This is a genomic window from Shewanella sp. BF02_Schw, assembly GCF_014596695.2.
Classification (GTDB): domain Bacteria; phylum Pseudomonadota; class Gammaproteobacteria; order Enterobacterales; family Shewanellaceae; genus Shewanella.
This window is the reverse complement of sequence record NZ_JABKAW020000004.1, coordinates 57,672-115,342: the sequence shown is the minus strand read 5'-3', so window position 1 is coordinate 115,342 and position 57,671 is coordinate 57,672. Positions and strand designations below refer to the sequence as shown.

Below are 57,671 nucleotides of genomic sequence, written 5' to 3'. Positions count from 1 at the left end.
TTATTGGTCCGTTTTATCCTGGCTAAATAATGCTTCAATGAAGTCATTGGAGTTAAAAGTACGCAAATCATCAATTTGCTCACCGACACCAATATGACGAATAGGAATAGAAAACTTATCGGCAATCGCAAAAATCACCCCACCTTTGGCGGTACCATCTAATTTACTGATGGTAATCCCCGTCACGCCAACCGCCTCTTTAAACAACTGTGCTTGGCTAATAGCATTCTGGCCAGTGCTGGCATCTAACGTTAGCATGACTTCATGAGGCGAATCTGGGTCGAGTTTTTTCATCACTCGCACGACCTTCTTTAACTCTTCCATTAAGTGACTTTTGTTTTGCAAACGTCCTGCTGTATCAGCAATTAATACGTCTACTTTGCGTGCTTTAGCGGCTTGCAAGGCATCAAATATGACTGAAGCACTGTCTGCGCCAGTATGTTGGGCCACGACCGGAATATTATTGCGTTGTCCCCACACTTGTAACTGCTCAACGGCTGCTGCGCGGAAGGTATCACCGGCTGCTAACATGACAGATTTACCCTGGCTTTGGTACTGTTTAGCCAGTTTACCTATCGTGGTGGTTTTACCCACACCATTGACACCAATCATAAGAATGACAAACGGGCCATTGGCGTTATCGGGAACTAAAGGAATGGCTACCGGATCGAGCATTTTTTGCATTTCTTCACGCATTAAATCATAAAGTGCTTCTGCATCTTTAAGTTGCTTACGTGATGCATGCTCGGTCAGGCTTTTAATTAATTTATTGGTGGTTTCGACACCCACATCAGCGATTAACAATTGTTCTTCGAGTTCTTCAAATAACTCATCATTAATTTTTTTACCGCGGAATAAGCCAATGAAACCAGAACCAATATTCTCGCTGGTGCGCATTAAGCCACGTTTTAAGCGGGCAAACATACCCTCTTTTTGAGGTTTAGCTTGCGGTTCATCTTGTTGTGCTAACTCAATAGACTCTATCGGTGCTTGTTGCTCGGCAGCCTGTTGTTCTGCTAAATGCTGCTCTGCTAATTGCTGTGCGGCTGGTTCTGTAGCTAAAGCTTCGGTTGCTAAGGCTTCAGCTGCTAACGTTTCTGCAGCAATACGTTCAGCACCGACACGGGCTTGTTCTGCTCGTTCATTGTCGATACGCTCTTGCTCAAGACGCTGCGTTTCTAGATGAAGCTGTTCAAGACGAATCTGTTCAGCACGTTCGGCTTCTAAACGTTCAGTTTCTAAACGCTGAATCTCTTGTGCTTGCTTTTGTTGCTCAGCCTGCTCAGCGGCTAGCTTTTCTGCAGCAATACGCTCAGCATCGATACGGGCTTGTTCTACTCGTTCACTGTCGACACGCTCTTGCTCAAGACGCTTATTTTCTAGATCAAGCTGTTCAGCACGCTCAGCCTCTGCACGTTGAGTCTCTTGCGCTTGCTTTTGTTGCTCTGCCTGCTCAACGGCTAGCTTTTCTGAAGTTAAAACATCAGCAGCTAACTTATCCGCGGCAATACGCCCAGTGTCGATATGCGCTTGTTCTGCGCGTTCGCTTTCGAGACGTTCTTGCTCAAAACGCTCAACGTCTAGACGCGCTGTTGCTTCAGTTTGCTTTTGCAGCTCAGCTTGTTGGGTTTGGTCAGCAGACTCTGTTGCAACTTCATTTTCCGCATCAATATCGAGTTGTTGCTGTTCTTCAACTTCAGGGACGGGCTTATCTTTACGAAACCAGGAAAAAAAACCTTTCTTTGCCATGTTTGCTACCAGTATTTATATGCTTAAAAATTCAGTTGAAGCCGTTTGTTGCATCTCTAACCAGTAAAATGATGAATACTCACATTTAATCACAAGTTTGATATAAAATAACGGCGGTTCAGATTGTGGCATAGTCTACCACTTTCTATTTTCTTTGTTCAGGCAAAATCACGAGGGTGAGATGGCTAAAAAAAATACCAGCAGCGGTCAGGTGCGGATTATTTCAGGTCAATGGCGATCTCGTAAGCTACCGATCCATGATCTTGAAGGTTTACGCCCAACAACTGATCGCGTTCGCGAGACCTTATTTAATTGGCTTGCCAACGATATCCGTGGTGCCAGAGTACTCGATTGCTTTGCCGGCAGCGGTGCTTTATGCCTTGAAGCTTTATCTCGTTATGCCAGTTTTGCTACCATAATTGAACTGCAAAAAAATGCTGCTAATCAGTTGAAACAAAACCTTGCCACCCTGCAATGTCAAAATGCACAGGTTATTAATGCCGACAGTTTACAAGTGCTTGCTAAAGGCACACCCAGTGGTTTTGATATTGTGTTTATCGATCCACCATTTCGTAAAGATTTAGTAAACAAAACCATTGAGTTATTGATGCAACATCAATGGTTAAACCCCAATGCACAAATTTATCTCGAAACCGAATCAGAATTAACCTCAGTCAATGTGCCAGCAACCTGGGTTGCCTTAAAAGAAAAAAAGGCAGGTCAAGTATGTTATCGACTGTACCAATATCAGCCGAACAATACCGAATTATCGGCCGATTAAGTTAATGCCTATATCAATACACGATATTATATTAATTGGTAAAACGGCCACTTTGTCGATGTGGTGTTTGGTGGCTTACGGCTTGTTTATTTTCAGCCCTGATGTATCGCTGTTTATTAATACGTTTGCCTTTATCACCGCGGCAATGCACATGTTATTTGTGCTACTCACACGCTTAAAAAATTTCCGAAACAGTATACCTGCGGCACATTATCGGGCGATTTTGCTGTGGGGAGTATTTGCACTATTTGAGCAACATCATTCACAGTACGCTAGCCCGCTTGTTAACCGCAGCAACAAATAATAAAAATGACGATTATCTGAGACATTGGCATAAAAAAACCTCGTTATTTAACGAGGTTTTTTAGTTAACAACATCGGCACATTACTTTTTAGGGTAAGGATGCGCGACACCTTTATGACAATCGACACAGGTCTTTCTGTCTTCTGGTGCTTTTTTAAAGTTCATACTGTGCATTCTTACGGCCATTTTCTTCATCGTATCAGGCTGATCTTCATAAATACGAGTGTGGCAATGCTGACAGTTAGCCGAATCATTACTGCGGAAGTATTCTAATGCTAAATCAGCTTGTTCTTTACGGTTTTCATCTAACCATTCTTGCGTCATAAAGCCATCAATGGTCATCAAGCCAATAATGTCCTTAGAAACAATGATTTTTTTAACTAAATAATCAAATGGGCCATGTGGTAAGTGACAATCTTGACATTGTACTGTGACACCTGCTCTACCACCACCATGGGCTGACGCCATAACCTCTTCTCTTAACGAGTGGTCACGGTGACATGTCATACAAAAAGCATCGCTACTTGTTGCATGTAAAGTTTGTTGTGTTGCGAAATAACCTACGACACCCACAATTACACCAACCACAATAAGGGCAATAATCGAGTACTTCGCGCTTGGTTTAAATAGTGCACGCCAGTTCATTGTTCAATCTCCGTAATAGCAAAAAAGGAATTTCTAATATTTATAAGTCTAGTTTAGGATTATTCGAAATTATAAAATTGATTTTAGTCGCCATTTTGAGAATTGTTTATCTAAAATATGTCTAAAATGCGAGCTAGATCTCGACTTTTGCATATGCCGTACCGAAATAATGATCAATTACTGGATCAGGTCAACGAAGTGGCCAATAAAGGTAACGTCGAGTAAAAGAGTGAACTTGTCAGTGTCCAAATTTGTTTTTGATTTTAAATTTGATTTTAAATTTGATTTTGAATTTGATTTTGAATTTAAGTATTTGCCTTCACCCTTCACTAGTGGCTAACAACACTGAAGAGCAAAAATTAACAACAGCGGTGGTAGATAAAGGCAGGAGATAACATTTATCTCCTGCCAAATATTAGTGAAACAATTACTCACTGCCCGCTAATTGATTCGGCGTTAGCGCTGACGACTAATGTTGAGTGTGATGCGACTCCATTGCAGGCATCGCATTGTTAGCCACTAATTGCATGCTAGTGATGCTATTGATGCTATTAGTGCTAGTAATGCTATTGGCGTCCGTTGACAGCTCTGCTTTAACTTCACGATTAACATAAATTGCTGCAAACTATGAGTTACTTAACAGATAATGGTATCTCGATGGTCATTTATAGCTTGATTTACTAGCCTAAAACACTTTCTAACTAAACCAATAATAAAAATAATAAGGTTAATTTGAATGCATAAAACCGCAAGAACACTCCATAAATGGTTGATGCTGTTTCTCGGGCTACAGTTTGTGATTTGGTCAGTAACAGGAACATATATGGTGTTTATGCATATTGACTATATTCATGGGGATTCGCTCATCAGTAACCCCCAAACAAAAATCAATACCGATAAAATGCAGTATTCATTGACAAAACTGTTACAAACTTATCCTGAAGCAGAGCAAATAAGTGTCGGTAAACTGATGCAACAAGACGTATACCGCTTCTCTATCACGACCATAAATACGACTATAAATGCGACCATAAAATCGACTCAGCAGGTACTGCTAAATGCGCAAACAGGTGAACGTTTATCGCCACTTAATCAAACGGCAGCCATAGCATTAGCGCAATATTATTACCTTGGTAATGAGCCCATTAGCGAAGTGAGTTTACTGACTGATAACCCACCTTTTGAACTCAGTGCTCGTCACTTACCGGCGTGGCGAATTAATTTCGACCACTTTTCCGCACCATCACTTTATATCTCAGCTGACAGTGGATTATTAGTAGGCAAGCGCCATGCATTTTGGCGTTTATTCGACTGGGTGTTTCGTTTTCATGTGATGGATTATGGCGATGCTGAAGAAATCGATAACCAATTATTATTCTGGATAGCGTTGTTCTCAACTTTAGCTACCGTTAGCGGGTTAATATTAGTGTATTTCAGGGTATTACGTCGTACTAAAAACAAACGTAAGCCTATGTTGAGCAAGCGTAAACACAGTGGGGTTGCCTAATGTTTTGGGTCAGAAAACTGCATAAATGGGCATCAGTCATTGTAGGGGTTCAGTTACTCCTTTGGTTAATCAGCGGGCTGTATTTTAATCTTATGGATCACAATAAAGCCCAAGGACTTACCCACCTTAACGACACTCACACTGAAGTGGTAATAGAGACTCATCGTTTGCGTGAACCTAGTACTATTCTGGCCGCCTTTAAACCTAGCGTATCGCTTAACATCATTAATTTATTAGATAAACCTTACTACCTATTAACCCATGAAAAAGGCTTATACAATCATCTTAACAATGACTACACCTTGGTTGATGCTTATGACGGTAACCAAGTAATAATTAATACCACTATGGCGCAACAGTTGGCCAAAGCATCTTACTCTGGAGAGGCTGTAATAAGTTCAACTCTCTTACTCACTCCGCCATTGGACGACTTTCCAAAACAGCGCAATGACACTTGGCAGATAAATTTCGCCGATAATATTGGCACCAGTGTTTATATTGAAGCACAGTCGGGTCGACTCGTCGGCCACAGTGATGAACATACACGTTTAGCCGATATATTTTTTATGCTGCACTTTATGGATTACACCAGTGAAGGCAGCTTTAATAACATCCCTATCAAGATTTTTGCGTTTATAACGTTATGGTTAACCTTTAGTGGATTAATTTGGGTGATTGATATGCTTAAGCGCAACAGGTATCGGCCCAAACTAAAGCGCAAATAATGGCGATTTAAACGTAAGTTGACCCTAAATTAATGAAATGGAATGTGTATCACACGATACTGATCATAAAAGCGTTATCATCATTTTCAGATTAATAAATTTAATCTGTTATTACTTGAAAGATTTTTACTTAAGTAAAGGTCTGTTAAGCTAACCCCTAATAAACGACTTGGTTAAGGCTAAATGAGAGCAAAGCAGTCAAACTATTGGATCATCGTAATCACTTTGTTCGCACTTGTCGGACAGGGGTTGCTGACTAATGACAGTTTGATGGTGCCAATGGCCCATGCAGAAATGGCTCAAGCAATGTCCGCTCAAACCGACAAAACAACCAACACCACATCAGCCATGTCGCATAAGGCAATGAAGAATTGCCACGATAATATGCAAAATATCGTCAATGATATGGATGAACCTATTGCCGCAAAGTTACCGCAAACCAGCTGTTGTAATGGTTCCGGATTTTGCAGCTTGGATTGTAACCACTGTTTGACTATTTCGTTTACTGCCAACCTAATTGATATTCCATTGGCAACGACCAGTATTCCCGTTTACTCTGCACCGCTTGCGATGGTTGTTAACCATGTGTCAATCGCATTCCCTCCTGCGTTCCGCCCTCCTATCGCTTAATTCAATTGATCATTCTTGTGCGTTAAGCACATTCAATACTATTGTTTTTTAGCGTTTATCATCATGCCGGTTATCAGTATTGTCATGATGAATATCGAGGTTATTATGAAAAAATTGCCATTTTTTAATGTGCTATTAAGCGCATTCGTTGGGGTCATCATCCCCGCAGCTCTGACATCAACGGTTGCTTATGGCGCAGAGCACGATCATGCCCAGCATCAGTCGCAAGCCAGTAAAACCTATACCTGCCCGATGCACCCTGAAGTGATCAGCGATAAAGAGGGAACCTGTCCCGTCTGTAATATGTTTCTCGTCGTCAAAGATGAGCAACAAGAGTCCAGTGCTGGCGACACTCAACATCCAATGGCTAACATGCATGGCGCTATTCAAAAAGAACCAAGCCTAGCAGACAAGTTTAATTGATCATTCTTGTGTGTTGAGCACATTCAACATTATTGTTTTTAGCGTTTATCATCATGGCAATCGTCAGTATTGTCATGATGAATATCGAGGTTGTTATGAAAAAATTCCCACTTTCTAGTGTGCTATTAGGCGCGTTTGTTGGGGTAATGATCCCCGCGGCTTTCACATCACCTGTCGCTTATGGCGCAGAGCACGATCATGCCCAGCATCAGTCACAAGCCAGTAAAACCTATACTTGCCCGATGCACCCTGAAGTGATCAGTGATAAAGAGGGAACCTGCCCCATCTGTAATATGTTTCTCGTCGTCAAAGAGGAGGAAGAAGAGTCCACCGTTGACGGCACTCAAGATCCAATGGCAAACATGCAAAGTGCGACTCCTGTAAAACAAAGCCAAGCAGATAAGGTGTTTAGCCAACCTAAACCTACATTAGTGCCGACAGCAAATCAGAGCGATAGCACCAATGTAAAATATGTCTGTCCAATGCATCCACATGTAGTGTCCGATGCTCCTGGTACCTGCCCTATTTGCGGGATGAATCTAGAGAAGGTCACCGTTACCGATGCAAGCCAAGAAATTGTTGTCGGTGTTTCTGGCGGGATGCAACAAGCTTTGGGTATGCGAAGCCATGTAGTTGAAAAGACCAGTTTGTCGCGCCAAGTGAATACCATAGGCACAGTGCAATATAATGAAAATGCGATTGGCCATGTGCATACACGCGCAACCGGATGGATCGAAACGCTCACGGTACATAACGTGGGACAACAGATAAAAAAGGGCCAACTTTTATATGAGCTTTACTCGCCCGAACTCGTCAATGCCCAAGACGACTATTCCCAAGCTCAAGACTACCTTTTGCAAGATAAAAAACGAGGTAGCAGTTTATTACTTAAAGCACGTAAACGCTTAGAGTTGCTTGGCGTCGATACCTCGATAATTGATCGTTTAGAAAAAACCGGTGAAACCATTTTTAAAGTGCCTTTTTATGCCCCACAAGATGGCTTTATCAGTAAGCTAACCGTGCGTGATGGCATGTATATTCAGCCTGGAGATACCTTGTTTGAAATCGTTAATTTAGACAGTGTATGGGTCATTGCTGATGTATTTGAAAATGAACAAAGCTGGCTACAACAAGGCCGTAAAGTCAGTGTTAGCGCTGCAGCACAAGGGCTGTTTGATATTGACTCGACAATTGACTATATCTACCCAGAATTAGACCCTGTCACCCGAGCGATGCGGGTGCGGATCAAGCTTAACAATCATAACGACAAACTCAGACCAGGCAGTTTAGTTGATGTGACCTTATTTGGTCTGCCTAAGAATAATGTGCTCACGGTACCAACTGAAGCACTGATCCTTACTGGACGTGAAAACCGTGTGGTGGTGCAACGCAGTGATACCAGCTTTGCTTCCGTGCCAGTCAAAATTGGTATGATGGCAGACGGTAGAGCCGAAATCTTAGAAGGACTGAATGAACATGACAAAGTGGTTATTTCAGGGCAGTTCTTATTGGACTCAGAAGCCAGTATTCAAGGCAGTTTACAGCGTTTAAGTAATGCTCCAACGACCAAAGAATCAACCACTACCGATGCTCACCAGCACTAAGGAGCACGACAATGTTAGCAAAAATTATCAGTGCTTCAATAAAGCAACGCGTTATGGTGTTGATACTCACGGCCGTTATCGCGTTAGTGGGTTATCAAGCCATGCGCATGACCCCACTGGACGCGCTACCTGATTTATCAGACGTACAAGTTATTGTAAAAACCTCTTACCCAGGCCAGGCACCGCAATTAGTTGAAGACCAAATTACCTATCCATTGTCATCGGCCATGCTGGCCGTGCCGGGAGCCAAAACAGTACGTGGCTTTTCAATGTTTGGTGACTCGTTTGTGTATGTCATTTTTGAAGATGGCACCGATATCTATTGGGCGCGTTCACGGGTGCTTGAATATTTATCGCAAACCCAAGACCAACTGCCAGCCGGTGTCACACCCAGTATTGGCCCAGATGCATCGGGAGTGGGTTGGATTTTCCAATATGCCTTAGTCGATCGCAATGGACAGTATGATTTAGCCCAACTGCGTTCATTACAAGATTGGTTTTTAAAACTAGAATTACAAAGTGTTGCCGGGGTATCAGAAGTTGCCACTGTTGGCGGGATGGAACAAACATATCAAGTGGTCGTCGACCCACATAAGCTAGCACTGTATAAAATCGACTTAATGACCATTAAAAACGCCTTAGATAATTCCAATAGCTCGACAGGCGGCTCGGTGATTGAAATGGCCGAAGCAGAATACATGATCACTTCAAGTGGTTATCGCCAAACCATTGCCGACTTTGCTGAAATCCCACTGGGCATTTTATCGGAAACTGGTACGCCGGTATTAATGAAAGACGTTGCCCAACTACGAACCGGCCCAGCGGCGCGTCGTGGTATTGCCGAACTCGATGGTAAAGGCGAAGTTGTCGGCGGTATTGTGGTGATGCGCTATGGTGAAAATGCTCTTGAAACCATTAATAATGTTAAGCAAAAACTCAAGGAAATCAGTAATGGATTACCTGATGGGGTCGAATTAGTCACCACTTATGATCGCTCAGAGTTAATCTTACGCTCAGTCGATAACCTTAAGCATAAAGTGCTAGAAGAAATGCTGGTTGTCGGACTTATTTGTCTACTATTTTTACTGCATGCACGCTCAACGTTAGTCGCGATAATCACCTTACCTATTTCGATTTTAGTCAGCTTTATCGCCATGAATATCATTGGTGTCAATGCCAATATTATGAGCTTAGGCGGTATTGCCATTGCCATAGGAGCGGTGGTTGATGCGTCAATTGTGATGGTCGAAAATACCCATAAACATTTGGAACATTATCGCCAAAAACACGGTAAAGCTCCTGAGGGAGAAGATCATTGGCAACTCGTCAGAGAAGCCTCTATTGAGGTCGGCCCTGCATTATTTTTCAGCTTGTTGATTATCACTTTAAGCTTTACGCCGGTATTTGCCCTTGAAGCACAAGAAGGGCGTTTATTCCACCCGCTAGCCTTTACCAAAACCTTCGCTATGGCGGCATCTGCCATTTTAGCAATCACCTTAATTCCGGTGTTAATGGGTTATTTTGTCCGCGGAAAAATCCCTGATGAGCGTAAAAACCCCATTAGCCGAGTATTAATTGCCATATACCAACCATTGTTAAAATGGGTACTGCATTTTCCTAAAATCACCATCGGATTAGCCATCATTGTGCTATTCAGTGCTTACTACCCATTAAGCCAAATGGGCTCAGAGTTTATGCCCACCTTAGAAGAAGGTGACCTACTTTATATGCCCACCACGCTACCCAGTGTAAGTGCAGGCAAAGCAGCAGAAATATTGCAACAAACTGACCGACTGATAAAAACAGTACCCGAAGTGAAACGAGTATTTGGCAAAGTGGGCCGGGCCATGACAGCAACAGACCCTGCGCCGCTAACAATGCTAGAAACCACCATCATGCTCAAACCGCCTGGCGAATGGCGTGAAGGCGTAACCTTAGAGAGCATTATTGCTGAACTGCAAAAAACCGTGCGTATACCAGGGATGACCAATGCTTGGGTGCAACCGATTAAAACCCGTATCGATATGCTATCTACCGGCGTGAGAACCCCTGTCGGCATAAAAATATCGGGCGCAAATGTTGAAGAACTACAACGTATTGGTGCAGAAATAGAAGCGGTAGTAAACCAATTACCGGGAACTGAGTCGGCATTTTCACAGCGCAGTAGCGGCGGCCGCTATATTGATATCACACCAGACCTTAAAAATGCTGCACGTTATGGCATGACCTTAAAAGATATCCAAGATGTGGTAAAAATTGCCATTGGCGGCATGACCGTTGGTGAATCAATACAAGGTCAAGAACGCTATCCAATCAATATCCGTTACCCGCGAGAGTTACGTGACAACATCGAGAAACTCAGAAATTTACCGGTACTGACTAAAACGGGTAAGTACTTACCGTTAAGTTATTTAGCCGAACTGAAAATCACCGATGGCGCCCCAATGCTAGCCAGTGAAAATGGTCGCCTTATCTCGTGGGTGTTTGTCGATCTAAAAGACATTTCTATCGGTGAATATATCGTTGCAGCAGAAAAGGCACTTAAACAACAAATCACTCTTCCTCCACGCTACAACTATAGTTTTGCTGGACAATACGAGTATATGCAACGCGTAGACGCCAAAATGAAAATGGTGATCCCATTAATGATCGCGGTGATTTTTATGTTGCTGATGATGACTTTCAATTCAGTAATACAAGCATCGGTGATCATGTTAAGTTTACCTTTCTCATTGGTGGGTAGTGCATGGTTACTTTATGGGCTGGACTTTAATTTTTCAGTTGCCGTATCTGTCGGCATGATTGCCTTAGCTGGGGTTGCCGCAGAGTTTGGCGTGGTGATGCAGGTGTACCTTAATAATAGTATTAAGGCCTATAAAGAAGCCGACAACTACCACAGTAAAGCGGATTTAACGGCTGCATTAGTGGAAGGTGCAGTGATGCGAATTCGCCCTAAAGCCATGACCGTCGCAACCATCTTTTTTGGTTTACTGCCGATCATGTGGGGCAGCGGTACGGGTAATGAAGTGATGCAAAAAATTGCTGCACCTATGGTCGGCGGTATGGTCACGGCGCCGCTACTGTCGCTATTTGTTATCCCAGCAATTTACTTACTCATATACGGCCGCAAGTTGCCCAAGCAATAATTCACTTAAATTTATTTACTTTTTATCTCTATAAATAAAAAATCCCAAACGATTAATCGCTTGGGATTTTTATATGCTAATCACAATGTTATTTACGCTTAAGTGATTCATTAAGTTGGTCGGCTTCATCTTGTTTCTTTTTACGGCAAGCCGCAATATCGTCAGGATGCCCATATTTGCATGGATCGCTGGCTAAAATTGCCCTAGGGACATTCAGTATCATGTAATCTGTGTCATTTTTATTGTCATCTGCATTGCCAATATTATTACCAATATTGATGATATCGGTACCACGGCATCCCGTAAGTATCACTAAGCTAGATAACAAGCTTAATTGGATTATCCGTTTTTTCATTGTTGTAATATTCCTTGTTTTTGACGCGCAAGCAGCATCATGCGGATAATCCCCCATAGCATAATAATCGCACCGATAATCAACATAATAATAATGATCAAAGGGTTGGCTAACATAGGCAAGAAATCTTGGTCAAACCCTACAAGGATACCGTAGAGCCCAAGACCAAATAATATCGTGCCAGGAAAATCGATCAGTGCCACTAACAACATACTGCGATGAATACTGGCTAATGTGATTTGGGTGTTTTCCTGTGTCATTCACTCATCCTTGTTTAAATACACTAACTCTTACCAACAACTAATAGTAACACTCTACTAACAGTAACATTTTTCCAACAACTCAATATGACATCACTTAATAATCAAGGTTCAATCGCCCTTCTATCTTAAATCGGCACTCTACATTAAATGATACTCTAGCTTTAATCGGCAACACACGAATATAAATAATCAACATTCATTATGTAAAAATATAATTTTCAAATTTATTTATTCCGCAGCAAATAACGCAATAATTGAAAAAACCCCACCTTGTGGATCATTGAGTACTGAAAAACGGCCTACGTTAGGAATATTGGTTGCTGGCACACAAACAGTAGCTCCCAAGGTTTGTGCTTTAGTCACTGATACATCACAGTCATCAACGGCAAAGTAACTCATCCAGTGGGCAAGAGTATCACCCCATTCTGCAGTCATTTCCATCATTCCGCCAATGGCTTGTTCATCCGCATACCATTCGGTGTATTCAAAATCAGCCACATCATTAAGCTGAGTTTGGTAACCTAATACTTGGCTATAAAACTGTTTCGCCGCAGCGGTATCACGACAAGCAAGCTCAACCCAACATAGGGTATTTGATTCTTGCGATCGCTTAATGCCAATATGGTCTTGGCCTTGCCATAATGCAAATCGACAGCCTTCTGGATCTGTGCATAGCGCCATACGGCCAGCATCTCCAACAGAATGTGGCCCAGCAATAATCTCACCTCCAGCTTGAGTCACAACCTTAGAGGTAGCATCAACATCATCGACCGCAAAATAAATTGTCCAATGAGTCGGTAAGGCTTCCATTTCTGCTGGCATTGGGTACATTGCCGCAATGTCATCACCGTCGATTTGCAGCATAGTATAATGCCCTTCTGGCATAGGCATATCATCGGCTCCCCAGCCAAATAGCGCCTGATAAAATGCTTTACCTGCCGCCCAATCATGAGTTGCTAATTCAATCCAGCAAGGCTGTCCTTGTTGATACTGTTGTACCTTCATTACCCTAATCCTTTATAAAAATAGTTGCCTTGATATAGCCAACATGAAACTTGTCTCATAAGTTAAGTCGATATCAGCAGAAAAGCAAAAAGCCTTCAAACGAAGGCTTTTAGGCTAAAAGTTGTTTCACCGGAATTTTTGCGTCTATTTAAACACCGGCAATATATCGGCCATGGCCAGCAAATGACATGTGGCAGTGATAACTCCAAACAACACCACAATAGCAATTAACGGGGTTCCACCAGGGACTTTAAATCCCTTTGAGTCAGGATATTGTTGTCTTACTTTATAGGCTAATAACGCTGGTACAATAACAGCCCAAATAGTGGCAGCTAGCGCAGCAAAACCAATCGCTAAAATAAATCCATTCGGAAATAACAAACCAAGGATTGTTGGTGGCACAAACGTGACCGCTGCCGTTTTAATTCGTCCTGATCGCGAGTCGTCAAACCCAAATAAATCAGCAAGGTAATCGAACAAGCCTAGTGTCACACCTAAAAATGATGAGGCTACGGCAAGGTTAGCAAATAGAGTTAGCATGTTATCAAGCCATTGGCTGGCAATAACCCCAGACAACGCACCCACTAACACACCTATATTGCCACCTTGAGCAATAATATCGGCAAACTGGCTTCGTTGAATATTACCCATCGTTGCCACTAACCAACATATATAAATTACCAATGCGATAGTGGTTCCAGTAATAATGGCTTTAACGATGGTTTTGGCATCTTTACCGTAATATTTGACTAAACTTGGCACATTGCCGTGATAACCAAAACTGGCTAAGCCAAATGGAATCGCGGCAAGTAAATAAGGCAGGTAACGCGATTCACCATCAGGCGACACTAGCTTTATGGTATCGATATCGATTAATAAGTTACCAATAGCCAAAAAGAAAGTAATCACCATACCGCCAAGCATGATTGTGGTGATACGGTCGACCGCTTTAGTACTAATAAATACCACCAGAGCCAAAACTACCGCAAACACTAATCCGGCTACGCTCTGCGGTAGGCTTACGCCCAATGCAGACAGACTGTGATTCACAATCGAACCACCACCGCTGATGTAAGCATAGGTTAAAATATATAACACAAACGCAATCGAAACGCCGTTAATCACCCGCCAGAACTGCCCCAGAGTCACCCGAGTTAAGGTGTCAAAACTGTCACCTGGTTCAAAATGCAAATTGGCTTCTAATAACAATAAACCCGACATTAGCATGCAAAACCAAACGCCGAGCAACATCGCGATAGAATAGCCAAACCACATTCCAGCACCAACAACGGGTAACGAAAACATGCCCGCACCCACAGTGGTTCCGGCAATAATCATCGCCCCACCCAATACAGATTTACCGCTGGTACGATGCTTGGCAGCATTCATATGATTAGCCATTATTGTCCGTGCTCCGCTTCCACACTATCAACAATGGTTTGTCTTACTAAAGAGCTGAGTAATTTATTAGCGTTATCACGAATTCTGATCACTTCAGCACGATGTTCGTCGCTGCATAAATAACCCAATTCTTTCAGTTTCACACTCAGGGTATTATATAATTTTTTGTCATAAAATTCTGGTGCGGTAATGCCATGCAGCGCGCCTAATCGTTGGGCTAACAAATGACTATCGCGTTCCAGTTCTGAGCGCTCAAGATCAGGTTTTATTGCCAGTAAATTGAAGATAATCGCATAACGTTGCAACGTTTCACTGATAGTTTCAGCAAGCAGTAACACTTGGGTAATATGACGAGGCGTTATCTCAAACTGATCGCTACCGGTCAGTAAACCTTGTTCAACCATGAAATCTAAAATGCTATCCACATGTTGAGGCACATCATCAATGCTCATAAATAGCTCAGCTTTAAGTAATGGATAAAAGTCCATTACAATGCCATGAATTCGCTGGCGATCGCACACGTCATAATGCACTAAACAACTGGCAATTAATGACGGCAACGCCATCAAATGAATAATATTATTACGGTAATAACTCATGGTGATGGCAATTTTTTCATCAACTGAAATAATTTCACCAATAAGGTCTTTGGTACTCACAAACTTATTTAACGACAGACAGTGATCAATAATTGACTTGCCATTACCTTCGGCCACAGAGGTATAATCGGTATAAGGCACTGTTTTAAGTAAGGCTAAATACAAATCAAGCTGACGTTCTAACTGGCTTCTTTCTAACGCATTTTGCTCTGACGCTAATAACACTAAACTAGTCAATGTTACTGAACTGGCTGCGGCCGCTCCATTAATATTAGTCATTACGCGGTTAGCTAACAAATTAACTGAGGGCGTAAACCAAGATGGTTTTTGGTCAGGATCTTTAGCTAGCTCATCACGCCACTCTGGCGCCTGCTGATTTAAGAACTGTTGTAAATTAATCGGCTCACCAAAATTCACATAACCTTGGCCAAAATTGCCTAACTTACGAATAGCACCAAATACCTGCCATACAGATTCTTTTTTCTTTTTCTTACCGCTTAATTCTTTGTGGTACGTCGCCACTTCCATCACATGGTCATAACCTAAATACACGGGTACTAAGGTTACTGGGCGCTCTATCCCACGTAGCACACTGTTAATTGTCATAGCCAACATACCGGTTTTAGGCGCTAGCAAACGTCCTGTACGCGAACGACCTCCTTCAGTGAAATACTCGACCGCATAACCCTTAGCAAATAACTGATCTAAATATTCACGAAATACTGCGGTATAAAGTTTATTACCATTAAAACTACGACGGATAAAGAATGCCCCACCACGGCGGAACATCGGCCCTGCTGGCCAAAAATTAAGGTTAATACCGGCAGCAATGTGCGGCGGAACCATGCCCTGATAATACAAAATATACGACAGTAGCAAGTAATCCATATGGCTACGATGGCAAGGAACGTAAACAATTTCATGGCCATCATGATGTAACTGTCTTACTTGCTCGGCACCTTTGATATTGATGCCACTGTATAATTTGTTCCATAACCAAGTCAGGAAACGTTCGGCAATACGCACCAAACTATCAGAATAGTCTGCGGCAATTTCATCAAGGTATTCAATGGCGGTTTCACGTGCTTTCTCGACTGTTACTTTCTTATTTGCAGACTCTTCTTCAATGGCTTTTTTGATAGATTCTGATTTTAATAAAGAGGCAAACAACGCTTGTCGATTCGGTAATTGTGGCCCCGTCATCACTTTGCGTTGACGGCGGAAATGCACACGGGCGACTCGGGTTAATTTGTGAGCAATTCTTTTATCAGTACCATGTTCATCGGCCATATGACGAAGCGATAATGCATTAGAAAACTGGACGAAATTATGGCGTCCTAAAAATAAAATCATTAACCATTTACGTAACCACGTAGGGTTTTCACGTTCAAATACAGCAGCTTTCATGCTGTCTTCTTCTTTACCTGGGGTACGTCCCCAATAAAGGCAAACAGGAACCAACTGTATATCTAATTCAGGGCTCTCACTATGAAGTGACAATAAACTGGTAAAATAATTAAGGAATTTGTCACCACTTTCACGTTTACCAAATAGTGGCTTGCGGCCCTCTAAACAGACCACACGAGGCACGGTTAAGCCATCAAGCTGTAATGGCTCATAAGGACTGGGCAGACCAAAGCCCTCGGTGATTTCGCTCAACGCGGCAATATCGCTAATAGATTCCGTTTTCATTAAATAAACCAAAGGTTTAGTTGGATCTATATTGAGGTCATCAAAAGGATCGTGAGGGACCACAATGGTCTGTACCATCCACTTTTGAATCCATCTTAATGCTCGTAAAAATATTGAATCTGGTTTTGACATGGTTATTTTCGCAACATAAGCCACTGTAATATTGTCGTATAGGATACCAGAAACCACCCTGCTTACACTATCAGACCGATCTATCTTTACGTTTAAGCTCTCACTATCAGAAATAACATAAGACAGAACATTAGTAATAGTTAATTAAAACATATTGTTGAGTGATACTTAATCAACAAAATACAAAAAATAGTTGGTTAATACTTGCGCGAACACAAACACTGTATATAATGACAGTCACTGTATAAAAAGACAGGAATCATCATGAGACCGTTAACGCCGCGCCAAGCAGAAATTTTAGACTTAATTAAAAACAATATCGCCGAAACAGGTATGCCACCCACTCGTGCTGAAATTGCGAATCGTCTTGGCTTTAAAAGTGCTAATGCCGCCGAAGAGCATTTAAAAGCATTAGCCAAAAAAGGCTTTATCGAGATCATGCCTGGTACCTCAAGAGGCATTCGTTTACCTCATGAAGAACAGGTTGAAACCGGTCTGCCACTCATTGGACAGGTTGCTGCTGGTGAACCAATTTTGGCCCAAGAGCATGTAGAGCAATACTATCAAGTCGATCCAAACATGTTTAAGCCCGCCGCAGATTTTTTATTGCGAGTGCGTGGTGACAGCATGAAAAACATTGGCATTTTAGAAGGTGACTTACTCGCTGTACATAAAATGCAGCAAGCACGTAATGGCCAGGTTGTTGTGGCACGTGTTGATGATGACGTCACCGTAAAACGATTTGAACAAAAAGGTAATGTGATTTATCTGCATGCCGAAAATGAAGATTACAATCCGATAAAAGTAGATTTAAGTTGCCAAAGCCTAACCATCGAAGGGCTTGCCGTTGGCGTTATCCGTAATGGAGATTGGTTATGAACAAACTAATGGGCATCGCGCCACGCCACCCGGGCTTATGGGTAGATTTAACTGAAACAGAACTGCATGGCACCCAAACCATTCAAACATTACAAACTGTCACCCAAGGTGAAGCTGAACTGAGCCAATTGTGCAGCCAGTTAGCAATATTGAGCCAGCAAGGCAGATGGATTGTATTAATTAGCCCGCCCCATATTGGCTATAAACATATGCTGGCAAGTGCTGGTGTAAGAATGGATCGCATTTTACTGGTGCACACCAAAGATGAAGTCGAAACATTATGGGCCATGGAGAAAGCGCTCACTAGCGGTACATCGAGCGCAGTAGTAACTTGGACAAGCTCACTTGATGCTCGCGATAGTCGCCGTTTAGAAATTGTCGCCAAAAGTGCACGTGCATTAGGGGTGGTAATTGAAGATGTGAATGCTCACTTACCTCACAAACATCAACTTGTTAGCCCTACTTTAACAAATGGAACAAGTAATTTTTGCTCATTTCACTAAGCACGAACCCTTCATTACCAAGCCCTGTATTGAATTCAGGGTTTTTTTTCATCTTTTTTCAGCCTATTAGCCAACAAAGTGATCTTGATCAATGTTTAATCTACAAGTAATGTGGTTAACAAGGATGAAACATTTTTTATCTTTAATTGGACGTGAATGGCAGTAATCAAGATTACTTTCAGACAAATGAGCCAAATCAAAATTGATAAGTTCAGTAGTAGGTACAAGCGTGGTGCACAGCTAACAATAAAACCGTAAACCGTATGTTTACAGCCACCAAAGTACTTTGAGGTCATCAAACTTTTTTCGGGAACCGAAGAGTTTGCATAGAGCAGAGAATTACTGTGTGACTCTTCTTTGTAGTTGCTATTTGCAATTAGCAGAGGAGTAGTCTTGTGAAGCAATGGTTGTATTGTTTACTGGTGGTGTTTGTAGCACTTCCGCTTGGGGCATCAGAAATGCCCCTCAACATGACTCAAGGCGTGACAGATATCAGTGGCAAGGTTTATGACCTCCACATGACGATTCTTTACATCTGTTGTGCAATTGGGTTAGTGGTGTTTGGGATCATGATTTACTCAATGATTTATCACCGCAAATCAAAAGGCGCTGTCGCGGCCAATTTTCACGAAAGTACCAAAGTGGAAATTGCTTGGACCGTCATCCCTTTCATCATCTTAATCGGCATGGCTATTCCAGCCACCAAAACCTTGATTGCTATGGAAGATCCCAGTGATGCTGATCTCACCATAAAAATTACCGGGTCGCAGTGGAAGTGGCATTACAGCTATTTTGATAAAGACATCGAATTTTACAGCACATTATCCACTCCCAGAGCACAAATTGATGGCAGTGAGGCCAAAGGCGAACATTACCTCCTTGAAGTCGATAAGCCATTAGTACTGCCTATTAACCAAAAAGTGCGCTTCTTGATGACATCAGATGATGTTATCCATTCATGGTGGGTGCCCGCGTTTGCCGTTAAAAAAGATGCCAATCCAGGCTTTATCAACGAAGCCTGGACTCGTATTGATAAGCCTGGAACGTATCGCGGCCAATGTGCCGAGTTATGCGGTAAAGACCATGGTTTCATGCCGATTGTGGTGCAAGCATTATCGGAGGCCGATTTTGATAATTGGTTAGTGGAGCAAAAAAAACTAGCAAGCAATGCAGCTGCAGCCGCTGCGGCATCAATGTCTAAAACCTTGTCTCTTGAGGAGCTAACCTCACAAGGTGAACAAATCTATATTGCTAGGTGCGCCGCTTGTCACCAACCCAATGGTGCGGGTCTTCCTGGTGTATTCCCATCATTAATTGGCAGCCCTATCATAAAAGGCCCTGTTAAAGATCACCTGAATATCGTCTTAAACGGTAAACCAGGTACTGCAATGCAAGCCTTTGCAAAGCAACTTAGCGCCCAAGAAATTGCCGCAGTAATTACCTTTGAGCGTAATGCGTGGGGCAATAATAGCGGTGACGTAGTTCAAGCTGCTGATATAGGCAACTTTTTAGGCAGTAACGAGGCAAGCACCGAACCAAGTAAAGCAGTAACCGATGCAGCAAGTACTATTGCAGCCACGACAACTGACATTACCGATGCGGTTACCGACAAAGCCAATCAAGCTGTCGAAGCAGAAGCAGAAGCTGTTGTACCAGAGGATCTGCCCACGTTAACCTTGGAGCAATTAATTGCTGAAGGTGAGCAGGTTTATGCTACGACATGTGCTGCATGTCACCAAGCCACTGGCGCTGGTTTACCAGGCGCTTTCCCTTCACTTATTGGCAGCCCTGTTGTTACTGGACCGGTTAGCGGACATATCGATATCGTTATGCACGGAAAACCAGGTACCGCAATGCAGGCATTTAGTAGTCAACTTAGCCCGCAAAAGATGGCGGCTGTGATTACTTATGAGCGCAATGCGTGGGGCAATAATTCTGGCGAAGCGGTGCAACCTGCCGATGTCGCTAGCCATGGACAGTAGGGGAAAACAATGAGCACAACAACGCACGATACACTGGCTACCGCTCATGATGATCATCATCACGGCGCTCCGAAGGGGCTAATGCGCTGGCTACTCACCACTAACCATAAAGATATCGGCTCGCTGTATTTATGGTTTAGTTTCATTATGTTTCTTACTGGCGGTGCGATGGCAATGGTGATTCGAGCTGAATTATTTCAGCCTGGATTACAGCTAGTAGAACCTAACTTTTTTAATCAGATGACCACAGTTCATGGCCTCATCATGGTGTTTGGGGCGGTGATGCCCGCTTTTACCGGGTTAGCAAACTGGTTAATTCCAATGATGATTGGTGCCCCAGATATGGCACTACCGCGAATGAACAACTGGAGTTTTTGGATTTTACCCTTCGCCTTTACCATTTTATTAGGTTCACTCTTTATGGAAGGCGGCGGCCCTAACTTTGGCTGGACATTCTATGCTCCGCTCTCAACCACCTATAGTCCTGACAGTACCGCCCTATTTGTTTTTTCCATTCACATAATGGGAATAAGTTCGATAATGGGTGCAATTAACGTCATTGTAACCATTGTAAACTTGCGAGCTCCTGGCATGACCTGGATGAAGTTACCTTTGTTTGTGTGGACTTGGCTCATTACCGCATTTTTACTGATTGCGGTAATGCCGGTGCTCGCAGGTGCGGTCACCATGGTATTAACCGATAAGTTTTTTGGTACTAGCTTTTTTGATGCTGCAGGTGGTGGCGATCCGGTGATGTTCCAGCATATTTTCTGGTTCTTTGGCCATCCCGAAGTTTACATCATGATTTTACCGTCCTTCGGTATTATCTCCGCGATAGTACCAACCTTTAGCCGTAAAAAGCTGTTTGGTTACTCCTCGATGGTTTACGCCACTGCCAGTATTGCCATTCTGTCATTTTTGGTATGGGCACATCACATGTTTACTACTGGTATGCCTGTTTTTGCCGAATTGTTTTTCATGTATTGCACCATGTTGATTGCCATTCCAACCGGGGTGAAAGTGTTTAATTGGGTCGCCACTATGTGGCGCGGTTCAATGACATTTGAAACTCCAATGCTGTTTGCAGTGGCATTTATCATCCTGTTTACTATTGGTGGCTTTTCGGGCTTGATGCTGGCAATTACCCCTGCTGATTTCCAATACCACGACACTTACTTTGTCGTGGCTCACTTCCATTATGTACTGGTGACTGGGGCGATATTCTCCATTATGGCGGCGGCTTACTATTGGCTGCCTAAATGGACCGGCCATATGTATAACGAAACTTTAGGTAAGTGGCACTTTTGGTGTTCGGTAATATCCGTCAACGTGTTGTTTTTCCCAATGCACTTTCTAGGCTTAGCGGGTATGCCGCGCCGGGTCCCCGACTACGCGGTACAGTTTGCCGATGTGAATCAAATTGTGTCGATTGGTGGCTTTGCATTTGGTTTATCTCAGCTAATTTTCCTTGTTGTAGTTCTCAAATGTATCAAGGGTGGCAAACCCGCTGGAGATAATCCTTGGGAAGCAGCCGAAGGCTTGGAATGGTCGATTGCCAGCCCTGCGCCATATCACTCGTTTACCACTCCACCGGAGATTAAATGAGATGACACAGCCAACAAAATCAAATCGTAAGCTATTAATCATCCTGATTGCCGGGTCAATTGGTATGTTTGGGTTTGGTTTTGCGCTGGTACCGCTTTATGACGTGCTCTGCGATACATTGGGGATTAATGGCAAACCCCAAAATAGCGCCAGTAGTTATGAAGCGGTGGTGGTTGATAAAAACCGGACCGTAACCATTGAATTTGTGACTCAAGTTCAATCAGGTATGCCATGGGAATTTAGCCCTAAAGTTAACCAAATAAGCGTACATCCTGGGGAGCTCACTCATGCACAATTTTTGGTTAAAAACCTATCGACACGTGACACTGTAGGCCAAGCAATCCCTTCGGTATCGCCAGGGCAAGGGGCTGCATACTTCAATAAAACGGAATGTTTTTGCTTTAATCAACAACCTTTGGCTGCAGCAGCAACAGCAGAACTACCACTGATTTTTTACGTGGACCCTGATTTACCAGCGTCCATTAACACATTGACTCTCTCTTATACCCTTTATGACATCACCGATAGACAGGCGATCGTCATAGAGCAAGGAGCAGCAAAATGACAACAAAGTATCAAACTTATTATGTGCCAACCCAAAGTGCTTGGCCAATAATCGGTGCTATCGGTTTATTTTTAATTGCGTTTGGCGCAGGTAATTATGTACAACAATTAACCACTGAAAAAACCTCTGGCGGTTACATTTTAATAACCGGCTTGGCCGTGATTATCTTTATGATTTTTGGCTGGTTTAAGACCGTTATTGATGAATCCATGGCTGGACTGTATTCACCGCAAATGGATCGTTCATTTAGGCAGGGAATGAGTTGGTTTATTTTTTCAGAGATTATGTTTTTTGGGGCATTTTTCGGCGCGCTATTTTATGCCCGCATGATTTCAGTACCTTGGCTGGGTGGCGCATCTAACAATGCCATGACCCATGAAGTGTTGTGGCCTGCATTTGAAGCTATGTGGCCATTGGTTAAAACACCTGATGGCACCGCAACAGAAGCCATGCCATGGACGGGTTTGCCGTTAATTAACACTATTATACTGCTAACCTCGTCGGTTACCTTGCACTTTGCTCATACCAATCTCGAAAAAGCCAATCGTAAACCTTTGATAATCTGGTTAGCGTTGACGGTAATTCTGGGTATTGCGTTTCTCAGTTTACAGGTTGAAGAATATAGCCATGCATACCAAGAAATGGGGCTTACGCTCTCTTCTGGTGTCTACGGCAACACCTTCTTTTTGTTAACCGGTTTTCACGGCATGCACGTAACGATTGGCACCCTGTTCTTGATTATTTTATTACTCAGAATTGTAAAGGGCCACTTTAGCCCCGACAAGCATTTCGCTTTTCAAGCTGGGAGTTGGTATTGGCACTTCGTTGATGTGGTGTGGTTATGTTTATTCATTTTCGTATACGTACTATAAAACCACGTATTAACGACTAATAAGGTCTGGGGTTAGGTTGAATGTAACCAAGCCCCAAAGCCACCAGCAATACCATTATAACGACAACAGAAAACAATACGCGCCGGCCGAGAAAACGACTCATTGATTGTTGATGCTCGCCCTTAACCATAATAAATAAGGCCCTACCTAAGTTAAATAATATGAATACAAGCAACGAGACTAAAACTAACTTAACGATGAAAGGTGTTGTCACAGGCAATCCTTTTAAAAGTGTGGGGGTGTCTCGGGTATTATTCGTAATCATTACTTTGGTCGTGTTTAGCTTGTTGGTCAAGTTAGGATTATGGCAGTTATCACGAGCAACCTTTAAACAAGAGTGGCAAAGCACACTTATCCAGCGCCAACAGCAACAAGCACTCACTTATGAGGAAATGTTGACAATAGTTGAAACGTCAGAAGCCTCAACAAGCTCTCAACCGGAGACGAGATTACTCACGGGTTATCGTCTGAAGATCTCAGCTAAACCCGTCAATAACATGATGCTGTTATTAGACAATCAAGTGTTTCAGGGTCAAGTAGGATATTTAGCTTATCAAATTTTTGAAATAACCCCTGAACAACCTTGGATAATGGTCGAGTTAGGCTTTGTACCTGCAAACAAGGACCGCCGAATTTTACCTGAACTAACCCCGTTAAAAACAAATTACTACACACTGGTTGGCCGAGTTTATCAAAAACAACCCAACCCATTAAGTGACCGACTCGATGCAGAGCAATTAGCCGATACTCATGCTCCAGTACGTTTTCAAAATATCAATATACCCGCACTCACTGACATGCTTGGCCATACGCTGACGCCTGTGGTGCTGCAACCCGACAATGTTCCAAATTATCACCTGCCTCAACCTTGGATACCCATTCCATTGTCGGCACAAAAACATCAAGGGTATGCCTTGCAATGGTTCACCATGGCAGCAGTATTTTTAGGACTAATGAGTTGGATAGCATTTCGACAATTTCGACGCTAAGCACCGTCGTTCATAATTAACTTAACAATAATATCAAATGATAAAGAGGAGATGGAATGAACTCCCTACCGAAAAAAAGCAATAAAGCACTACTGGTCTTACTGCTGGTATTTATTTTACCGGTTGCCTTAGCCAAATTAGTGTTAAGCCTAGAGCTGTATAACGGAGCAGCAACCAACAAAGGGGCGCTGATCGCTCCCGACATAAACTACACCAACTTAGCCATGGAAAACCCTAAACCTCATGCATGGCAAGTACTGTTTTTTCTACCCGAAACCTGCAATGAGCAATGCCAAGAACGGCTGTACATTTTACACCAAAGCTATATTGCCCTGGGCAAAGATAGGGATCGTGTTACCCCAATCATTGTAGTAAACAGCCACAGTGACACCAAAATTCTCAAGCAATTAAATATCTCATTTGACCAAGCAAACGCCAATGACGCACTTGCTGCACTACTGACCAATCAACAGCTTATTATTGTCGACCCTCTCGGTAGCTTAGTCATGCAATATGACAACGTAATAGGTCACGACGCCAATATTGCTCAGGGCAAAGCCATGATTGCTGATTTACGCAAAATGCTTAAGTTGTCGAGGGTTGGCTAATGGCAATACAGCGATTAATCAAATTCACTTTAGTGTTTACCTTGGCCGTTATTTTAATGGGCGCCTATACACGTCTGTCTGATGCTGGATTAGGTTGTCCTGACTGGCCAGGCTGTTACGGCCATTTAGCGGTGCCGAGTGCAAGCCATGATTTAGCCAATATTGAAAGTCGATTTCCTGATGCTCAAATTGAGCCAGAAAAAGCTTGGCTTGAAATGATCCATCGCTATATCGCAGGTACTTTGGGGTTAATGGTTTTAGCCATTCTAATTATGTGCCTTAAACAGCCGCAAGCACCCAAAAAACTGCCCGTTTTTATTGCGGTACTCATTGTGTTTCAAGCCGCATTGGGAATGTGGACTGTCACCATGAAATTAATGCCTGTTGTAGTAATGGCGCACCTTATAGGCGGTTTTAGTTTATTCGCCTTGTTACTGCTGTTATATCTGCGGCTTAAACCATTAAGGATCCCCGGAGGTGATACCTATGCGCGTAAGCTCATTCCGTTAGCACTAATCAGTTTGGGTGTATTAGTCATTCAAATTATACTCGGTGGCTGGACCTCATCAAATTACGCAGCGCTTGCCTGTACCACCTTGCCCATATGTGAAGGTAATTGGGTCGATAATTTACGTTTAGCCGATGCTTTTTCACCATTCCAAGGCGATCACCCCAGTTTTGAATTTGGCGTTTTAGACTATTCCACCCGCATGACCATTCATGTCAGCCATCGAATTTGGGCCGTGGTAACCGCCATAACGCTAATCGTACTTGCACTCAAATTACGCTATGCACAATCACATATAATGCGTAACAGTGGTTACTTATTAGTGTTACTGGTCATCGCTCAAGTCGGACTGGGTATTAGTAATGTGGTGATGAATTTACCTTTAGGCATCGCAGTATCACACAATGGAGGCGCAGCCTTATTGCTGCTTACCTTAGTCTTTATTAATTACGCCCTGTTGCGTAAAGCATAAGTGAGGATCAACCATGACAAAACCTCTTACTATTAGTCAGGTTCAACCTAAGATAACTCTACAATGGCGCGCCTATTTTGAAATGACCAAACCCAAAGTCGTAGCACTTATGCTGCTTACAGTGTTGGTCGGCATGTGTTTATCCGTGCCTGGCATTGTACCGTTACAACCTTTGGTTGCGGGAATGGCAGGCATTGCGATGATGGCAGGCTCTGCGGCGGCGTTTAATCACTTAATTGATCGTAAAATCGATGGTTTGATGGCTCGAACTTATAATCGTCCGCTGCCTAAAGGAAAAATCTCCAGCATTAAAGCGGCAACCTTTGCGGTGTCGCTCGGATCACTCGGCTTTGTGGTGTTATATACCTTAGTTAATCCCCTCACAGCTTGGTTAACCTTTGCCAGTTTAATTGGTTATGCCTTGGTGTATACCGCCTATCTTAAACGGGCGACCTCACAAAATATTGTCATTGGTGGCTTAGCCGGCGCTATGCCGCCATTATTAGGCTGGACCGCAATAACCAATGAACTGCATGGCTACGCTCTGCTTCTGGTTATTATTATCTTCACTTGGACTCCACCGCATTTTTGGGCATTAGCCATTCATCGCCGTAAAGAATATGCCAAGGTCGATATTCCAATGTTACCGGTGACGCATGGGGTAGAATTTACCAAAACCTGTATTTTGCTTTACACCATTTTATTAGCCATTGCCTGTCTACTACCCGTTTTAGTCGGCATGTGTGGTCCAATATATTTGGTGGGTTCAACGTTACTGAGTTGTGGTTTTATCTATAAAGCGTGGCAGTTAAAGTTTCATGACTATCCAGAGCTGTCTATGCAAGTATTTAAATTCTCAATTTATCATTTAATGGTGTTATTTATTGTATTATTAGTTGACCATTACTTTTGGGTAAACGCTTAAATTAGAAAGGAAAATATATTGAAAATAATGATAGCGGTAGGGCTAATGTTATTAGCCCTAGTGGGTGGTGTCGTTTATCAACAGACGCAAACAGAGCCTATGCCATTGGCGACCAGTTATGTATTTGAGCAGCAGCGCCCATTAGCACCATTTACATTAGCAGACCAATACGGCAATGCGTTTACTAACCAAACGTTACAAGGTAAATGGAGTTTGTTCTTTATTGGTTACACCGCTTGCCCGGATGTATGCCCTACCACTCTGAATAAACTCGCAGCGGCATATCCACAACTGCAAAAAATAGCCAGCAATGTACAAGTGGTGTTTGTGTCAGCAGACCCTAAACGTGACACTCAAGCTAAACGATTAGATTACATAAACTTTTTCAATAAAGATTTTAAAGCCGTCAGTGCAGAACACGCCGATTTGTTTCCATTTAGTCGTGACTTAGGCTTTGTGTATGCCATGGTGGGAGACAACAGTGATTACCAAGTAGACCATAGCGCATCGTATGTGTTGGTTTCACCAAGAGGGGAGAAAATAGCAGTATTTAAACCCAAACCACAGCCTGGTCAGCTCGCACAAATTCTTAATGCTGAGCTCATTGCTGACTTTAGCCAAATCGTTCAATCTTGGCACTAGCCATTTACGTAATATCGTTACTCTTCGAGCCATTGACCATTATCTTGCGGGCGGATCCACGCTTGTGAAAACCAATAATAGCCCGTTTTTGTTTTGCTGGGCGCTGTGCAGTTATAGCGTGAACGACCGGGTGCCAAATCTGATGATGCTTGGATAGATAAGCGATTTTCACTTAACCAAATAGGTTTCTTCGGTCCTTGGCCTTGAATAAAACACATCACTTGATGTGGATAAATATCCTGCGTATCAAGAGTTAACTCTAATTTAGGTCGCCACTTACCTGATACCAATAATGGATCGCTGATGTTCTGCTTAATCACCGGCATTGGTAAACTGGAAAACTTAACCGTTAAACTCGCTAAATCAGCATAAGCATTGGCAACCGGAAAGCGCGGTAATGCCGTTAGTGAAGCATATTCCCCTGCGGCACCAGATTGCTGACCAAAGCCAACAAAGCCCTGTTTCGTCAAAATTGCTTCTAATTTGTTAGTGTATTCACCATACGGGTAGGCAAACATTTTTACACTTTGGCCAGTACGTTTTAATATTTCAGCTTCTGTCGATAAGATATTATCTTCGACACGGGCTTGCCATTGGGCTTGGGTTTCTTTGCCTTGACGACGAATTAAATGTTCGTGTCCCCAGCTGTGGTTGGCAATCGTCACGCCTTGATCGGATAAGGCAGTAATGTCTTTCCAACTCATCATGCCCTTGAAACCGGCATCGATGGGGGCAACAGAAATAAACACAGTATACGGAAATTGATGTGAGGCTAGAATGGGCGCAGCATTGTTGATAATGCTGTCATAACCGTCATCGAAAGTAATCACAATACGTCTATCGGCTATTGGCGTGTTATGCTTTATTGAATCAACAGCTTCAGCTAATGAAATCACGGTAAAATCATTATCAGCCAAGTACTGCATCTGTTCAGCAAACTGACTTGGCGTCACACTCGTGCTTTTGGGGGTATTTTCCGACACGTGGTGATATTGTAAAATGACCACCGCATTGGCATCAAAATGCAATACACTCAAGCTGAACAACACCAACAATAAAGCTATTTTTTTAACCATGATTATCCATACCTATGTCAGTTAGCGCATTACTATTAAACCGCCAAAAAAATCGTCAATTATTGGCTTTAGCGACACCAATGATACTGTCGAATATCACCATTCCGCTATTAGGATTAGTTGATACTGCGGTGATTGGTCATCTTGGACAAGCTTACTATCTTGGTGGCGTAGCACTAGGCAGTACCATTATCACCTTAATGATTTGGTTACTCGGCTTTTTACGCATGTCCACCACCGGGTTAGTCGCACAAGCCTACGGTGCTAATGATACCTCAACTCAACAACAATTACTGATACAAGGTTGCAGCCTAGCATTAACCTTGGGAGTAGCTTGTGTAATATTACACTCTCCCATACTTGATTTAGCATTAAGCCTCAGCGATGCCAGCGAACAAGTGATGTTCTACTGCCGCCAATACGTCGAAATCCGAATCTGGTCACTGCCTTTTGCTCTCGTCAACTTAGTGTTATTAGGCTGGTTACTCGGACGCCAAGCGCCGAAAGCAGCCATGTGGCAATTAATTATCGCTAACAGCGCTAATATTATTCTCGATATTGTATTTGTCATCATCTTTAAATGGAATGTCCAAGGCGCTGCATTGGCATCGGTTATTGCTGATATCAGTGCTTTTTCAGTGGCATTGATTATGGTCAAACGCCAGCTAGTACATACTGGAGGGCTTAATTTAAGCCAGGTTATCGCCCATTTATCATGGCGCGGATATGCTCGTTTACTCACCTTAAACCGTGATATTTTTATCCGCAGTTTGTGCTTGCAAGCCGCCTTTAGTTTTATGACCTTTTATGGTGCCGGTTTGGGCGACAATACGATTGCCGCTAACGCAGTGTTGCTTAATTTACTCATGCTGATATCTTATGCGTTGGATGGTATAGCTTATTATGCTGAAGCCGAAGTGGGCCGCGCATTTGGTCAAAAAAATCCAACATTACTGCATGACAGTGTCGTATTGGCATTTTGCTGGTCGGCAATGGTTGCGGTATTATTTAGCCTGCTTTTTTGGTCGGCAGGACCATGGATAATTCAGCTATTAACCAATATTGAAGCGGTACAAAACGCTGCAAACAACTACTTAATCTGGCTCATTTTTATGCCTATCTTGGCATTTGGCTGTTACCTGTTTGATGGTGTGTATATTGGTGCAGCGCACGGGAATATTATGCGAAACAGCATGATAATTGCTACCTTTGGCGTTTACTTTCCGAGTTGGTACCTATTGCAAGATTGGGGCAACCACAGCCTTTGGGCTGCGATGTCAATATTCATGCTATGCCGAAGCGTGACTCTTGGTTGGCACTATTACTACAAACTCAGATATCAACTGGCGGCCGTATAATATATTGAAGACCTTGATATAAAAATGTAACATCCAAATAACATTTTTATATCGCATTACATGGACCTTTAATGAAACGGATTTTATGGCTTGTTGTTATTAGTTTATGTCTATTTTCGCTTAGCTCATTTGCCAAACCTCTGCCTATAGAAGCCTTTGCCAGCATCCCAGATGTCCGCTTTGTTAGCTTATCTCCAGACGGTAAAAAAATTGCGTCGCTCGTACGAGTCAGTACTAATGAGCTTGAAGGCCAAGTACTCACTATTCGCGATATTCAAACCAATAAAGATATTTATCCATTACAAACTGATAATCAGAAATTTGTCATTTTATCGTTAACGTGGGCAAATAATGATGTCATCTTAATCGAGTCTAAATATCCCGCCATCCGTCGAGGTGTTCCCACAACCGAAACACGGTTAATAAAATACTCACTGAGCGACAATAAAACCTCAAGTGTGTTTTCTAATCGTTCTCTATCGCGTTTTGTCGATTTACCGCAATTACAAGCATCGGTTATTGATTATCTTGACAACGATCCAGATCATATCCTCATGCAAATTCAAGGTTTAGGTTCTAAACCACAATATGAAAGCGTCGTTAAAGTCAGTTTAAAAACAGGCGGTATCAAGACTTTACAACCAGCACGTATGCACATTGGAAACTGGTTAACCGATAGGCAGCACAAAGTGCGTATTGGCATTTATCGCGATGACACTACCTACCGTATTTACGAGCAAAAAGGAGCGGGTGAAGATCTCCGCAAGTTATGGGAGTTCGAGGCTTTAGCAGAAGACGTAATTTGGCCTATCGGTTTTGACCATGACCCTAATATCTTATATATCAGCGCCTATCATCAAGGTTTTAAAGCCATCTTTAAAGTCAATTTAACTGACCCGACATTGACTAAAGAACTCGTTTCTCACAATGAAAATTACGATGTTGAAGGCTGGCTAGTGTATTCCGCGCTAAAACAAAAGGTCATTGGTTTAAGCACCGACATTGAAGGTGAATATCTGTTCTGGGACCAAGATTATATCAAGTTGAACAATGGTCTTACAACTGCATTACCAGAGTCACATAATGTGATCACTCAGTTCAGTGATGATGAACGTCGTTACATCGTTTATGCTACTGGCCCTATTGAATCTGGTGCGTATTACTTTGGAAATAGAGATCAAAAAGCACTTTACCCTATCGCTTACCGTTACAGCCAATTACCACCAGAAGTGTTATCTCAGCCACAAACAGTCCATTATAATGCTCGTGATGGTTTAGCCATTGAAGCCTTTCTCACTACTCCAAAAGACACTGACGCCAAAAACTTACCGACCATAATTTTCCCCCATGGTGGACCTATTAGCTACGACTCAACCACGTTTGATTATTGGGCGCAGTTTTTAGCTAATCGTGGCTATGCTGTACTACAAATGAATTTTCGAGGATCGTCAGGCTATGGCTTCAATTTCATGAGTTCGGGTCTTAAAAACTGGGGCCTAGAAATGCAAACCGACATTGAGGATGGTACTCACTGGCTTATCGAACAAGGTATTAGCGATCCTAAACGCGTGTGTATTGTCGGTGCCAGTTACGGTGGTTATGCCGCATTAATGGGCGTAGCTATCACCCCCGATCTGTATCAATGTGCCATTAGTGTCGCGGGCGTAACTGACCTTGAATATTTAGTTAAATCATCGCGTCGGTACGACAACAGCAAAATTGTTAAAAAACAAATTGGTGATGATTACGACGATTTGTATCAGCGCTCACCTATTAGCAAAGTAGCCAATATTAACGTGCCGGTATTATTAATCCACGGCACTAAAGATCGCGTGGTGCGAGTGCAACACAGTGAAGAAATGTATGATGCGCTTAAAGATTTACATAAACCCGTAAAATATATCGAACTGGAAAATGGCGATCATTACTTAAGTAATAATGAACATCGTCTTACAACATTCATTGCAATAGAACACTTCTTAGCGACCAATCTTGGGGTAAAATAACCTCAAATAACCTCAAATAGCCCAAGTCGTCACATATGAGAATACTATGACTCAAGAATTGATTATTACCGACATTGAAGTTGGCAACGGTAAAACCGCAGTTAAAGGTGCGCTAATTACCACTCGTTATAGCGGTCGATTAACCGACGGAAGTCAGTTTGACGCTTCAGATGCGTTTCAGTGTGTCATTGGCACGGGCAGAGTCATTAAAGGCTGGGATCAGGGTATTATTGGTATGAATGTCGGCGGCAAGCGACAACTATCAGTTCCGGCTCATTTAGCTTATGGAGAACGCCAGATTGGTGAGCGTATTCCAGCACACTCAGATTTATTTTTTGATATTGAATTACTTGAAGTACTCACTCGAGACGACTAAAGCCACTAGATGGCGAAAACCTAATCGATACCAACAAAAAACGCGACCTCATAATGAGGTCGCGTTTTTGTTTATTAGCTTTGTTAGTAGCAGTAATTCATCACGAGATTAGGCGTAAGAATGCTCGCCATGCTCATGCTCTGTCACGTCACGAACACCAGTCAATTCCGTTGGGAACATATCTAACAATTGCTTCTCAATACCATCTTTTAAGGTGATATCAACTTGCGAGCAACCGTTACACCCACCGCCAAACTGCAATACTGCAACACCAGCTTCGGTAATTTCTACCAGCATGATGTTACCGCCGTGGCTAGCAAGTTGTGGATTAATCTCTGACTGAATAATATATTCAATACGTTCAACTAATGGCGCATCTCCAGACACTTTGCGCATTTTTGCATTAGGTGCTTTTAATGTTAGTTGCGAACCAAGCTGGTCGGTTACAAAGTCAATGCTGGCATCATCTAAAAATGGTGCGCTCTTTTCATCGACCATAGCACTAAAGCCATTAAATGGAAGTTCTACATCATCAGCTTCAGCGGCATCAGGTGGACAATAAGACACACCACACTCTGCTTGTGCAGTACCTGGGCTGATAACAAACACACGAATGTGCGTACCTTCCGGCTGGTCGGCCAATAGTTTGACGAAATGGGCCTGAGCTGTATCGGTAATGGTGATCATAAAAACCTGCTCCGTCAGGGAATACCTGAGTAAATTAGTAAGAATTAGACCTATGATACTCTGTGTTGCATTGGCTTTGTAGTGTCAGTGGGATTTGATCTCGAAAAAATGATCCAGTTCAACTTTTTTTTACCCTAAAAAAACTGCAATGCCCCATATACCAAGAGTTACAAGACATATTAATTAATTGTTTTTATTTACAAAAAATCTTGTTATTACTCAAATCGAATTAATCTAACCTCAACCTAGATTAATCTACGCTTAAAAAGATTTAATCTAACAATCCCGGCGCTTCAGCACGCGCAAGGCACCAAGTTTGCACATGGACAAACTGTAGACTAAATAAACCTGCAATTTCATCTACGGTTGTTCCAGTAGTAACAACATCATCAATCAACGCAACACGCTGATACGTCATACTTGGTTGTAGTGCAAATGCACCATGGCAGTTTTTACGCCTCTGCTTACCCGCAAGTCCCGTTTGTGGCAACGTATCAACAATCCGAATTAAACAACGGTCATCTAGAGGAATATTCGTTAATAGGCTTAACTCTTTAGCAATGAGCCAAGCTTGATTAAAACCTCGCTGACGTAAACGATTGGGATGTAACGGAACGGGGATTAACACTTGTGGTCGCCTAATAATGCCATGCTTAATTAACAATGCGATTCGACAGGCTAGTTGCTGAGTTATCGCGTTAAGCGGTGCACATTGCTGTTGATATTTAATAGCAGCAATAACAGGTCCCAGCCCTTGATGATAACTACAAGGGGCTACCACCCAATTAGGGGTGTGTTTAAGGCATTTACCACAATAAGCCTGCAGCAACGCTATTTCGCGCCCACAACCTAAGCACACTTCGTGCTGATACAAACTTGCCGCTAGACACACTTGGCAAACACCTGTGAGCACTTGATTAGGGAACAATTGCTGATAACCCGTTTGATCTATCCTTTGCTGGCACAGCAAGCAACGGTTGGGTAAACTGCCTAGTAAAATGACCCTGGCACGCTGAAGGCGCTTGACGCATAAACGTAAGATATGGCTGATATCGATTGAATTATTGATTGGCGGCATTGGCTATTCATTCCATTAAATAGACTCAAAAGAGGTGTTAACCGTGAGTTTTCCTGCATTGCATATTGATACCGTAGGCTCACAAGGCCAAGACATCGTGCTATTACACGGTTGGGGTGTGAATAACCAAGTCTTTAGTCCATTAAAAAACGCATTGCACCAGTATAGAGTGCATTATGTTGATTTGCCGGGTTTTGGGTTAAGTCCCAATATCGACGGAGACATAACGCAATGGTCACAAGCACTTGCAGAGCAACTTCCACAGCAGGCGATTTGGATTGGTTGGTCGTTGGGAGGGTTAATCGCTAGCCAAATTGCCATCGATTACCCAGAGTCAGTGGCTGCATTAGTCACTATTGCCTCATCACCATGCTTTATGGCCCGCGAAAGTGTTATGGCTCACGAAAAAGACGACTCAACCCTATCTTGGGCAGGTATTCAACCTGATGTATTGGCACAATTTTCAAGTCAATTAAGTCGCGATTTGTCTCGCACTGTTGAACGGTTCCTGGCAATTCAAGCCATGGGAAGTGATAATCCAAAATCTGATATCCAACAAATAAAAAGCTTAGTGTTAAGCAAACCATTGCCGACACAACAAGGCTTATCACAAGGATTGGATATGTTAGCGCAAGTAGATTTACGCGCCACGATCACTCAAATACAGCAGCCATGGTTACGAATTTGGGGAAAGTTAGATAGTTTGGTGCCGAGAAAGATTATCTCGTCATTACCAAGCAGTGACAACATTGAAGATGTGCTGCTCCACAAAGCATCCCATGCACCGTTTATTTCGCATCCCGATGCATTTTTAAACCATTTATTACCGTGGATCACAAAATACCGCTAAAAATATCTTAATAGCACTTTAGCCTTAGCCAAATGTTGTCTATAATTTAGTCAAGGCGTCGTATTGACAAGGTCAACATGATAATTACCACTCATTATCCACAAGTACCGTTAGCAACTTCGAATGTTGCGACGGATCTTGCACGAGTGGACAATCAACAAAAACCGCCGATTATCCCGCCACAAGAACCGACAAAAGAACATGCTGAACGGTCATTAAACCAACAAAATGAACGCGCTACGCCTTACATTGTCGCGGAGAAAAAACAGCAGCAAGAGCAAGCTAAACGACAACAGCAAAGTGTCACACAACAAGCGGTAGAGTCTAAAGCAATTGCCTCGCCAGTCATTCGGCCTCAAGTCATTAGAATCATGGCTAGCCAAACCCCAGCGCTGCAACGTAAAGATATTCAACTAAAAACACAATCGACAAATGCTAAAACAACACCAGAGCCCCGTCAACGCCAAGCGCTAGACACTGGCATATCCAAAGCGACCTACCAACAATTCGGTCAACGGATTGGTCAATTTTATCAACAGCAATCCGCCCCAAATAATGAGTCTCAACTACAAATATTAGCGTGATACTTCTTTGGTAGCCATATCAGACAGTGTCGGTTTTGCCTCTGAATTAGCCGAACGATACAACATTTTGTTGTACGCTAAACTCCCCCACAATGCCCAACCTAACGCGGCTTCTGCTTGCGGTTCATTCAATGTGGTCGGAGTCAATTTTTCAGTCACAAAATTATAGGTAACACTTTCCGGTGGTAATTCAGGTTGTAAAATTGTCATTTTATTCCCCTCCAATAAACCAAAGTTTTTATCATATTGCATCATTGCTCGACCCGGCCAAGAGTCTGGCATTGTGGTTAAATCACGGCCTAGCATTGGATAGCTGTCCGAAATACCCAGCAACGAAATTAACGTCGGCGACATATCAATTTGGCTCACAACACGTGGATCGCGCTTCGCATCAATCCCATCACCTAATATAAGCCCAGGAATACGAAAACGTGACACAGGTATTAGTGCTGCGCCACCCACTCGACTGTCATGATCGGCCACAACGAGGAATAAGGTATCTTTCCAGTAATCTGATTTTTTAGCTTTTTTGAAAAACTCACCCACGGCATAATCGGCATATTTCACCGCGTTATGCATGGTATATTGCGGCTGTTCGTACAACTCAATACGGTCATCTGGGAACTCATACGGATCATGATTACTTGAGCTAAACACTAAACTAAAGAACGGTTTGCCCTCTTTGTGCATCCGCGAAAACTCTTCATCAGCTCTAAACAATAAATCCTCATCAGACACCCCCCAAGACGCTACAAACGCGGGGTCTTTATAGTCACCTTGATCAACTATATCGGTAAAACCATTGCCTAAAAAGAAGCTGCGCATATTATCAAAATGGCTTTCACCACCATAAATAAACTGCGTGGTATAGCCATGTTGCTTCAATAAATCAGCAATGGTAAAAAAGCCTGTTTGACTCTTCCCTAGTTTCACCACGGCGCGTGCTGGCGTTGGCGTAAAACCGGTTGTTACCGCTTCAATACCTCTTACCGAACGCGTACCAGTTGCGTATAAATTTTCAAAAAACCACCCTTGTTTAGAGAGTTCGTCAATATTAGGCGTTAACGGTAAACCACCTAAACTCCCCACAAAGCGCGCACCTAAGCTTTCTTGTAAAATGATCACAAGGTTCTTTGGTTTACCGGTATAGCTGGCTTGATTAAATGACAACGTCGGTATGGTTGATGAGGTAAATGCACTCAGTGGCCGACCGCTTTCACGACGCACAATATCGATCACTTTTGCGTCCGCTAACTTGCCATACACTTTCGATGCATCTTCTTCATTACTCATTTGCTTAATCGCAAAGATTAATGAGAAAGAGGAATTCAACACCAAAGAATTAACTAAAGGATCGTCAGAAAATGCCACTAATGAAGGATTAAGAGGTCGATGCCCCAACGATGAACGCGCACCTAGCACCGTAATAGCAATGACGATAACCGCAAGCACTGGACGCCAATACCATTTAGGAAAACGAATATATTGCGTTAATTTGCCACTTAACCACCAGCCACCCCATAAGGTACCCACGGTGATTAGCGCCGATAAAATAAGCTCGCCTTTACGCCCTGCCCATAACATCGATAACACTTCTTTTGGATAAACCAGATATTCAACATATAAACGGTTAGGTCTAAAACCATATTCAGCAATAAATGACGGCGATGACGCCTCAAGAAAAACCACCACCCATAAACCTAGTGTGAGCCATACGCGTAATATCGTCAGCCAAACACGGCCAACTAAATGCTCACCGGCAAACACTACGGTTCCGAGCGCTGCAATACCCCACAACCAACATAAAGAGGCAAAATCTACCCGTAAACCTTGCAATAAAATGTAGCCCCAACCTTGGGCATCGGATACTCGCTCAGCTTGCCATAAAGACATGCCAATACGGCTCAAACTCATAATAAGCAGAGAGATAACACTAAATATAACAATTGCTTGAAATAAATTATGCGAGGTCTTTTGTGTACCGAGTTCACTTGAACTACTACCAAGACCAAAGAAATTGACAGCCATTTATTGCTCCAAAATTATTATTATTTTTAGGCTTCATATGCAATTAAGTCCGCAACAAGCTACCCCAAATGTAATAACATAATTACTGGGTAATAGACTAGTATGCGTATCTTAAGGGCAACTTAAGCTTATCGTGTTACTGAAAACCTTGTTTACTCAACGATTTTAAACAAGATTTTTTGTTATATTTTCAATATCATTATCGTAAACGGGCTACGAGAAGACACAGTAACAAAAACCATCTGAGCCTAAGACCTTAGCGAAGATATTAAGTTCAGGGCGTAATAACATATATTAACATCTTATTTACAGTCGGTTAAATTCTGTTTTTTAAAAAGGTTTTTGCATCGACTTACACCATCGCCGCATGGTCACTCGGAATCAACACAGTAAACATAATTTTGTCTTCCGAAACCAATTCAAAACTAAACTTAAATCCATTCACTTTGGCAATATTTTCAACGATGGCCAATCCTAATCCATGCCTTTCGCTATTTGATCGCGATTGTTCAGCTTGGAATAACGGTAGCGTAAGTCGCTCTAAATCATTCGCATTAATACTGGTCACTAATTGATTTTCAACACTAAAACTTAATCCTTTATTATCAGAGACTAACCTTATTTTAATCGATGACTTTGGCGGACTGTAGTACAGTGCATTATCAAATAAATTGGTCAAGATAAGGTGCAAAGAAAACTCATCGACAAGGCAGTTTTGATCCAAATCACTATTTTCAATATTCAAACGAGCATGAATAGTCGAGTACTTAAATGCCAACTCATCAATAACCTGGCCCATCAAGGTTTTGATATTGATATGCTGGCGATGTAGATTAATATTTTCAGATGTGGCTTGTTGCAATAGTAGTAAATTATTGACTATGGTTTTCATCCGTAAACTAATGCTGAGTACATCTTGTTTATAGCTCACGCCAATACGCTGATCATCCGGATAACGAATATAAATTTCACTTAAACTAATCAACTCACTGATTGGTGTTTTCAGTTCATGAGCGATATCGGCAGTAATGCGCTTTTCTGTTTGTAAGTATTGTTGGCTAATTTTGACAAATTTATTCAGTTCATTACGAATTGGTTCAATTTCGAGATAACGTTCAGACTCATTAGACAGTGGGATGTATTTTTTAGTGACATCGACGCTTTTTAGCGACATGTTTAATTCGTTCAACGGGGTCAAACCACGATGAATAACCTTCACTACGGCCCAACGGATCAACACAATCACCAGTAGTAAGCCAATGGCTAAACTAGAGTCGATGATCACCAAAATTTGCGACAAATCTTCAGTGGTAATGGCTATGGTTAACCACATGGGTTCGACTGTATCCATCATTGACCGATTAGTTTTAGGCACTTGCGGCTCAAAATACGACACCATCGCCCTGCCGTCTCGACCATCTGGTAACACCACATCGGCAAAAAAAGCACTGTTGAGTGGAATGTCTTTTTTAAGTAAATCTACCCCCTCGAAATTACGCAACGACTCAGAACGTTCAAACACGCTTGAGCCTTGCCACAATTGAAAAAAGCTTGCTTTAGTCGAGATGCCAAATTCAGGCATAAACTCGCCAGCAAAATCAAACTCGGTGCCTTCTGGAGTCACTTTAACTAAGGTCTTTAGGTAGTTAGACTTGTCTGTTAACGCGCTATCAAACTCAACATCGACCCAATTATCGATACTGATATCAATCGCCAAAAACACCAAAATCAACATGGCTGATACCACATAGGTCATGGTATTGACTAAATTGGTGGTTAACGATCTCATTAATGTTCACCCACAAAATAGCCAAAACCACGTTTGTTTTTTATCGGTAGCGTCACCCCTACGGCTTTAGCTTTTTTACGCACGGACGATAAATGAGCCTCGATGGTGTTTTTTGATAAATGATTAAATGAACCCACGACTGCTTCACTGATTTGTTCAGGATTAAGTACTTGCTTAGGGTTACTAAATAAATATTCAACAATTTTGAATTCGTTTTTAGTCAGATCGATATAATGGCCATCTGCATGAAGTGATTTATTACTTGTGTCTAAAACAAAATTAGCAATACAAATAGTTTTAACTTGTTGATTGAGTTCACCACGGCGACCAAGAGTCACGAGTCGGGCTTGTAATTCGTCAAACGAAAATGGTTTACACAGATAATCATCGGCACCCGCCAATAAGCCAGTAACACGATCTTCAGCTTGTGATTTAGCCGATAAAATAATGACCTTAGATTGATTACCTAATTTACGAATACTCTTAAGTAAACTCAGACCATCTACATTAGGCAGCATGAGATCCAAAATAATGAAATCATAAGAATTAGTGAGCGCCATACTTAAGCCCTCAGAACCATCACCGGTTTCATCAACGGTATAACCTAAATGATCTAACCCAACTCTAATGCCGCGACGCAGCGCTTCAGAGTCTTCAATTAACAACACTTTCATTGAGTGTCCTTTATCATAATTGCGCCTATATCCATATTACGAGTGATGCAGTCCAAACGGAAAAATAATCTAAACTCGGGATAACAAACTACCATTAGCAAACTTATCTCTATGCTATCCATAGCGATAAGTTAACAGCCGACACGTTGCGGGCAGATTAACCGTTTACGAGTCAATTATGCCCATAAAACAACCCACCAAACAATCGCTGCCATCAGCATGCTGAGAAACACAAATGCAGAAGCAATATCTTTGGCGAGCCCAGATAACTCATTAAACTCCAGGCCAATACGGTCAACCACCACTTCTACAGCAGTGTTAACCAGTTCAGCAAACAATACAAATAGTAACGCCAGCACTAACATGGCAGATTGCGGCGCACTAATATTTGCCATACAAGCAAATACAGTTAATGGAATAAACAGCATTAACTCTTGCTGAAATGCCGCTTCATTACGGCACATCCACTTTAAACCATTAAAGGTATGTTTACAGGTATACAGCAAGCGCATAATGCCATGGCGTTTCACCACAATTTTTGGCTGTTTAGTTGCTGCACTCTTTGCCGTATTCTTTGTTACATTATCATCAGACGTAGATGATGAAGCTGAAATTGTCATGAGTATATCCCTAGTTCATTTTACAATCGGTGGTGATATCTAGCTTAGGATCACGTACCGAACTGCTAACACCGTAAAGCCCTAACAATGTATGGAACAAGTTGTCATGTGAGTACGAGCCACTTAATGCATGCTCGGCAACACATTCACGGTCAATTTCTTTAGCTTGTGTGTAGTCTTGTGGTAACCACATAAACCAAGGCACATGAGTTTGTTGGCTCGGCGCAATGCTGTAAGGCGTACCGTGTAAATACATACCACTTTCACCCAACGACTCACCATGGTCAGATAAATACACCAGCGCGACGTTATATTTGTCTTGATACTGCTTAAGTACATTAATCGTTTCTGCCAACACAAAATCGGTATAGGCAATAGTATTGTCGTAAACATTAACAATCTCTTGGTCGCTACAGTTTTCAATATCGCTGCGGCTACAAGCTGGCGTAAATAACGCTTTATCGGCTGGGTAACGCTGCCAATATGTTGGTCCGTGACTGCCAATAGTATGCAAAGCGATAAATTGATTATCTAAGCCTTTACCCGACAGTGCACTGGCTTCAATGTCTTGTTGTAATTTTTGGCTGAGTTTTTCAACTAAAATCTCGTCATAACAACTTAAACCATCACATAATGGATTTGGCTCGCTCGGCGAAATATCAATCTTATTAATGCGGGCTCCTACGTCTTTATCGCCGCCATCGTTTTCAAACCATGTCACGTTAACACCTGCCGCCTTAACTACATCAAGCACATTATTTCGTGCATCGGCAACTTCACGATTGTAATTGTCATGGATTAGATTTGAGAACATACACGGTAACGAATGCGCGGTAGCCGTGCCACACGACGACACATTCTGTAAGGCAATCATGCCTAGGTTTTCTGTGTATGGGTTGGTGTTACGTTGGTAACCGTTATACGCCATATTTTCTGCACGGGCAGTTTCACCGACAACAAGCACCATAAGGGTCGGTTTGCCATTCACGCTAGGAGTTAGATGTGCATCTTGACCAATAGGGTCAAAAGTTAACTTTTCGGTAAAGTAACGGTTGTTTAAGTATTTAACCGTATTATAAATATGTGCAGGAATAATCATCTTATTCAGATAATTATTATTGCGCCCCACTGACGCATAGTCTTTGTAAAAAAACAGCACCATCAACCCGACTAACGCCATACTGATTATGGTAAAACCAACACGACGAAGCACTATTTTGGCCAGTGACGGACCACTCGATAATTTGGTGCGATATAACAAAATAGAAGGCAATACCCCGAGCACCAACACATAGCCAATAGAATGTGAGTTGATGTAAGAAAACGCTTCGCCAGAATTGGTTTCAAAAATATTTTCAATCATGCCGTAATCAAACATCACGTTGTACTGCAACATGGCATACATGGCCGCAGATGATGTCAGTAACAACACAATCATCACGGGTTTAAAAACAAATTTAAAAGCAAATAAGCTAAAAATAAGCATAAAACAACTGCTTAATAACAACGCCGGTGACAAAGAAAACAACACATGACCGTCTGCTGATAATTGATAGATTTTACGGATTATCGGAAAATTTAATACCAAGCCAAAATAGACAGCGATAATGCAGGTCATCGCCTCGTAACTGATGTTCTTTGGGCTGATACTGGATAATGTTTTCGTTAGTAATTTCAATTTTGCCACTCGCAATAAACTCGACTGGCGCTGATATTCAACCAAAACACTTAAGATCTACTGAATAAAAACTGAATTATTGCTGCGGGGCTTTATTCAGTTTCAAAATATAAACATTAGCTAAAAAAAAGCCCTCACACATCAATGCAAAGGCTTTAGAATCAATATATTAGCTAAAGGTGTTTTACCACGCGGTATAATGGGTTATTTCTTTATCTTGGCAAAGGCATCAGCAAACGCATTACCCATAGCCGCATTTTGTGGTGCTTTAACCGGTTTACTGGCTGGTTTATTATGACCAGAACTCTTGGTATTGGTTGACGATTTACCCGCAGCAGGCTTTTTCTGGTAACTGTTTTGTGGCTTACCCTGCGACTGTCTGGTTGCTTTTTCGGTATCAATTTTTTCATCAAGACGCATGCTTAACGCAATACGACGACGCTCAATATCCACTTCCATCACTTTCACTTTAACCACATCGCCGGCTTTAACCACTGTATGTGGGTCACTAACAAACTTGTCGGTTAACGATGAAATATGCACTAAACCATCTTGATGCACACCCACATCAACAAAGGCACCAAAGTTGGTCACGTTGGTGACTACACCTTCTAAAATCATCTCGACTTTAAGGTGCTTCAATTCTTCTATGCCGTCTTTAAACGTAGCCGTTTTAAACTCACCACGCGGGTCGCGTCCTGGCTTGTCTAGTTCGGCTAAAATATCATTAATGGTCGGCACACCAAATGCATCGGTAACAAAATCGGCAGCATTAATCTGTTTTAACAAATCGCTATTACCAATCAGTTCAGTTAATGGCAATTGCTTAGCACCAGCAATCGACTCAACTAGGCTGTAAGCTTCTGGATGAACAGATGATGAATCCAATGGATTATCACCATTACGGATGCGTAAAAACCCCGCAGCTTGCTCATAAGCTTTAGGCCCTAAACGAGCCACACTCAATAGCTGCTTACGATTGGTAAATTGACCATTCGCGTCACGAAAATCAACCACGTTTTTAGCTAAGGTTTTGGTTAAACCAGCAACTTGAGCTAATAACGGCGCCGATGCCATATTTAAGTCAACACCTACGGCATTAACACAGTCTTCGACGACAGCATCGAGCGACTGCGATAACTGGCTCTGGCTTACATCATGCTGATACTGTCCTACGCCAATCGCTTTGGGTTCAATTTTTACTAGCTCTGCCAACGGATCTTGTAAGCGACGTGCAATTGATACCGCGCCACGAATTGACACATCAAGATTAGGAAACTCATTAGCGGCAAACTCAGAGGCCGAATATACCGATGCGCCCGCTTCACTCACAATCACTTTGGTCAGCGTCGGATGCGTTTCTTTTACGGCAGCGATTAACTCGCCAGTTAGCTTGTCTGTCTCACGCGAGCCAGTACCGTTACCAATCGCAATAATTTCAACTTTATGCATGGTCACTAAATTACTTAGGGTACGAATCGATTTGTCCCATAAGTTTTGTGGCGCATGCGGGAAAATAGTGGTGTGGGCCACCAGCTTACCGGTGTTATCAACAATCGCGACTTTCACGCCAGTACGGATACCAGGATCGAGTCCCATTGTCGCTTTAGCACCAGCAGGAGCCGCCATTAATAAATCGCCCAAGTTACGGGCAAACACTCTAATGGCTTCTTCTTCCGCGCTTTCACGCATCTTAGCGATAAACTCGGTTTCCATTTGCAAAGCAACTTTAATGCGCCAAGTCGAGGTCACTACCGTTTTCAACCATTCATCAACGCTAGAGTTAGTCAGTTCTAACTTAAAGTGATCGCTAATAATCACTTCACAATAACTGCCTTCTGTCGCTTGAGTATCGGGATCGGCGTTCATCGACAGGCTTAACATGCCTTCGTTACGGCCGCGCAACATGGCTAAAGCACGGTGAGATGGGATTTTGCTCATCAGCTCATTATGCTCGAAATAGTCGCGGAATTTAGCGCCTTCTTTCTCTTTGCCTTTTACCATGCGGCTTTCAAGTACCGCTTGTTGTAATAAATGCTGGCGCACTTTACGCAGTAACTCTGCATCTTCAGCAAAGCGCTCCATTAAAATGTAACGCGCACCATCAAGCACTGCTTTAGTGTCGGCAAAACCTGCATCAGGATTAATAAACTCTGTTGCTTTGCTGTCTATATCTAATTGACGATTGGCTAATACTGCATCTACAAGCGGCTCAATACCCGCTTCGATGGCTATTTGGCCCTTAGTACGACGCTTTGGTTTGAATGGCAGATATAAATCTTCAAGACGGGTTTTGCTGTCGGCGTCATTAATCGCTTGAGTTAACGCTGGGGTTAACTTGCCTTGCGCATCAATGCTCGACAATACCACTTGGCGGCGGTCGTGTAACTCACGTAAATAACCTAAACGAGAAAACAAGTTACGCAACTGAGTGTCATCTAAACCACCGGTAGCTTCTTTACGATAGCGCGCAATAAACGGCACGGTGGCGCCATCATCTAATAGCGCAATGGTCGCTGTGACCTGTTGTTCACGGACATTAAGTTCTTGAGCGATAATCTGGGCAATATTATGCATAATCAATCGAATTCGACATGGTTTAAAATAAAATTATGCCAAAGATACCATAAAGACCACCAGTTCGCTGCTAGTACGAAAGGCTTTATGATGTCTTTATAGATAATCGATAAAAAGAATGCATCATCGGGCATGAAGTGCTAAAACACAGATGATAATATTACGGCTTATATAAAATCTCACCGTTCTTCGACCACATTAAGAGTAAACCGCGTGAAAACTAAGTTAATCACTTTAGAAGGCTACAATAAGCTCAGAATTGAGCACGACTACTTGTGGAAAGAACAACGTCCTGAAGTCACTAAGATTGTCACTTGGGCGGCAGGTTTAGGTGATCGCTCCGAGAATGCTGATTACACTTTTAATAAGCGTTTATTAAGGCAAATTGACCGCCGAGTACGCTATTTACGCAAACTGCTGCCCGAACTCAAAATTGTCTATTACGCACCAGAGCAAGAAGGCAAAGTGTTTTTTGGCGCCACGGTTGAAATTGAAAACGACGCCGGTGACATTAAAACCTTTAAAATTGTCGGCCCAGAAGAAATTTACGACGAACGTAAAGACTACATCTCCATCGACTCGCCCATGGCCCGCGCGTTACTCAAAAAACAAGTCGACGATGAAGCGGTAGTGAGCACACCTCAAGGCGATAAAACCTGGTACATCAATAAGATTAGTTACAAACTAGAGCAGAAATAACTTATCCAAGGGAAACGGATTCAAAGGTGCTAATTGCTATGGTTTTGTTCCGTTAAAAAGAAGCATTGAACAGTTAAGCTTTGCTGCTAGCACTGGGCATGGTGACTCCAACACCACAAAGATATTGCTCCCTGATAGATTGAGCTTTGAAAGACCATGTTGACCCATGAACCATCAATATTAGGAACCATTTTGACTATAGCAAAATTGATTATGTGCGAGGTTGATGACGGTAAACAGGAGGCTTTTTCACAAAGTCAGAGTGCTTGGAGTCAGCTGTCGACGTGTAACGGTTTTATAGGGCAAGCAGGTGGATGGGAAGCATCGTCAAGCACAGCCATTATTTTAGGTTTTTGGGAATCACAGTTTCACGTGAGTGAATTCATGAGCACAACCCACGATGAGATTTATTTAAATAATAAACAACAATCCACTTACCGTCATTGTTCAGTTAATTACTTCGAACTGATTTCAACTATACCTGGCTCAGAGATTGATTTTTCAGGTGCTGGAGTATTAAGAGTCGATTACTGCTCAAGAGTACTGGACATTGATAGGTTTAATCGAGATCAACAGCTGCTCTGGAACCCTCAACTGTCAACGCAACCTGGATTGCTAGGCGGTCACGTTTGGCGCCATATTGAACACCATGACTGTTACTTGGTGGTAACGCATTGGGAATCACCAGCAGCTCATGAAATATACGCAAACAATGTATTTCCAAAATTACGGAAGATAGCCCACACTTCGGAGTACATTGAACAACTATTAGGTAAGGTTGTTGTTCTCGATACAAAGTGGAACGTCACACCCTATAACGGTTGATCACCACAGATGACATTCCATCTAACCAGTTTAAACCGGCATAATCATATTGTAGTTTCCCCCAATAAAACATTATCAATTCTTGAAGGTTTGCTCACCCGTTTATGGGCGAAAGTGTATTTAAGATATGGCCTTCGGCCACTAATGTCGTGGCGCTTCGCCCACACCAGACCAAGAGAAAATCAACGGCTATTCCTTCTTGAAACTCCCAGTCGCCACATCAAATTTATTTACATTACCTACAAACTGATGGCCAGTTTTACTCATTCACTACATTCTGGGATTAAGCAGTGTAAGTGAATAGTGAGGTTAAAATTTGCCCCCAAGTATGCAGAACCGCCGTGCACCCAAGCTGACTTTGTAAGTGTTTTCGGGTGATCCAAAATTAACTTAACATTTGCCATACTGCTTCAAACTGTGCGCGGTACAATTACTTCGCTTGTTCATCAAAGCCGATAATTTAGGGGGCCATATTTACTTGGCAGAGGTTAGTCTCTAGCAAGTGCATCAACCGGATTCAATTTAGCTGCATTCCGGGCGGGCAGATAACCAAACACAATACCGATTAAGGTCGAGCAGGCAAAAGCTGCCACTATTGACGTACTCGAATAGATCATCTGAAAACTGCTGCCTGTGTAGGTAAATATCATACCGATAAGATAAGCAAGTCCAATCCCCAATGCGCCACCACAAAAACATACCAATACAGCTTCAATCAAAAACTGACGCATAATATCGGTTTGCCTGGCACCAACGGCCATACGAATGCCTATTTCGCGCGTTCGCTCTGTTACCGATACCAGCATGATATTCATTACCCCAATCCCGCCAACTAACAAAGAGATAAACGCGATAGCTGATATCAGTAACGTCATGGTTTCAGATGTTTTTTCAATACTTTTGCGTATCGTATCTGTATTAATAGTGAAAAAATCAACTTTGCCGTGGCGCATAGTCAATAAGCTAATAATGCCTTGCTCTGCCACATCGCTTGATACATTGGCATCTATCCTTACGGTAATATCGTTAACATAATTTTGTCTAAGAATACGTCCTGACACCGTGGTATACGGCAACCAAACATTCAGTTCATCACTGTTGTCGGACACACTTTCAATTGGCTTTGTTACGCCAATAACACGAACCGGAAGGCGGCCGAGAAAAATGACGCTACCTAATGCACTGCCGTCAGAAAAAAGCGTTTGCTCAGTATTGGCATCAATGACGGCAACCTGTTCTAACGCATCGATACTGTCATCGGCAAAATATTGTCCTTTGGCCAACGCATAACCGCGCACCCGAAAATACTCAGTACCCACGCCTTGAACTGAGCCTGTGACGGTTTCACTTGCATAACGTATGGCAACATTGGTCCTAACGGTTGGGGTAACGCTGTCCACATAGGGCAATATTTTAAGCGCATTGGCATCGTCTGCCGTGAGCGACTTAACCCGTTCAGAGCGGCGATCTCCTCGCCCTGTGCCTGGTTTTATTTCAATGGTATTGGTGCCCATTGAGGCAATATTATCCAAAATAGATTGCTGCGAACCGGCACCTAACGCAACCACGGACACCACTGAAGCAATGCCAATAATAATGCCGAGCATCGTCAGAAACGTACGCAAACGATGATTGGACATGGCAATTAACGCCATTTTTAACGCTTCAAGGTATCGCGACCAGTTTATCTTCATACTTGCTTGGGAAGATTGTCTGTCTGCGATTAACGAGCTCGTTTCTGCTGGGATACGTTTTTGGGTATCGGCAATGATTTCGCCGTCTTTTAGCTCGATGACGCGATCGGCAAATTCGGCAATATGTGGGTCGTGTGTCACCAAAATAATCGTGTGGCCGTCGCGATGCAGTTCTTGAATGAGTTTCATCATTTCTTCGCCGCTACTGCTATCTAAAGCACCGGTGGGTTCATCGGCCAGAATAATATCGCCACCATTGATTAAAGCTCTGGCCACACTGACACGTTGTTGTTGGCCGCCACTTAGCTGACTTGGTTTATGATCTAAACGATCGCTCAACCCCAGACGAGTCAGTAATTTTTTAGCTTTTTCGTGTCGGGTTTGCGGCCCCTCATTGGCATACAATGCCGGTACTTCCACATTACCAAGCGCAGTTAAATCTCCCAAAAGATGATAGCGCTGAAAGATAAACCCAAAATATTCACGTCGCAGGGCGGCCAATTCATTGTCATCCATACTGGATGTGTCCTGATCATTAATGAAATAACTGCCTGTATTGGGTTTATCCAGACAGCCAAGGATGTTCATTAATGTAGATTTACCGGAACCAGACGCGCCGATAATGGCAATCAATTCACCACGACAGATTTGCAGGTTAATGTTGTTAAGTACCGTCAGCTCCTGCTCTCCGGCGGTAAAAGAACGACTAACACCTTTAATATTTAACAGAACGTCAGCCATGGGTTATAACCTCATCTCTTTGCCAAGACCAGGTGTACGTTGTCCAAGCTTATTGCCTGTAGCTAAACCGGTCATCGAAACTGCGCTGTCTTTAGCTGAAGATTGACTAAGCATGATTTCATCACCTTCGTTAAGCCCAGAGAGGATTTGAGCGTAGATTTTATTGTTAATGCCCACTTCAACATCGCGGTATTCAATGTGGTTGTTTATGATCACTGGCACTTGATACGAAGTACTCGAACCTAATTTGGTGACCAATACCTGTGATGGGACCAGCAAGGTATCTTGCGCATTGGCTAAAATAATCGATACCTGCGCTGTCATGCCAAAGCGCAATAGGTTGTCAGGGTTTTCAACATCAAACAAAGCGTTGTAGTAAATCGCTTCATCATCGCCAATCATCAATGAGCTGTCGGCGCCGCTAAGCAAAGTTGGCCCTGGTTCAATGGTGCGTAATACACCACGGTACTTTTTCGCTGTCGCGCCCAAAATACTAAAATACACGTCTTGCCCAGCACTCACATTGATAATGTCAGCTTCAGAGACTTGCGCTTTAATCGTCATTACGTCTAATTGCGCCAGCTCAATAATACTGGGGGTGCCTTGATTGTTATTAACGGTTTGCCCCTCTTCGACCGACACGTAAATCACGGTGCCATCAATAGGTGAACGAATAGTTGTGTAACCTAAATTGAGCTTAGCGTTATCGACACTGATGATTGCTTTGTCTTTTTCAGCACTGAGTTCATCAAGCTCAGCCAGATAAACCGCCAATATCGATTCTGCCGAGTCAAAATCTGATACCGAGGCAGCGCCATTAACCAGCATCTTTTTATTACGAGCATATTCAGACTGTGCGACTTTTATTTGAGCCTGCTTTGCCCGATATTGCGCATCAATACTTTGCAGTGATGCTTGGGCTTCTTTAAGGGCATTTTGTTGAGTTAAGTTATCGATTTGAGCAATCAAGTCGCCCTGTTTTATATTTTGGCCAACGTTCACGTCCATTGTTTCGATTAACCCCGATACTTGAGCACCGACACTGACTAATTTAGACGGATAAAGTACGCCATTGGTCAGTACTACTTTTTCGATGTTGCCGCGTTTAACCACATCGGAGGTAAAGATAGGTTGATCTTGTTGTGCTTGAGTGTACTTGTAGCCTACAACGGCAACGATTGCGCCAAGAGTAAGAAGCAGCAAGGTGTTTTTAATGTTCTTTTTCATGTGGATCTCTTAATGTCTTTTTAGTGACGGATCTGCGCTAACAATCTTGTAATAACGGATTTGCGTTTACTTACTATCAATAACAGCAGAAGCCGTATTCAAAGTGGGTTTACACAATGGCAATGTTGACAGCGGATCCATGCTGTCATTATGTGGCGGTGCTTGTTCCGGATGAGCTTGTGGTGAATGAGCCCGTTGCGGCGTTTGACAGTGTCGCTCAAAACTCACTGTCAAAGAGTCTGAGTCCAGTATGAAGCCTTGCATGCTTTGTCGAAGCATTATTGCAGACACAGGGGCTGATACTGGGGCTGACACAGGGGCTGACGAATCGATATCTAAAGATTTGGATAGTGCATAAAGATGAAAAGTATACACTTTTTGACCAGGCCCTTTAGAGCATGGCGGTGCATACTCGTTACGATTATTCACCGTATTACTGCCAAATGAACCAACAGATTGCTTTTCTTTACTGCCAGAACCAATACCAGAAGCTTGCGCCGGAATATTGTACACAGTCCAATACCACTTGAGTTCTTCAGGCTGGTTTAGTTTAGGTGCCTTAGTGTCACCTTGAGGTGGAGTGCCTTTGTTATTGTCAGCCGAGTCAGCCTTTGGTGCGTTCTTTTCGTTGCCTGCGACATTGTTTGTGAAATGAGGCTTAGGCATGTGATCCATGATCACTACCAATGACTGGGTTCCGTCTGGTACTCCGCGCCAACTTAATGGTGGTGAGATACCCTCTCCCTCACAGGTAAATTCAACTGGCAATGTCCCCTTATCGGAAAATGCAGGACTGGTGAGTTCAATTGACGGCTTGGCATTAACGGCGTTTGCACTGAGCAACGTCAAAGATAAAATGGCGCCAATAATGTGGGTATTCATGGCCTAATCTCCAATACACTTAAGTTAACGATTAATGAGTTAACTTAAGTGTATCGATTAGGCTTCGCTGATGGATGACAATGTTGTCATTTAACGATGGGTAACAACAGCCGCATCGTCACAACCTCAATATCACTGGGCTCAAGCGTAAGATCGCCACCATGCGCGCGAGCAATTTCTCTGGCTAAACTTAACCCTAAACCACTGCCGGATATGCCTTGGGTATGAGCAGGCTCTCCGCGGTAAAAACGATCAAACAGTTTGACCCTGACCTCGTGAGATATCGGCAGACAAAAATTACTAATAACCACTTCTATAGCAGACTCGTGTTGGCGAGCGTGGATAGTGATACCTTTGTGATGAAGGCTATAACGCATTACGTTTACGAGCAGATTATTTAACAGCTGCTTCAGCAACACAATATCGCCTTTAGTGATTAACCCTTTTTCAATAACACAATCAAGCTCCAGTTCATCTGACAGCAAGGTCATATCGGCAATCAACTCATCGACCAATTCAGTGATATTTATCGGTTCAAAATGCAACGCCATAGAGCCAGAATCCGCCTGTGATAGCAGCAACAATTTACGGGTAATAGCCGACAAATGCCCTACTTCATCAAGAATGGCATTGAGATCCAATAGCGATGGGTTTTCAGACAACACAGCTTGTTCAAGCTTACCTCTTAGCACTGTAAGTGGTGTTTTTAGCTCATGAGCGGCATCAGCCGTAAAACGAGAAACTTGTTGAAAACTGTCCTCTAGGCGATCGAGCATCATATTGTATGCATCAATCAACATTTTGAATTCTTTGTCTTCTTTATGCTCAGGCAAGCGATGGCTAAGATCTTTTTGGGTCACCTTATCCATGGCTTTATGTAATCTGTTTATTGGTTTAATGGTATTGGTCGAGATAATCCATGCGCCTAGAATACTGAGCAGTAATGAAAAAGGAATAACCACACCCAACGCGGTCAGCAAGGTATTCGTTAACTGATTTGTGGTGGCTGCAATATTCACAGCGATAAAACTTTGTTGGTTTGAGGTTTGAAATAAGCTGGCTCGCCATCGGTTTTGCTGATGTTTAAAAAAGGCCTGCTGACAAACCGCGTCGGCTTTATTGTTGTGGGGTAATATGAGTGACTCAGCGCGTAGCCAATTTAAGCGACTTATCACGCCTTGTACGTCTACACCGTCTGGCGCGGTTAAAAAGCCTTGCTCAGCAGAACCGACAGACAGCATTAATTGACTAGGTGAATTGATTCGTAACTTGTCCGTTAAATCAGTCATTAACCGGCTACTAGAAAGCGAAGTGTCGCGTAAATTACTTATATTGGCAGCGGAATTATTTACATCAGGTAATGTATGCTTGGGTATTAAGCGTTTTGCTTCCATACAAAGGCGAGAATCAAGGTGAGTCAATTCTACAGTCATAATACGCGACCAACTTAGGCTGATAACCAACGTAAGCACAGCGGTTACCGTTAAAATTGATATGGCAAAAATACGAGTACGAAAATGCATATTAACACCTTATCGAATGCTCAGGCGATAGCCTGTGCCGCGGACAGACTCAATGGCGCCGACCATTTTTCCGGCCTTCTCTAAAGAAGCCATCTTACTGCGGATACGTTTAATGCACACATCGACAACATTGGTACAAGGATCAAAGTCGTATCCCCAAACATGCTCCAACAACTGCCCCCGGGTTAACACTTGGTTGGGTGAACGCATTAAATGTTCAAGCAGGCTAAATTCTCGACTAGTAAGTTCGACCGATTGTCCCTGACAATTAAGGCTGCGATTAATACAATCAAGTTGCAATGCACCTACTTCGACAACATGCTGTTGTGTGCCGCCATGCCGACGTAATAAGGCTTGAATGCGAGCATGCAACTCTTCAACATAAAATGGTTTAGCTAAGTAATCATCTGCGCCCATGTCTAACCCTTGAACGCGATCGCCCAACTCATTACGTGCTGTAAGCAAAATAATGGGCGTATCGACACCTTGTTGACGCAGCGAACGAAGAATATCCAAGCCATCTCTGCCCGGAAGCATAATGTCGAGAATAATCACATCATAAGTATTGTTGCTTGCCGCCTGATAACCTTGATTACCATCGGCACAATGAGTGACATCGAAATTTTTGGCGCGCAAACCTTCACAGATAAAATCTGCAATTTTTTGTTCATCTTCGACAAGCAATACGTTCATTGAGTTTTATCCTTGGGAAACACTTAAAAGTATCTCACCTGACGCATCGCACTCGCAACCTATATGACAACATTGTCATTTAACAGATTAAGACTGGCCATACAGGATAAAATTTCAACAACCTAATGAGAGCGGAGTAGATAAACAGCATTGATGTTCGAAGGGTGATTCAATTTTTATCTAACATGCTAATTAGATATTAAAGGTATTGACCGAAGGAGGCGGTTACACATCCTGATGATGTTGACCATTGATTAGTGTAGTATTTTTAAACTAAAAGCATGATATCTAAATGCTCCTCACTAATATTGAAAGGTCATTCTTAGAGATTAAACATGTTTAATTTTCAACCATTATGCTGACTCGAATTGATCTACATCTAATTTTATTGCTCTACGTCCTTGTAAACTGATCATTCAATCGTTATCTGGAAGGCTATAAAAAGGTCTTCCTTATCTATTATCAAAAAGGAGTCAGATATGTCATTACAAGGAAAAGTAGCGCTAGTCACTGGCGCAGCTCAGGGCATAGGACGTGCCATTGCACTTCGTTTAGCAAAAGATGGAGCAGATGTTGCCATCGTTGATCTAAACGAAGAAAAAATGCTCGCAGTATCTCTTGAGGTCGAAGCCCTTGGTCGAAAATCAACTACTTTTAAAGCTGACATTAGCGACCGGAAACAAGTTTATGCCGCTATAGACCATGTAGAAAAAGCCTTAGGTGGATTCGATATTATGGTGAATAACGCAGGTATTGCGCAAGTTCAAGCCATAGCCGATATTACTCAAGAAGAAATGGATAAAATCCAAAAGATCAACGTAGACGGAACCCTTTGGGGTATTCAAGCCGCGGCAAAAAAATTCATCGAACGCAAGCAAAAAGGCAAAATTATCAGTGCATCTTCCATTGCGGGCCATAACGGATTTGCTTTACTGGGCGCATATTCGGCGACTAAATTTGCAGTGCGTGCGTTAACTCAGGCTGCAGCACAGGAATATGCTAGCGCAGGTATTACAGTCAATGCTTATTGCCCTGGTGTGGTCGGAACCGATATGTGGGTCGAGATTGATAAACGCTTTTCTGAAATTACTGGGGCTCCAATAGGTGAAACCTATAATAAATACGTGAAAGGCATTGCCCTTGGTCGTGCGCAAACACCTTTAGATGTCGCCAACTTTGTTTCATATTTAGCGGGTCCAGACTCTGATTACATGACAGGTCAGGCGCCGCTGATCGATGGCGGTATGGTTTACCGTTAATAATAACCAAATGGTCCCGAAATGCAGGATTGTGTATTTTGATCTGTCTTGGGTATATGGTTTAAAAATTGTGGGCTCATATTGAGAGTAACAACATAGCCTGCAGTTTTTAGCTCTGTGATTAACAACCATGTGAACATAGGCTGGACTCTAATCAGTACCCATCTTAGGTGAGCATGTCTATTGCTAGTCAAGTTGCACACTAGGGCTTTAATTTCCTGCTTAATATTCATTATTTTTTACTGTTAAACTTAATGTCCATTGTTCTCGAAAGTCTTTCTGAATACGTGAATGGATAAAAAGAGTTATCGCCATCGCTATAAAACCGCCAAGACTTGCCAGGGCCATATCTTTATGTGCATCCCAAACATCTCCCTGTGTGCCTAAATATGCCATTCCTAGCTCGCCACCAAATGCCTCAGCGGCGCCCCACTCAATCAATTCATATAGCATCGATGTTGCCATAATAAGATTTAAAGGCGTTAAATAACTCCAAAAGCCTTTCAAACCAGCAATCCGACAATACAAATCTCTAACAGGATATGCCAATAAAAGACCGTATGCCAAATGAATCAATCTATCAAAATTGTTCCTGGTCCAGCCCATATATTCATTAAGGCTAAAGTTAAAATACGACGTTAAAAATGCATCATAGGGAACATTGGAATAAGTATAATATGAACCTATTTCATGCAAGCTCATAAAGGCAAATATCAAACTATAAGAGAGTCGCGATAATGGGCATTTCTTATACGTAAAAAAAATGAACATGGCAGATAAGACAACGAGTACATTTTCAAGCGCCCAATCGGCTCGATCATAAGGCGATATAGAAATAACTAGGAATTCAATACCAAAGATGACTGACAGAATGAGAAAGTATCGTTTATGTTCCATAATATTTTTAGCCATTGTGAATTAACGGTAATCTTACAGGAGTCCAAAAGTCTGCTGTAGATGTCTTCTCATCCATAGCATGTAGAGTTCAATCACGTCTAATCACACCACAAAAGGGAGGACAACAGACGCCGACTGCGACTTACAAATTGATTATTTTAGTCCGACATCACGCATTTATAGATTAATAATGAAGATAATACGCTTTATTTTTCTACAATAACCCTATACACAACATTCTCCCTATTTACTTCACAATCACGCACTGAACTTATTTGCGCCCAAGTATTCTTAAGATACGAAGGAACAAGTTGATGATGTCCATGTACAACGCAGCTGCGCTATCAATCGCATTATCGAGTGTTTTGGGTATCTGATTAGCTCGCCCCCAGTCATAACCAATATAGCCACAGAAAATCAGCACCACTATCCAATCAATAATCCCATGGTGGATCCCAAAAACAAATATCTCAATCAACTCCACAACAATAACAAGCAGCAGGGCGATACTGAGTGCGCCAGATATTTTTTTAAAAAAAGCGGGAAACATAGACCCTAAGCACATCATGCCAATGGTCACTAAGCCAGTAATCCGAATCGCTTCAGATACAATGGAGGCATCGTAGCCACTCACCACCAAGTTAATAATTAAACCAAAGGGAATAACGACAAAATTGTAGCCAATAAAACTCACCAGTGGATTACTAGACTTATTAAACAGATACAGACCAAAAAAGCATGAAGCAAAGTACCCAATAAAGAAAATCCAAGGATTTACATCTGCTATCGATTGAGGATCGATATTTGTGACCATCAACCAGTTCATAGCAAAACCCCAACAGAGGGTTAAACCGATAGCAAAATTATAGGCTGCCGCACTAATAATGGGATCAGTAGTACTGCTTCTTTCAAATACATTTACTTCCATGTTACTTCCTCGTAGCTGTTGGTAAAACGCTTTACTAATAGACCATTGACAGTAGGCTATACCAATTTACAGCGTAGCCAACTGTTTTGTGTCTTTGCTGAGTTTATTGCCAATTGAAGTTACGCCAATAATAATTCAAATTGTCGCGATTAATCCTGAATAAACGGCAATAATGTCAAACACAGCCAAACTCCTTTTGTAAATTCCTTATGTAAATTCCCTTTGTAAATTGACTTCCAAGTCAGTACGTTATGTTAACTTAAAGATGGACTACAATACCTTAGCGTTTAAAATCTAAAATAAGTCAACGTTAGCGTTATTGCCAGTGAATCAACAGGACAAATTCACTGAGCTTCAGCACGAAAACTGATGTTAACAAGCGAGCATAATCGAAGCGCAAGGATAAAGATAACCCTTAATAGAGATGACAATAATGATTTTAAACGAAATGATGACTAGACAATATTTGCACGAAATATAAGCAAAACTAAATAGTGAAAGGTGTAGTATTCTAAGCCAAAGATACTGGTGATTTTTAACAAGCAAAACAGGGGTTTCAACTTGTTAATGTCTCAGTTTGAACAACATAATAATTAAACTTATTGCGAGTGCATTATGATCAATCAGCTGCAGGAAAAATATCAACTGTCACTATTGTTGCTACTCAGCGCCGTGGCTGTATTGGGGATTTCTCCTTTTGTGGTGATACGTTATCTTGCTGGTAACTTCACGGCTGCAATTATTGATATTACGCTGATATTAGGCATCATAGCGCTAGTTACTTATGCACATTATGTAAAAAAAATCCGCATCGTAAGCGCGGTGATAGCAATATTTATTAATGTCGGTGTTGTCGTTATTGTTATTGCTAACGGAATAGATAGTTTTTTGTGGATTTACCCTGTTTTCGCCAGCACTTTTGTTCTGGTAAAGCCAATTGAAGCCCTTGGTATTAATGCTGTCGCCGGCGTTGCTGTAGTAAAACTATCTAACATTTTTGCCACCATATCAGAGGACTCCTTCATTGTGACAAACTTGATGTTGTCATTGTGTGTTTTCGTTTATGCCAGCCACAGTGCCAAGCAATTTCGCTTGCTGGAAGATCTCAATACGATAGACCCACTCACAGGTGCATTTAATCGCCGCGCCATGAGCTCAGATATGAATGAGGTGTTATCCAACGCTGATAGCCACAGTATTAGGCAGTGGCTAGCCATCCTAGATTTAGATTACTTTAAGAGGGTTAATGATAAATTCGGTCATGCTGTGGGCGACCAAATACTTAAAAATTTTGTGACAATTACCACTTCGCACATTGGTAAATATGATCGGCTTTATCGCTTTGGCGGGGAGGAGTTTGTGCTATTAATTCCCGAGAGCAGTAATCAAC

The 57,671-nt window shown here is 42.4% G+C and carries 51 protein-coding genes and 2 pseudogenes (1 of these 53 only partly in view); 28 read left to right on the top strand and 25 right to left on the bottom strand.

From position 1 onward, the window contains the following. Positions 1 to 1,749 (bottom strand): signal recognition particle-docking protein FtsY, encoded by a 1,749-nt coding sequence (gene ftsY / locus HNW13_RS15760; RefSeq protein ID WP_182743351.1) that lies wholly within the window; start codon positions 1,747 to 1,749, stop codon positions 1 to 3. A 181-nt stretch (positions 1,750 to 1,930) separates the two neighbouring features. Here ftsY and rsmD point away from each other — a divergent pair, with 181 nt between their 5' ends. Both rsmD and HNW13_RS15750 read left to right on the top strand, forming a co-directional pair. Next, a complete protein-coding gene (rsmD, locus tag HNW13_RS15755; protein WP_182743353.1) occupies positions 1,931 to 2,530 on the top strand; it encodes a 16S rRNA (guanine(966)-N(2))-methyltransferase RsmD in 600 nt (199 codons plus the stop codon). 4 nt (positions 2,531 to 2,534) lie between these two features. Then, entirely contained in the window at positions 2,535 to 2,834 is a 300-nt protein-coding gene (locus HNW13_RS15750) for a DUF1145 domain-containing protein (protein WP_101084897.1), read from the top strand. A gap of 81 nt (positions 2,835 to 2,915) precedes the next feature. Here HNW13_RS15750 and HNW13_RS15745 read toward each other — a convergent pair whose 3' ends face one another. Further along, a complete protein-coding gene (locus tag HNW13_RS15745) occupies positions 2,916 to 3,479 on the bottom strand; it encodes a NapC/NirT family cytochrome c (RefSeq protein WP_162022081.1) in 564 nt (187 codons plus the stop codon). Between the two features lie 736 nt (positions 3,480 to 4,215). Here HNW13_RS15745 and HNW13_RS15740 point away from each other — a divergent pair. From HNW13_RS15740 to HNW13_RS15715, 6 genes and pseudogenes are all read left to right on the top strand, one after another. Continuing rightward, the gene (locus HNW13_RS15740) at positions 4,216 to 4,986 is read left to right on the top strand and encodes a PepSY domain-containing protein (protein WP_182743357.1); all 771 of its coding nucleotides are present in this window, start codon (positions 4,216 to 4,218) and stop codon (positions 4,984 to 4,986) included. Further along, positions 4,986 to 5,711, top strand: a complete 726-nt coding sequence (locus HNW13_RS15735) for a PepSY domain-containing protein (RefSeq protein WP_192114013.1) — start codon at positions 4,986 to 4,988, stop codon at positions 5,709 to 5,711. Before HNW13_RS15740 ends, HNW13_RS15735 begins: the two co-directional genes overlap by 1 nt. Positions 5,712 to 5,894: 183 nt before the next feature. Beyond that, complete coding sequence (locus tag HNW13_RS15730; RefSeq protein WP_162022078.1) at positions 5,895 to 6,341, top strand: CopL family metal-binding regulatory protein; 447 nt, start codon at positions 5,895 to 5,897, stop codon at positions 6,339 to 6,341. 105 nt (positions 6,342 to 6,446) lie between these two features. After that, a pseudogene (locus HNW13_RS15725) lies at positions 6,447 to 6,662 on the top strand (heavy metal-binding domain-containing protein); the annotation flags it as partial. Between the two features lie 197 nt (positions 6,663 to 6,859). After that, positions 6,860 to 8,368, top strand: coding sequence for an efflux RND transporter periplasmic adaptor subunit (locus HNW13_RS15720; RefSeq protein ID WP_192114012.1), 1,509 nt, complete (start codon positions 6,860 to 6,862; stop codon positions 8,366 to 8,368). Positions 8,369 to 8,379: 11 nt separating this feature from the next. After that, positions 8,380 to 11,514 carry a CusA/CzcA family heavy metal efflux RND transporter gene (locus tag HNW13_RS15715; RefSeq protein ID WP_101084892.1) on the top strand — a complete coding sequence of 1,045 codons (3,135 nt, stop codon included), beginning with the start codon at positions 8,380 to 8,382 and terminating at the stop codon, positions 11,512 to 11,514. 88 nt (positions 11,515 to 11,602) lie between these two features. Here HNW13_RS15715 and HNW13_RS15710 read toward each other — a convergent pair whose 3' ends face one another. The 5 genes from HNW13_RS15710 to plsB all read right to left on the bottom strand — a co-directional run bounded on the left by HNW13_RS15710 (position 11,603) and on the right by plsB (position 16,961). Continuing rightward, positions 11,603 to 11,869 carry a hypothetical protein gene (locus HNW13_RS15710; protein WP_162022076.1) on the bottom strand — a complete coding sequence of 89 codons (267 nt, stop codon included), beginning with the start codon at positions 11,867 to 11,869 and terminating at the stop codon, positions 11,603 to 11,605. Beyond that, complete coding sequence (locus HNW13_RS15705; RefSeq protein ID WP_059745865.1) at positions 11,866 to 12,129, bottom strand: hypothetical protein; 264 nt, start codon at positions 12,127 to 12,129, stop codon at positions 11,866 to 11,868. The genes HNW13_RS15710 and HNW13_RS15705 overlap by 4 nt, the downstream gene beginning before the upstream one ends. A 231-nt stretch (positions 12,130 to 12,360) precedes the next feature. Next, entirely contained in the window at positions 12,361 to 13,137 is a 777-nt protein-coding gene (locus HNW13_RS15700) for a VOC family protein (RefSeq protein ID WP_192114011.1), read from the bottom strand. A gap of 144 nt (positions 13,138 to 13,281) precedes the next feature. Beyond that, the gene (mtr, locus tag HNW13_RS15695) at positions 13,282 to 14,538 is read right to left on the bottom strand and encodes a tryptophan permease (RefSeq protein WP_011635752.1); all 1,257 of its coding nucleotides are present in this window, start codon (positions 14,536 to 14,538) and stop codon (positions 13,282 to 13,284) included. Further along, on the bottom strand, positions 14,538 to 16,961 hold the full coding sequence (plsB, locus tag HNW13_RS15690) for a glycerol-3-phosphate 1-O-acyltransferase PlsB (RefSeq protein WP_101085352.1): 2,424 nt from the start codon (positions 16,959 to 16,961) through the stop codon (positions 14,538 to 14,540). Before plsB ends, mtr begins: the two co-directional genes overlap by 1 nt. Positions 16,962 to 17,225: 264 nt before the next feature. Between plsB and lexA the strand changes: the two genes are divergently transcribed. From lexA to HNW13_RS15660, 6 genes are all read left to right on the top strand, one after another. Continuing rightward, complete coding sequence (gene lexA / locus HNW13_RS15685) at positions 17,226 to 17,840, top strand: transcriptional repressor LexA (RefSeq protein ID WP_059745867.1); 615 nt, start codon at positions 17,226 to 17,228, stop codon at positions 17,838 to 17,840. Further along, the gene (locus HNW13_RS15680; RefSeq protein ID WP_059745868.1) at positions 17,837 to 18,343 is read left to right on the top strand and encodes a SulA-like leucine-rich domain-containing protein; all 507 of its coding nucleotides are present in this window, start codon (positions 17,837 to 17,839) and stop codon (positions 18,341 to 18,343) included. Before lexA ends, HNW13_RS15680 begins: the two co-directional genes overlap by 4 nt. Positions 18,344 to 18,738: 395 nt before the next feature. Then, entirely contained in the window at positions 18,739 to 20,325 is a 1,587-nt protein-coding gene (coxB, locus tag HNW13_RS15675) for a cytochrome c oxidase subunit II (RefSeq protein ID WP_192114010.1), read from the top strand. Positions 20,326 to 20,334: 9 nt separating this feature from the next. Next, positions 20,335 to 21,930 (top strand): cytochrome c oxidase subunit I, encoded by a 1,596-nt coding sequence (gene ctaD, locus HNW13_RS15670; protein ID WP_101084886.1) that lies wholly within the window; start codon positions 20,335 to 20,337, stop codon positions 21,928 to 21,930. A 1-nt stretch (position 21,931) separates the two neighbouring features. Further along, positions 21,932 to 22,495 carry a cytochrome c oxidase assembly protein gene (locus HNW13_RS15665; protein ID WP_162022071.1) on the top strand — a complete coding sequence of 188 codons (564 nt, stop codon included), beginning with the start codon at positions 21,932 to 21,934 and terminating at the stop codon, positions 22,493 to 22,495. Then, the gene (locus HNW13_RS15660) at positions 22,492 to 23,367 is read left to right on the top strand and encodes a cytochrome c oxidase subunit 3 (RefSeq protein ID WP_162022070.1); all 876 of its coding nucleotides are present in this window, start codon (positions 22,492 to 22,494) and stop codon (positions 23,365 to 23,367) included. Before HNW13_RS15665 ends, HNW13_RS15660 begins: the two co-directional genes overlap by 4 nt. Before the next feature lie 16 nt (positions 23,368 to 23,383). Here the strand turns inward: HNW13_RS15660 and HNW13_RS15655 are convergent, their stop codons facing one another. Continuing rightward, a complete protein-coding gene (locus tag HNW13_RS15655; RefSeq protein ID WP_041412724.1) occupies positions 23,384 to 23,602 on the bottom strand; it encodes a DUF2909 domain-containing protein in 219 nt (72 codons plus the stop codon). Here HNW13_RS15655 and HNW13_RS15650 point away from each other — a divergent pair. The 5 genes from HNW13_RS15650 to HNW13_RS15630 are packed head-to-tail and all read left to right on the top strand — an operon-like array spanning position 23,550 to position 27,532. Beyond that, the gene (locus HNW13_RS15650) at positions 23,550 to 24,377 is read left to right on the top strand and encodes an SURF1 family protein (RefSeq protein ID WP_192114009.1); all 828 of its coding nucleotides are present in this window, start codon (positions 23,550 to 23,552) and stop codon (positions 24,375 to 24,377) included. The two genes, HNW13_RS15655 and HNW13_RS15650, sit on opposite strands and share 53 nt — an antisense overlap. 56 nt (positions 24,378 to 24,433) lie before the next feature. Further along, positions 24,434 to 24,985, top strand: coding sequence for a hypothetical protein (locus HNW13_RS15645; protein ID WP_162022068.1), 552 nt, complete (start codon positions 24,434 to 24,436; stop codon positions 24,983 to 24,985). Beyond that, entirely contained in the window at positions 24,985 to 25,965 is a 981-nt protein-coding gene (locus tag HNW13_RS15640) for a COX15/CtaA family protein (protein ID WP_192114008.1), read from the top strand. Before HNW13_RS15645 ends, HNW13_RS15640 begins: the two co-directional genes overlap by 1 nt. Before the next feature lie 13 nt (positions 25,966 to 25,978). After that, entirely contained in the window at positions 25,979 to 26,890 is a 912-nt protein-coding gene (gene cyoE / locus HNW13_RS15635) for a heme o synthase (RefSeq protein ID WP_101084879.1), read from the top strand. A gap of 45 nt (positions 26,891 to 26,935) precedes the next feature. Next, positions 26,936 to 27,532, top strand: coding sequence for an SCO family protein (locus HNW13_RS15630; protein ID WP_243756326.1), 597 nt, complete (start codon positions 26,936 to 26,938; stop codon positions 27,530 to 27,532). A gap of 17 nt (positions 27,533 to 27,549) precedes the next feature. Here the strand turns inward: HNW13_RS15630 and HNW13_RS15625 are convergent, their stop codons facing one another. After that, complete coding sequence (locus HNW13_RS15625) at positions 27,550 to 28,608, bottom strand: polysaccharide deacetylase family protein (RefSeq protein WP_192114007.1); 1,059 nt, start codon at positions 28,606 to 28,608, stop codon at positions 27,550 to 27,552. 14 nt (positions 28,609 to 28,622) lie between these two features. On the opposite strand from HNW13_RS15625, the gene HNW13_RS15620 reads away from it, so the two are divergent. From HNW13_RS15620 to HNW13_RS15610, 3 genes are all read left to right on the top strand, one after another. Further along, a complete protein-coding gene (locus tag HNW13_RS15620) occupies positions 28,623 to 29,966 on the top strand; it encodes an MATE family efflux transporter (RefSeq protein WP_192114006.1) in 1,344 nt (447 codons plus the stop codon). Positions 29,967 to 30,037: 71 nt separating this feature from the next. Then, positions 30,038 to 31,972: a S9 family peptidase gene (locus HNW13_RS15615; protein WP_192114005.1), complete on the top strand. Its 1,935-nt coding sequence runs from the start codon at positions 30,038 to 30,040 to the stop codon at positions 31,970 to 31,972. Positions 31,973 to 32,018: 46 nt separating this feature from the next. Beyond that, positions 32,019 to 32,348 (top strand): FKBP-type peptidyl-prolyl cis-trans isomerase, encoded by a 330-nt coding sequence (locus HNW13_RS15610; RefSeq protein WP_182743379.1) that lies wholly within the window; start codon positions 32,019 to 32,021, stop codon positions 32,346 to 32,348. Positions 32,349 to 32,456: 108 nt separating this feature from the next. Here HNW13_RS15610 and nfuA read toward each other — a convergent pair whose 3' ends face one another. Together nfuA and HNW13_RS15600 are read right to left on the bottom strand one after the other, a co-directional pair. Further along, entirely contained in the window at positions 32,457 to 33,035 is a 579-nt protein-coding gene (gene nfuA, locus HNW13_RS15605) for a Fe-S biogenesis protein NfuA (RefSeq protein WP_101084874.1), read from the bottom strand. 271 nt (positions 33,036 to 33,306) lie between these two features. Further along, positions 33,307 to 34,113 (bottom strand): ComF family protein, encoded by an 807-nt coding sequence (locus HNW13_RS15600; protein WP_192114004.1) that lies wholly within the window; start codon positions 34,111 to 34,113, stop codon positions 33,307 to 33,309. A 43-nt stretch (positions 34,114 to 34,156) separates the two neighbouring features. On the opposite strand from HNW13_RS15600, the gene bioH reads away from it, so the two are divergent. Then, positions 34,157 to 34,963, top strand: coding sequence for a pimeloyl-ACP methyl ester esterase BioH (gene bioH, locus HNW13_RS15595; RefSeq protein WP_192114003.1), 807 nt, complete (start codon positions 34,157 to 34,159; stop codon positions 34,961 to 34,963). 77 nt (positions 34,964 to 35,040) lie between these two features. After that, positions 35,041 to 35,547 carry a hypothetical protein gene (locus tag HNW13_RS15590; RefSeq protein WP_101084871.1) on the top strand — a complete coding sequence of 169 codons (507 nt, stop codon included), beginning with the start codon at positions 35,041 to 35,043 and terminating at the stop codon, positions 35,545 to 35,547. Here the strand turns inward: HNW13_RS15590 and HNW13_RS15585 are convergent. From HNW13_RS15585 to HNW13_RS15560, 6 genes are all read right to left on the bottom strand, one after another. Continuing rightward, positions 35,539 to 37,575, bottom strand: coding sequence for an LTA synthase family protein (locus HNW13_RS15585; protein ID WP_192114002.1), 2,037 nt, complete (start codon positions 37,573 to 37,575; stop codon positions 35,539 to 35,541). The two genes, HNW13_RS15590 and HNW13_RS15585, sit on opposite strands and share 9 nt — an antisense overlap. Before the next feature lie 352 nt (positions 37,576 to 37,927). Continuing rightward, entirely contained in the window at positions 37,928 to 39,364 is a 1,437-nt protein-coding gene (locus HNW13_RS15580; protein ID WP_162022061.1) for a HAMP domain-containing sensor histidine kinase, read from the bottom strand. Then, complete coding sequence (locus tag HNW13_RS15575) at positions 39,364 to 40,038, bottom strand: response regulator transcription factor (RefSeq protein WP_101084868.1); 675 nt, start codon at positions 40,036 to 40,038, stop codon at positions 39,364 to 39,366. The genes HNW13_RS15580 and HNW13_RS15575 overlap by 1 nt, the downstream gene beginning before the upstream one ends. 176 nt (positions 40,039 to 40,214) lie before the next feature. Beyond that, positions 40,215 to 40,658 carry a diacylglycerol kinase gene (locus tag HNW13_RS15570; protein WP_243756311.1) on the bottom strand — a complete coding sequence of 148 codons (444 nt, stop codon included), beginning with the start codon at positions 40,656 to 40,658 and terminating at the stop codon, positions 40,215 to 40,217. A 10-nt stretch (positions 40,659 to 40,668) separates the two neighbouring features. Beyond that, complete coding sequence (locus tag HNW13_RS15565; RefSeq protein ID WP_243756309.1) at positions 40,669 to 42,336, bottom strand: phosphoethanolamine--lipid A transferase; 1,668 nt, start codon at positions 42,334 to 42,336, stop codon at positions 40,669 to 40,671. A gap of 204 nt (positions 42,337 to 42,540) precedes the next feature. After that, positions 42,541 to 44,913, bottom strand: coding sequence for a Tex family protein (locus tag HNW13_RS15560; RefSeq protein WP_192114001.1), 2,373 nt, complete (start codon positions 44,911 to 44,913; stop codon positions 42,541 to 42,543). 213 nt (positions 44,914 to 45,126) lie between these two features. On the opposite strand from HNW13_RS15560, the gene greB reads away from it, so the two are divergent. Both greB and HNW13_RS15550 read left to right on the top strand, forming a co-directional pair. Beyond that, on the top strand, positions 45,127 to 45,612 hold the full coding sequence (greB, locus tag HNW13_RS15555; RefSeq protein ID WP_011635724.1) for a transcription elongation factor GreB: 486 nt from the start codon (positions 45,127 to 45,129) through the stop codon (positions 45,610 to 45,612). Between the two features lie 192 nt (positions 45,613 to 45,804). Further along, entirely contained in the window at positions 45,805 to 46,437 is a 633-nt protein-coding gene (locus HNW13_RS15550) for a DUF4937 domain-containing protein (RefSeq protein ID WP_192114000.1), read from the top strand. Between the two features lie 278 nt (positions 46,438 to 46,715). On the opposite strand, the pseudogene HNW13_RS15545 reads toward HNW13_RS15550, so the two are convergent. From HNW13_RS15545 to HNW13_RS15520, 6 genes and pseudogenes are all read right to left on the bottom strand, one after another. Next, positions 46,716 to 46,876, bottom strand: a pseudogene (locus HNW13_RS15545) (transposase); the annotation flags it as partial. A gap of 49 nt (positions 46,877 to 46,925) precedes the next feature. Further along, the gene (locus HNW13_RS15540) at positions 46,926 to 48,872 is read right to left on the bottom strand and encodes a MacB family efflux pump subunit (RefSeq protein WP_192113999.1); all 1,947 of its coding nucleotides are present in this window, start codon (positions 48,870 to 48,872) and stop codon (positions 46,926 to 46,928) included. A 3-nt stretch (positions 48,873 to 48,875) separates the two neighbouring features. Then, on the bottom strand, positions 48,876 to 50,099 hold the full coding sequence (locus tag HNW13_RS15535) for an efflux RND transporter periplasmic adaptor subunit (RefSeq protein WP_192113998.1): 1,224 nt from the start codon (positions 50,097 to 50,099) through the stop codon (positions 48,876 to 48,878). Between the two features lie 66 nt (positions 50,100 to 50,165). Beyond that, positions 50,166 to 50,981, bottom strand: coding sequence for a YbhB/YbcL family Raf kinase inhibitor-like protein (locus HNW13_RS15530; protein ID WP_192113997.1), 816 nt, complete (start codon positions 50,979 to 50,981; stop codon positions 50,166 to 50,168). Between the two features lie 86 nt (positions 50,982 to 51,067). Next, positions 51,068 to 52,504: an ATP-binding protein gene (locus HNW13_RS15525; protein WP_192113996.1), complete on the bottom strand. Its 1,437-nt coding sequence runs from the start codon at positions 52,502 to 52,504 to the stop codon at positions 51,068 to 51,070. Positions 52,505 to 52,513: 9 nt separating this feature from the next. Next, a complete protein-coding gene (locus tag HNW13_RS15520) occupies positions 52,514 to 53,197 on the bottom strand; it encodes a response regulator transcription factor (protein ID WP_162022055.1) in 684 nt (227 codons plus the stop codon). Between the two features lie 479 nt (positions 53,198 to 53,676). On the opposite strand from HNW13_RS15520, the gene HNW13_RS15515 reads away from it, so the two are divergent. Continuing rightward, positions 53,677 to 54,456 (top strand): acetoin reductase, encoded by a 780-nt coding sequence (locus HNW13_RS15515; protein WP_192113995.1) that lies wholly within the window; start codon positions 53,677 to 53,679, stop codon positions 54,454 to 54,456. A 222-nt stretch (positions 54,457 to 54,678) separates the two neighbouring features. Here the strand turns inward: HNW13_RS15515 and HNW13_RS15510 are convergent, their stop codons facing one another. Both HNW13_RS15510 and HNW13_RS15505 read right to left on the bottom strand, forming a co-directional pair. Continuing rightward, positions 54,679 to 55,368 (bottom strand): DUF2238 domain-containing protein, encoded by a 690-nt coding sequence (locus tag HNW13_RS15510; protein ID WP_192113994.1) that lies wholly within the window; start codon positions 55,366 to 55,368, stop codon positions 54,679 to 54,681. Positions 55,369 to 55,624: 256 nt separating this feature from the next. Further along, positions 55,625 to 56,281, bottom strand: coding sequence for a Bax inhibitor-1 family protein (locus tag HNW13_RS15505; protein WP_192113993.1), 657 nt, complete (start codon positions 56,279 to 56,281; stop codon positions 55,625 to 55,627). A 615-nt stretch (positions 56,282 to 56,896) separates the two neighbouring features. On the opposite strand from HNW13_RS15505, the gene HNW13_RS15500 reads away from it, so the two are divergent. After that, positions 56,897 to 57,671: the 5' portion of a GGDEF domain-containing protein gene (locus HNW13_RS15500; RefSeq protein ID WP_192113992.1), read on the top strand. Its footprint extends 197 nt past the window's final position; 775 of the gene's 972 nt are visible here — the first part of the coding sequence; it begins with the start codon at positions 56,897 to 56,899; its stop codon lies beyond the right edge, outside the window.

Bases quoted from the DNA above. Each gene is read 5' to 3' on its own strand.
- ftsY (WP_182743351.1), bottom strand. From the start codon at position 1,749: ATGGCAAAGAAAGGTTTTTTTTCCTGGTTTCGTAAAGATAAGCCCGTC.
- rsmD (WP_182743353.1), top strand. From the start codon at position 1,931: ATGGCTAAAAAAAATACCAGCAGCGGTCAGGTGCGGATTATTTCAGGT.
- HNW13_RS15750 (WP_101084897.1), top strand. From the start codon at position 2,535: ATGCCTATATCAATACACGATATTATATTAATTGGTAAAACGGCCACT.
- HNW13_RS15745 (WP_162022081.1), bottom strand. From the start codon at position 3,479: ATGAACTGGCGTGCACTATTTAAACCAAGCGCGAAGTACTCGATTATT.
- HNW13_RS15740 (WP_182743357.1), top strand. From the start codon at position 4,216: ATGCATAAAACCGCAAGAACACTCCATAAATGGTTGATGCTGTTTCTC.
- HNW13_RS15735 (WP_192114013.1), top strand. From the start codon at position 4,986: ATGTTTTGGGTCAGAAAACTGCATAAATGGGCATCAGTCATTGTAGGG.
- HNW13_RS15730 (WP_162022078.1), top strand. From the start codon at position 5,895: ATGAGAGCAAAGCAGTCAAACTATTGGATCATCGTAATCACTTTGTTC.
- HNW13_RS15720 (WP_192114012.1), top strand. From the start codon at position 6,860: ATGAAAAAATTCCCACTTTCTAGTGTGCTATTAGGCGCGTTTGTTGGG.
- HNW13_RS15715 (WP_101084892.1), top strand. From the start codon at position 8,380: ATGTTAGCAAAAATTATCAGTGCTTCAATAAAGCAACGCGTTATGGTG.
- HNW13_RS15710 (WP_162022076.1), bottom strand. From the start codon at position 11,869: ATGAAAAAACGGATAATCCAATTAAGCTTGTTATCTAGCTTAGTGATA.
- HNW13_RS15705 (WP_059745865.1), bottom strand. From the start codon at position 12,129: ATGACACAGGAAAACACCCAAATCACATTAGCCAGTATTCATCGCAGT.
- HNW13_RS15700 (WP_192114011.1), bottom strand. From the start codon at position 13,137: ATGAAGGTACAACAGTATCAACAAGGACAGCCTTGCTGGATTGAATTA.
- mtr (WP_011635752.1), bottom strand. From the start codon at position 14,538: ATGGCTAATCATATGAATGCTGCCAAGCATCGTACCAGCGGTAAATCT.
- plsB (WP_101085352.1), bottom strand. From the start codon at position 16,961: ATGTCAAAACCAGATTCAATATTTTTACGAGCATTAAGATGGATTCAA.
- lexA (WP_059745867.1), top strand. From the start codon at position 17,226: ATGAGACCGTTAACGCCGCGCCAAGCAGAAATTTTAGACTTAATTAAA.
- HNW13_RS15680 (WP_059745868.1), top strand. From the start codon at position 17,837: ATGAACAAACTAATGGGCATCGCGCCACGCCACCCGGGCTTATGGGTA.
- ctaD (WP_101084886.1), top strand. From the start codon at position 20,335: ATGAGCACAACAACGCACGATACACTGGCTACCGCTCATGATGATCAT.
- HNW13_RS15665 (WP_162022071.1), top strand. From the start codon at position 21,932: ATGACACAGCCAACAAAATCAAATCGTAAGCTATTAATCATCCTGATT.
- HNW13_RS15660 (WP_162022070.1), top strand. From the start codon at position 22,492: ATGACAACAAAGTATCAAACTTATTATGTGCCAACCCAAAGTGCTTGG.
- HNW13_RS15650 (WP_192114009.1), top strand. From the start codon at position 23,550: ATGAATACAAGCAACGAGACTAAAACTAACTTAACGATGAAAGGTGTT.
- HNW13_RS15645 (WP_162022068.1), top strand. From the start codon at position 24,434: ATGAACTCCCTACCGAAAAAAAGCAATAAAGCACTACTGGTCTTACTG.
- HNW13_RS15640 (WP_192114008.1), top strand. From the start codon at position 24,985: ATGGCAATACAGCGATTAATCAAATTCACTTTAGTGTTTACCTTGGCC.
- cyoE (WP_101084879.1), top strand. From the start codon at position 25,979: ATGACAAAACCTCTTACTATTAGTCAGGTTCAACCTAAGATAACTCTA.
- HNW13_RS15630 (WP_243756326.1), top strand. From the start codon at position 26,936: ATGTTATTAGCCCTAGTGGGTGGTGTCGTTTATCAACAGACGCAAACA.
- HNW13_RS15625 (WP_192114007.1), bottom strand. From the start codon at position 28,608: ATGGTTAAAAAAATAGCTTTATTGTTGGTGTTGTTCAGCTTGAGTGTA.
- HNW13_RS15620 (WP_192114006.1), top strand. From the start codon at position 28,623: ATGTCAGTTAGCGCATTACTATTAAACCGCCAAAAAAATCGTCAATTA.
- HNW13_RS15615 (WP_192114005.1), top strand. From the start codon at position 30,038: ATGAAACGGATTTTATGGCTTGTTGTTATTAGTTTATGTCTATTTTCG.
- HNW13_RS15610 (WP_182743379.1), top strand. From the start codon at position 32,019: ATGACTCAAGAATTGATTATTACCGACATTGAAGTTGGCAACGGTAAA.
- nfuA (WP_101084874.1), bottom strand. From the start codon at position 33,035: ATGATCACCATTACCGATACAGCTCAGGCCCATTTCGTCAAACTATTG.
- HNW13_RS15600 (WP_192114004.1), bottom strand. From the start codon at position 34,113: ATGCCGCCAATCAATAATTCAATCGATATCAGCCATATCTTACGTTTA.
- HNW13_RS15590 (WP_101084871.1), top strand. From the start codon at position 35,041: ATGATAATTACCACTCATTATCCACAAGTACCGTTAGCAACTTCGAAT.
- HNW13_RS15585 (WP_192114002.1), bottom strand. From the start codon at position 37,575: ATGGCTGTCAATTTCTTTGGTCTTGGTAGTAGTTCAAGTGAACTCGGT.
- HNW13_RS15580 (WP_162022061.1), bottom strand. From the start codon at position 39,364: ATGAGATCGTTAACCACCAATTTAGTCAATACCATGACCTATGTGGTA.
- HNW13_RS15575 (WP_101084868.1), bottom strand. From the start codon at position 40,038: ATGAAAGTGTTGTTAATTGAAGACTCTGAAGCGCTGCGTCGCGGCATT.
- HNW13_RS15570 (WP_243756311.1), bottom strand. From the start codon at position 40,658: ATGACAATTTCAGCTTCATCATCTACGTCTGATGATAATGTAACAAAG.
- HNW13_RS15560 (WP_192114001.1), bottom strand. From the start codon at position 44,913: ATGCATAATATTGCCCAGATTATCGCTCAAGAACTTAATGTCCGTGAA.
- HNW13_RS15540 (WP_192113999.1), bottom strand. From the start codon at position 48,872: ATGGCTGACGTTCTGTTAAATATTAAAGGTGTTAGTCGTTCTTTTACC.
- HNW13_RS15535 (WP_192113998.1), bottom strand. From the start codon at position 50,099: ATGAAAAAGAACATTAAAAACACCTTGCTGCTTCTTACTCTTGGCGCA.
- HNW13_RS15530 (WP_192113997.1), bottom strand. From the start codon at position 50,981: ATGAATACCCACATTATTGGCGCCATTTTATCTTTGACGTTGCTCAGT.
- HNW13_RS15525 (WP_192113996.1), bottom strand. From the start codon at position 52,504: ATGCATTTTCGTACTCGTATTTTTGCCATATCAATTTTAACGGTAACC.
- HNW13_RS15520 (WP_162022055.1), bottom strand. From the start codon at position 53,197: ATGAACGTATTGCTTGTCGAAGATGAACAAAAAATTGCAGATTTTATC.
- HNW13_RS15515 (WP_192113995.1), top strand. From the start codon at position 53,677: ATGTCATTACAAGGAAAAGTAGCGCTAGTCACTGGCGCAGCTCAGGGC.
- HNW13_RS15510 (WP_192113994.1), bottom strand. From the start codon at position 55,368: ATGGCTAAAAATATTATGGAACATAAACGATACTTTCTCATTCTGTCA.
- HNW13_RS15505 (WP_192113993.1), bottom strand. From the start codon at position 56,281: ATGGAAGTAAATGTATTTGAAAGAAGCAGTACTACTGATCCCATTATT.